The organism is Alkalilimnicola ehrlichii (assembly GCF_003399765.1).
In the GTDB taxonomy this organism is placed as follows: Bacteria; Pseudomonadota; Gammaproteobacteria; order Nitrococcales; family AK92; genus AK92.
Map to the genome: position 1 here is coordinate 1 of NZ_NFZV01000001.1, position 57,407 is coordinate 57,407.

Here is a 57,407-nt window from a genome sequence, read left to right on the forward strand (position 1 = left end):
GAGGTGCGGGTGCGGGCGGAGAGCGAGGCGGGGCAGGCGGAATCGGAGCCGGTGGCGGTGGTGCCGGCGCCGCTGTACCTCGATACCGGCCCGACGGGCAGCCGATGAGCTCTGACGTGTTATGGGATAGGATGGGGGATGAGTATGAGTTTTAAGGAGCGACTGGAGTCGTGGCGGCGCAAATTAGATCCGCTGATTCAACTGCGGTTTCCCGATTGGGAGGTTCTGCGGGCGCCCACGCCGGGGCTGAGGCCGATGCCGGGCAAGAGCCGGGCGGCCAATAGTCGCGAGCTGACGGGGCGAACGTCGGTGGACTGGCAGAATGGGATGTTCGACTGCGACGGACGCTATCTCTTGTGGTCAACGACACCGCTTTTTTTGACCAACAAGGCCAGCTTCATCCTCGTTGGGAGGATGATATGGTGGGTCTTCCTAGTGTTCGCGGGAATTATCCTGTCAGCTTCGTCTGGGGCAGATTGGGATTGGGCGCTAGGCGCTGCCTTCGTCGGTGTGGGTTTGTTCGGCATCAGTCTATTCATCCGCTTTTGCCTGTCGCCTGGGGTTGAGAAGGTGGCGATTTTCGACCGCGAGACGGGGTTGGTTTACCTGCCGCTGCGGTACCGCTGCGGGCCGATGGTGTGCCGGTTCGAGGACATCAAGGCCTATTATTTCGCCACGCCCACCTTAGCGTTGCATTACTCGGGCGGTATCGACCTGATGCCGGAGGTGTTGCCGCCGGGGGCGCCGCGTCGGGGCTTTCTGCTCGGAATGCAGTCACACAGCGTCGGCTACGGCACGGGGACGCCCGATTCCTGGTGGAGTGTTGTGCATCGGTTCATGACCAGCCCCGAGGCCGAGCCTTGGCACGCGCATCCGGAATGGGCGCTGCGGGTGGAGGCGTACCGCCGGTTGGGGCTGACCATCCCGGAGCTGTACCCCGAAGGGTTAACGCCGCCCTTTGTATGGGGCTGCGCGTTTGGCTATGGAGGCTGGCCCGAACACGTGGAAGAGCACTTCGCGCGCCAGGGTCGAGCGCTGCCGTCGGATTGGCCGCTTGCGTATATCGGCTCGGAAGGTGAGGAAGTACGCCAGCTGAATGGCAGCCTCATGGTCAAGAAAGCCTCCTAACGGCTGCTGACTGCGTGCCGGCTGTTTGTGTTCAGACGCCCACCGTGCCTTTGTCAAGGCCGGTGGGTTTTGTCGTTGTGCCGCCGTAAGCACGACGCGAGACGGAGCGCCTGACCAACCCTTGGGTGATCGCCAGCCTCGTCCTGGTCACGGTGGCCGCCGCCGTCTGGGCCTACTTTGCCAAGAACGACGAGACCGAGCGTTGGCTACGCTTCTCGCCCTGGGGCAAAGCCTGGGACTGGCAGCGGACGTGGTGCCGGCGCCGCTGTACCTCGACTTGGCCGGCCGTTGAAGTCGCCATGGGAGAAAAGAAGGACAACGCTATGAGCTTGAGTGAGCGCCTACAAATGTGGCGTCGAAAGTTATTTCCGCTGATTCAATTGTCATTTCCGGATTGGCGCACGCTCAAGGCGCCGACACCGGGCCTCCGGCCGCTGCCCAAGAACCGGATGCCTACGAGCCGCCAGCTCACGGGCCGCTTCCGGGGCGAATGGCAGAATGGGATGTTCGACTGCGACGGGCGCTATTTGTTGTGGACAGTAGAGACGCCGCGGTTTTGGACCAACAAGCCCAGCCTGATCGATATGGCGCTAATGTTGTCTATGAGCGCTTTTTTTATCTCGGGGGTGATACTTCTTGTGGGAGATTGGGTGTCGGCGTTAGTAGGTGCTTGTATCGCGTTAGGCTTATTCGGCATCAGCCTGTTCATCCGCTTTGGCCTGTCGCCGGCGACGGGAGAGGTGGCGATCTTTGATCGCAAGACGGGGTTGGTTTACCTGCCGTTGCCGCACCGCTGCGGGCCGATGGTGTGCCGGTTCAAGGACTTAAAGGCCTACTACGTGACGACCGTGACGCTGGCGCTGCGCTCCTCCGGTGGGATCGAACTGATTCCGGAGGTGTTACCGCCGGAGGCGCCGTGGAGCGGATTTCGGATCGGGATGGATTCTTACGGCGTGGGCTACGACACACTGATGGCCGACCCGTGGTGGAGCATCGTGCATCGGTTCATGACCAGTCCCGAGGCCGCACCCTGGCGCGAGCATCCGGACTGGGCGCGGCGGGTGGAGGCCTACCGCCGCTTGGGCTTGACCATTCCCGAGCTGTACCCGGCGGGTTTAACGCGTCCTTTTATTTTCGGGATTGCTTTCGATGAAGAAAGTTGGAGCGAGCAGGTGGAAGAATACTTTGCGCGCCAGGGGCGGCCGCTGCCGTCGGATTGGCCGGAAGGCTATGTTAGCGCGGAAGGGTTAGCTCGGCGGTTTGCGTACCAAGCGATCCGACCGACCGCGTCCAAGGCTTCCTGAGGCTAGGTTTATTCTGCAACGGCTGTTTGTGTTCAGACGCCCACCGTGCCTTTGCCAAGGCCGGTGGGCTTTGTTGTTGTGTCGCCGTAAGCGCTACTTTGCGGAGAACTCTGCCGCGCGTTGAGTTTGAGCGCCCGCTTCGGCATACGATAGACTGCCTGCTAAACCCACCGCGAGGGCTGCAAAACGATGAATAACTTTAAAGCTTTACGTGTGCATGAGGATGGAGCGCGTCTGGAAACGCTGGGCTTGGAGGAGCTCGATGCCGGCGAGGTGGTTATTAAGGCGGCTTATTCCGGTATCAATTATAAAGACGCCTTGGCGGTTACGGGTAAAGGGAAGATTCTGCGCCGTTTTCCCATGATTCCGGGTATCGATGTTGCGGGCGAGGTGGTCGAGTCCGGCGACGATCGGTTCAGCATTGGGGAACGGGTGCTGGTTACCGGTTGCGGTTTGGGCGAGAACCACGATGGCGGATTCGCCGAGTATGTGCGGGTGCCGGTGGATTGGATGGTCGCTATTCCCTCGGGGCTTAGCGAACGGGAAGCGATGGCTTTAGGCACCGCCGGTTTTACGGCAACGATGGCCTTGGTGCGGATGGAGGATAACGGCTCTAACCCGAGCCAAGGGCCGATCTTGATAAACGGCGCTAGCGGCGGCGTGGGCAGCTTGGCGATAGATATCTTCTCTAAGGCCGGTTACAGCGTGACCGCCTTAACGGGTAAGGCGGAGCAGGCAGAGCGTTTGCGTCGGCTCGGCGCCGACGAGGTGCTGCTGACGAGCGAGCTGGAGTTTGGCACGCGCCCGTTGGAACGGGCCCAGTGGGCCGGTGCGGTGGACAGCGTTGGCGGCGATTTTCTCGCTTGGCTGACGCGTACCGTGCAGCCGTGGGGCAATATTGCGGCTATCGGTTTGGCCGGGGGCATGCTTTGAATACCACGGTGATGCCCTTTATTCTGCGCGGCGTCAGCCTCCTGGGGGTGAACTCGGTGGAGTGTGCGTACGACTTGCGGCAGCGTATCTGGCAGCGCTTGGAGACCGAGCTTAAACCCCGGCATTTAGATACCGTGGTGCGCGGCGAGGTCGATCTGGCAGGTATCGCCGAAACGTGCGAGGCCTTGTTGGCACGTCAGGTAAGCGGCCGCACCTTGGTGCGTTTTTCTTAAGGAAACATAGCCTTATTCTTTTGTCGGCGTCGCCCGCGAAGGCCGAACCCAATGCGTTTTACTCGCTGGGTTCGGCGGTTTTCCTTAATTTCAATATAAACCCTGCCATACAAGCCCCATTTCTGGTTACGGATGGCGCGCCCTCGCCTGAGCGGGCGAGCTAGCTGTCGGCTATTGCCGAAGCCGTGCGGCTCGGTTGCGCGCCACGTGGGCCGACTCTTGGTGCAAGAGTCCACGTCTGAGAGGAGCAGACCCATGGCAAAGGGAAAGCAGCAACTGAGCGGCGCCGGTTTACGTGGCCAAACGGCCGGTGCGACGGCGCTGTGTACGGTAGGTAAGGCGGGTACCGGACTCACGTATCGCGGTTATGACATCAGAGATCTGGCGGAGCAGGTAAGTTTCGAAGAAGTCGCTTATCTGCTCCTGAAAGGCGAGCTGCCGACCGCCGAGGCGTTGGATGCCTACCGGGTTCGGCTGGCCGGTTTGCGCGATTTACCGGCGGCACTAAGAGAAGTGCTGGAGCGTATACCTGCTTCGGCCCACCCGATGGATGTCATGCGGACCGGTTGTTCGTTTCTAGGCACCTTGGAGACCGAGCGGGATTTCTCCCAGCAAGAAGCGGTAGCCGATCGCTTGTTGGCGATTTTTCCCTCCATCATCACTTACTGGTACCGCTTCTCGCATGATGGCCAGCGGATCGATTGTACGACTCAGGCCGAGTCTCTGGGCGAGCATTTCCTTACTTGTTTGCACGGCAAGCGGCCGGACCCGTTGCATGCCACGGTGATGAACGTTTCGCTGATTCTATACGCGGAGCACGAGTTTAACGCTTCCACCTTTACCGCCCGCGTGTGCGCTTCTACCTTGTCGGATATGCACTCTTGTATTACCGGGGCGATCGGCTCGTTGCGCGGCCCTTTGCACGGCGGTGCCAACGAGGCGGCGATGGAAATGCTGGAGCGTTGGGAAACGGCCGATCAGGCCGAGCGCGAGTTGCTGGCCAGGTTGGAGAGGAAAGAAAAGATTATGGGGTTCGGACATGCGATTTACCGGGAGTTCGACCCCCGCAACAGCGTGATCAAAGACTGGGCCAAGCGTTTGGCCGACAATGTCGGAGACACGACTTTGTACGCCGTGGCCGAGCGCGTCGAGGCGGTGATGCAGCGGGAGAAACGGCTGTTCGCTAATGCCGACTTTTATCATGCACCGGCGTATCACTTCATGGGGATTCCCACTAAGCTTTTTACTCCGCTGTTCGTCATGGCGCGCACCAGCGGTTGGGCGGCACATGTGATGGAGCAGCGCGACAATAACCGCATTATTCGCCCCAGTGCCGATTATATCGGCCCGGAATTACGGCCGGTGCCCCCTGTCGAGGCGCGTGGCTAAGGCGTTTGTCGGCTGTTGCGATGAGGCGGCGCGTGTCCTCGAAGGGGGCGTTCTCGCTTTACTTGTCGGCCGAACCACTACCCCCAATATCGGATACTCAGAAGCCTCTGATGAGGTTTTGCTACATGAAGCCAAGCCGCCAAGGAGGAAGGCATGGAGGCACCGACAACGACTGGCCGCATTACTCAACGGCATCGGCATGCGACTGAGCAGATTCGGCGTGAGCTGGAATACCGCTTAACTTACTTCGCGGAGCATCCGGATCGGATCGACGACCGGCTGGCAGAACTCGATTCGGAGTGGGACATCGAGCGGTCGTTGATGGCTAACGCCAGTACGCTGGCGCTTGTCGGTACCGCGCTCGCGTTGCTCGGGCGCCGCCGGTATCTGTTGCTTTCGGTGTTGGTCAGTGCTTTTTGTTGCAGCACGCGGTGCAGGGCTGGTGTCCGCCGTTGCCGCTACTGCGCCGTTTGGGCGTTCGGGCACAGTATGAGATCGAACTGGAGCGTTATGCGTTGAAGGTGTTGCGTGGCGATTTCGATAAAGCAAAGGATGAGCGCAAGAAGCCGGAAGCGACGTTGGATTTGTTAGGCGGTCGTTCTGCCGCTCATGAGGAAAGGGGCGCCGGAAAGGCGAGGCGAAGCTAAGCCGCCTCGCCTTTCTGCTCGGCGCGTATTAGAAGTGAAAGATGAGATTGGCTTGCAGCGAGTTGATGTTGTCGCGGATAACGTACTCGCCCCGCAGTTCCAGTTCGCGGTTAATGGCGTAACCGAGCCCGGCCCCGACCATCAGGCCGTCGTCGTCGCCAAGATCCAGACCGGCCCGACCGATGAGGTCCAGCTCGGGCGTTAGGCCGTAGGTGAAAACCGCCGTGGTCCATAGCCCTTTGAAGGATGTGCTACCGGGTACGCCGCTGGGCGACATATTGCCGGTGTCCATATAGCCGACTTCGACGGCGAGTTCGACCGGGTGTAAGTCCACCATGTCCAGCTTGTAGCCGCCCAGGAACTGGAAGCCGGTGCCGTCGTCGAGGTTCGAGGCGGAATTGTGACTGATGCCCCCGCCAATATACGCGTTACTGGGGTCGAAGCCTTGTGCTATTGCCGGGCTGCCGGCGATAGCGAGCGAAAGGCCTAGTGCGGATGCGATTCTCTTCATGTTTATCTTCCTCAGTCCTAAGGCCGTCGCGTCTTCGCCTGTGAGATGTCGTCAGGCGAAAGTCTCGCGACTTAAAACGCAATAGTTTGTTGCATCGGTTAGGCGCAGTTTGGGCGGGAAAAGGCTGCGCGTTTTGTTACACGCGGCCGTGGGCCGGGCGACCGGCCCACGGCGAGCGGGTTAGAAGTGAACGACGAAGTTGGCTTGTAGCGAGTCGGTTTCGTCGCGCACGACGTATTCGCCGCGGATTTCAAAGGCGACGTTGACCCGGTAGCCGGCGCCGATGCCGAACATCAAGCCGTCGTCGTCGCCGAAGTCGGCACCGAGCCTACCGAGAATGCCGAATTCGGGCGTGACGGGGTAGCGGGCGACGCCGGTCAGCCACAGGCCGTCGGCATTGGTTTCCTGCCCGTTGCTTTCGAAATCGCCGCTATCGGCATAGCCGAGTTCTACGCTGAGGTCGACCAGCCCGGTCTCTACCGGCAGGTTATAGCCGCCGAAGAACTGAAAGCCGGTGGCGTCGTCCCAGCCGCTGAGCTGATTGCGGGTGATCCCGCCGCCGGCGTAGAAGTCGGTCATTTGTACGGCGAGCGCCGTTGCCGGCGTGCTGAGGGCGGCGCAGGTCAGTAAGGCGGCCAACGATTTCTTCTTCATGTGTGTACCCCTGTTGTTGTAGAGGATGGCATCCTTGAGGCGGCGCGGTCGACGGCCTTAACAGGCCGCCGCGCCCGCTAGCAAAGCGGGCGCGGCGCGCTACCTATCGGATACTTGGACCGTGATCCGGCCCGGAAGTTGCGGATGCAGCTGAAGCGCTTGATCGCTACCGGGCTTGGGGGCGCCGAGGCGCTGCTTCAACCTTTCTTAAGACGTGCGAAGGCTTCGGCCATCGCGCCCATGGGGGCCGCTTCCGCTGGTTTGGGCTGACGGTTGCCGCCGCCGCGGGGGCGCGATTCGCGTTGTCCGCCGCGGCCGCCGGCTTCGCCGGCGCTTTTCTGGAGCTTGCGGCTTAAGCCGATTCGGCGCCGCTTGAGGTCGATTTCCATTACCCGTACTTTGACGACATCGCCGGATTTGACGACTTCGTGCGGGTCTTTGACGAAACGATCGGCCAGCTCGGAGATGTGGACTAGTCCGTCTTGATGGACGCCGATGTCGACGAAAGCACCGAAGTTGGTGACGTTGGTGACCACGCCTTCCAGAATCATCCCGGGCTCTAAGTCTTGCAGCGTCTCGACGCCCTCGCGGAACTCGGCCGTTTTAAAGTCCGGTCGCGGATCGCGGCCGGGTTTTCCAGCTCGGAGAGGATGTCTCGAACGGTGGGCAGGCCGAAACGGTCGTCGGTGTAGTCGGCCGCATTCACGCTTTGTACGAACTGCCCATTGCCGATGACTTGTTCGATGCGTTTGCCGGACTGTTCTAAGATCCGCTCGACGACGGGATAGGCTTCAGGGTGTACGGCCGATGCGTCCAGCGGTTGTTCGCCATCGCGAATGCGCAGAAAGCCCGCGGCTTGCTCGAAGGTTTTCTCGCCAAAGCGGCTGACGTTCTTGAGGGCGTCGCGGCTGCGGAAGGGGCCGTGTTGATCGCGGTGCGCGACCAGGCGTTCCGCTAAGGTGCCGGTCAACCCCGAGACGCGGGCCAGCAGCGGTGCGGAGGCGGTATTCACGTCCACCCCGACGGCATTAACGCAGTCCTCCACGACGGCATCGAGGCTGCGGGCCAATTGGGTTTGGCTCACGTCGTGTTGATACTGGCCGACGCCGATCGATTTCGGCTCGATTTTGACCAGTTCCGCCAACGGGTCTTGCAATCGGCGTGCAATGGATACGGCGCCCCGTAAGGAGACGTCGAGCTTGGGAAACTCCTGCGCCGCCAGCTCGGATGCCGAGTAGACCGAAGCGCCGGCTTCCGAGACCATGATTTTCTTCAGTTGCAGTTGCGGCGCTTTGCTCATGACTTCGGCCACCAGGCGCTCGGTTTCCCGCGATGCGGTGCCGTTGCCGATGGCGACCAATGCAACGCCGTGCTTTTGCGCTAGCGCGGCGATGGTGGCGAGGCTTTGGTCCCACTGGTTTTGCGGCTGGTGGGGGTAGATCGTTGCCGTCTCCAGCAATTTGCCGGTAGGGTCGACGACGGCGATTTTGCAACCGGTGCGCACGCCGGGGTCTATCCCCATCACGGTGTGCGCGCCTGCCGGTGCCGCCAGCAACAAGTCTTTTAGGTTGCGGGCGAATACCTGAATCGCTTCGGCTTCGGCCGCTTCGCGCAATTGCATCATGAGGTCGGTGTCGAGCCGCATGAGTATTTTTACCGCCCAGGTGTGGCGGACCAGATCCCGTAACCAGCGATCGCCGGCCGGCCGGCGTCGCGAATACCGAAGTGTTCCGCAACCATGGCCTCGCAGGGGTGGGCGCCGCCTTCCGGGGTGGGAACGTCGAGTTTGAGCCTGACGACCCGCTCTTTACGGGCGCGCAGCAGGGCCAAAGCACGGTGCGAGGGAATGCGTTTGATGGGTTCGGCATACTCGAAGTAGTCCGAGAACTTGGCGCCGGCTTCTTCTTGGCCTTTGACGACTTCCGATTCGAGCACGCCGTTGTTCCACAAGAAGTCGCGTAAGCGGCCGATCAGCTCCGGGTCTTCGGCGAATTCCTCTGCCAATATCGCCCGCGCGCCCTCTAGGGCGGCCGCGGCGTCGTCGATACCGGCTTCCGGGTTTAGGTATTCGCTTGCCCGTACGGTCGGGTCTTGGCTGGGGTCGCTCATGAGCGCGCGTGCCAGCGGCTCCAGGCCGGCTTCGCGCGCGATCTGGCCTTTCGTGCGGCGTTTTTGCTTGTACGGTAGGTACAGATCTTCCAGCCGCTGTTTGGTATCGGCCGCGTTGATGGCTTGCGCAAGCTCTTTGGTGAGTTTGCCCTGTTCTTCGATTTGGGCGAGCACGACTTCGCGCCGCTCTTCCAGTTCGCGGAGGTAGACGAGCCGTTTCTCCAGCTCGCGCAGTTGGGTGTCGTCCAGCCCGCCGGTGACTTCTTTCCGGTAGCGCGCGATGAAGGGTACCGTCGCGCCTTCGTCCAGCAGGCGTACGGCGGCAGCGACTTGAATGTCTTTGACCCCGAGTTCTCGGGCGATGGTGTCTGTGATCGATCCGCTCATGTTGCTCGTTCTGGTCCTGGGCTAACAGGCCGCCGCTGACGGCGGCTAGGCGCGCCGTCAGCGGCGGGGTGAATGTTCATTTGTCCGTTGAGGCGTCTAGGGCTTGTTGGTGGCGGGCACGCAGCTCGGCGCAGCGCTCCCCCCATTCGGCCAGCTCTTCCTCGTAGAGATCGTACACGCAGGGTATGCAGCCGCTGCCGCAGCATTCGTCAGGCTCCGGGCGGCGCGGTTGAGGTGGCAATTCCAGCGTTGGGATATCGGTATTTCGCATGGGCGTAAAAATACCTCATTCCCTGGGGGCGACGCTATCCGTGTGTCGACAAAATGCTTATTACCTAGGTTTTGTTTGTGAGGTGTCGGCATGGGGTGCGGTGCTTACTCGTCGCGCTGGCGGGCTGCTTGCGGCTCGGGCGGGTGGTCTTCGTTAATCGCTACGATGGCTTCCACCCGGCGGTTCTGTGCGCGGCCGGCATCGGTGTCGTTAGTGGCTATCGGCCGTTCTTCGCCGATACCGACCGCCTGTATCCGCTCCGGCTCTATGCCTTCCTCGATGAGGGCGGCGCGTACCGCTTGGGCTCGGCGTTCCGACAGCCGCAGGTTGTAGCTGGCGGCACCGATGCTATCGGTGTGGCCTTCGATGCGCACCGTTTGCTCCGGATGTGCCTCTAAGTAGCGCGCTAGCCGGTTTATCGAGGGCAGCGATTCGGATTTTAATGCCGCGCTGTCGAAGCCGAATTGAACTTCATCCAACGTTAATATCAAGCCACGTGCGGTGCGCCGGGGTTGCATCGACGCGAGCTGTGCCTGGGTGCTGTCAACCTGTTCAAGTGCTGCGTCGGTTTCGCTGCGGAAGCGAGCGATCTCTTGGTCGCGCTCGCCTACGCGGGCGTCCGTGAAGCGGTTGCGGGTTGCTTCGCGGTCTTCCCGTGCTGTCGCGTGGGCCGCTTCCATCAGCGCGATCTGCGCGTACTGCTGGGCCAGTTGCGCCAACTCCGCCGCTCGGTTTAAACGGCGGCCTTCCGCTGCCTGTTGGGCTTTGTGCAACTGCTGCTTGGCCTCATTCAGAGCAACCGGCGCGTACTGCGCGACCGCGCTATCGCCTTCGGCTTGCGAAACGAGCAGGCGGGCTTTGGCAAGTTCGTCGCCTTGTGGCGTTTGGGTCGCACAGCCCATTAGAGCCGTCACAAGCAGTAGGGACATGCACCAACGTCCTATTGCCATAGGGCTGTCTCCTGTAACGACGGGACTGTTACGAATGCCCGATAGAGCTGTCTGTCTGGGTAAAGGTTCGGTCCCGATGGCACTGTTTCAAGATGTTACTGATGAAGCCGTCAATCGGCACCGAGCGCTTCTCCTGCGGCGTACGCGTCGACGGGCCGGGAGAGCCGTTGTCCCGGCACTCGTCTGATGCGTGGGAAGGCTATGAGCTGTTGCTAGCGGATAGCCGTTGTTGCGTTGCAACCTCGACCTCGGCCAGAAACAGGCCGAAGAGCCGTTCCAATAGCGGTAGCTGTTCGACCAAGGTGTGCTCGCCGGGTATGAGGTGAAGGCGTGCTTGGTGGTTACGGGCAAAGCGGATGGAGTGCTCCACGGGAATAACGTCGTCGTCCCAGCCGTGGACGGCCTCGATTAGGCCGTCATGAGCTTGCGGCTCCGACTCGTAGCCCGGCATGTAGAATGCCGGGGCAATGAGAAACAGGCCGTTCGGGCGCAACTGGCCGGCGGCCTGGGCGGATACGTAGCCGCCCATGCTGGAGCCCACCAGTACTAAGCAATCGGCCTGCGGTTTGAGGTCGAGTAGCTGTTGTACCCGCGCTTGCGGATCGAACGTATGAGAGTAGTCGGGACTCTCGATCATAAAGCCGTGCGCTTGGGCGACGCGGGCCAAGGCCTGAATTTTTCGCCCCCAAGGGCCGCTTTCCTTGCCGTGTGCGAAGTAGACGCGTTTTAGCATTGTTCACACTCCAATAGTCGACGGCCGCTTGCCACGGTAGCGACGCAAGACGGCTTTTTCCAACTCGACCAGTAAGAAAACCGAGATGCCGTAGAGCAGGATGTAGGACCAGGTTTGCAGGCTGAGTCCGGTGGTGCCGAACAGGGCTTGCAACGGTCCTGCGTAGGTAAAGGCCATCTGCAACACTAGTAGGATTCCGATGGCGATGAGCACCGCGCGACTACCCAGTAGGCCTTCTCGGCTGAAAACCGATTCCAGAATATAGCGGCTATTGAGTAGGTAAAACACTTGGCCTGCGACTAAGGTATTAATCGCTGCGGTCCGGGCAAGTTCGATATCGGCGCCGCTTTGCTCTAGCCAGAGGAAGTGGCCGAACGCGCCCGTTACGAGCAACACGGAGACGAATGCGACGCGCCAGATCAGGAAGCCCGATAGCAGCGGTGTCCCCGGTTTACGGGGTGGGCGCGACATAAGCCCCGGCTCGGTCGGCTCGAACGCCAGCGCTAGCGCCAAGGTCACGGCGGTTACCATGTTGACCCAGAGAACCTGTACCGGGGTTAGCGGCAGCGTCAGGCCCAGCATAATGGCGGCGACAATGGTGAAGGCCTGAGCGGCATTGGTGGGCAGAATGAAAAGGATAGCTTTGGTCAGATTGTCATAGACCGTACGCCCTTCCTCGACCGCATGTGCAATCGAGGCGAAGTTGTCGTCCGCCAGTACCATCTCGGAAGCTTCTTTGGCGGCTTCGGTGCCTTTGACGCCCATGGCAATACCGACATCGGCGCGCTTTAAGGCCGGCGCATCGTTGACGCCGTCTCCGGTCATGGCCACGACCTCGCCTTCCTTTTGCAAGGCTTGCACAAGCCTTAGCTTATGTTCCGGGCTGGTTCGGGCAAATACGTCGACATCGCGGGCGGCGGTGCGTAAGGCCTCGTCGTCCATGTTTTCGAGGTCTTGGCCGGTCAGGTAATGCTCGTTGTCGCCGATGCCGAGGACGCTGCCGACCGCTTTGGCGGTGATGCCGTGATCGCCGGTGATCATCTTCACGCGGATGCCGGCGGAATGGCATTCGGTCACCGATTGAATCGCTTCTTCGCGGGCCGGGTCGATGATGCCGAATACCGCAAGCAGCACCATGCCGTCTTCCAAGTCGCTAAAATTCAACCCTGTTTGTTCCGCATCGGTTTGCTTGTAGGCAATCGCGAGTACGCGCTGCCCTCGCTCGGCAAGCGCGTTGAGGTCGCGTTCCCAGCAGTTGTGGTCGATGGGGGCCTCGCCGTTGACGGTCCGTTGCGCGGTGCACATCGCGAGTACGCGTTCGGGGGCACCTTTGAGGAATACATAACCGTGACCGTCGTGGTTATGGTGTAAGGTGGCCATGAACTTATGTTCGGATTCGAAGGGGATACGTCGGTCCGGACGTAGCGCTCGCGTTCCAGGCGTAGATCGAGCCCGCCTTTGAGGGCCGCCGTCATCAAGGCGCCCTCGGTGGGGTCGCCTTCCATATGCCAGGTATCGCCCTTCTTATAAACTTCCGCTTCGTTACAAAGCAGTGCGCCCCGCAGCGCCCACTCCAGTATGGGGTGATCGCGCTCCGGAATCAGATCTTTGCCATCCAAGACGAAGCCGCCTTCCGGGGCGTAGCCGATACCGGTGACCTCGAAGATGTGATCGCAGGTGCTGACGCTCTGGACCGTCATTTCGTTGCGGGTCAAGGTGCCCGTTTTGTCGGAACAAATCACCGTAACCGAGCCGAGCGTTTCCACGGCCGGTAAGCGCCGGATGATGGCGTTACGATTGGCCATGCGTTGAACGCCGATGGCTAGAGTGATGGTCATGATGGCCGGCAGGCCTTCCGGGATCGCTGCGACCGCAAGGCTGATGGCGGCCATGAACATTTCGGTAATGTCGTAATCGCGGAGCGTGAGGCCGAAAAAGAAGGTGAGGGTGGCCAAGACTGCGATGGCAACGCTTAGCCAACGTCCGAACTGGGCCATTTGCCGTAGCAGCGGGGTGGTTAATTTTTCCACGTCGGCCAACATGCTGCTGATTCGGCCGATTTCTGTGTCGGCGCCGGTAGCGACCACGACCCCGGTGCCGCGACCGTAGGTCACGATGGTGCTGGAGAAGGCCATGGAGCTGCGGTCGCCTAAATTGCTGTCGGCGGCTACGGCGGCGGTCTCTTTCTCTACCGGCACGGATTCTCCGGTGAGAACGGCTTCTTCGATGCGTAGGTTTTTGGTTTCGACATGCCTTAGGTCGGCTGGTACGCGGTCTCCCGCTTGCAAGAAGACAATGTCGCCCGGTACCAGGTGCTCGGCGTCGATGGCGCGCCGTTGCCCGTCGCGCAAGACGACCGCTTTCGGCGACAGCATATTGCGTATGGCATCCAGTGCCTGCTCGGCTTTGCCTTCCTGAATGTAGCCGATGATCGAGTTAATCAGCACAACGCCGAGGATGACGCCGGTGTCGACCCATTCCCCGAGCAGGGCGGTCGCGGCGGCGGCAACCAAAAGTACGTAAATTAAAACGTTGTGAAATTGGAGTAGAAAGCGCTTCAACGGGCCGGTTTTTTTTCGGCGGCGATGATATTCGGCCCATACTCTTTCAGCCGGCGCGTGGCTTCTTCGCTCGTGAGGCCCTGTTTGAGGTCGACCTCGAGGTTTTTCAGGGCGTGTTCGCTGCTCAGGCTATGCCAAGCCTGTGTCTTCTGCTTCGCTTGGGCTTCTTTTTGAGGTGTTGCCATGCCGATAAACTCGCAATTTCCGGACGCTGAGTGGATGCTTCCTGCGGCTGAGTGCAGCTGTCGGGGCTATAGAAAGCTATTGATAAAAGCTGTGGCGGTATCTTGGCAGCCCTTCTTCTTGGTATATACCATTGTGCAGGTGCAGCACAAGTTGATGTTCATCAAACCGCTGCTTGATAAGAGCTTGCTTAAAATGCTTGGCGGATGGCCTATCCTATGCCGAACAAGAAGCCGTTATTCAAGATGGGGCGAAGGGTTGTTGGAGGCAAGGGGGCCGACCCGGTCAACCGTGTGTGGCTGTTGTCGGGTCGGCGGTAGGGCTTTCGCTTGCTTATCTAACGCGAAGCAGAATGGCGTCGATGCCGTTGTTCTCCAGACGGTCGCGGGTTCGGTTCAGTTCGCTGCTTTCGCTAAACGGACCGATGCGTACCCGGTGCCATGTTTCGTCATCGCGTATGACAACCGTCTGAATCTGCGCTTCGATGCCTAATAGCGCCACTTGCGCTTTGAGGCGATCGGCATCGCCGTGATTCTGAAACGAGCCGACTTGCAGTACATAGCGGGCGTCCGGCACCGGTTGTTGGCTCGGTTGCGGCCGGGAGGGCTCGCTCGGCGCTGGCGTAGGCACCGGCGCCGTTGTCGGCGGCGGCGTGGGGCGCGGAGTCGGTGCCGGAGCAGGCGGCTCCTGACGCAGGCGGCGTTGTTCCTCTTCGGGAACCACCACCTCCATTTCCGGCAGTAGCCTATAAAACTCAAAGCGAGGCCGGCTGTCTTGCTCCGGCTGCGGGGCCTTTGCCGTTTCTTCCGCCGGGGCGGAAGGCACCGGCTGGTCGCCCGGCATAACGACTTGTACGTTACCGCGATGGTGTAGGTGTATTGCCAAGGCTACCGCTAGGCCAATGCCTAAGCCAATGAGTAACTGGCCCCACCCCGGCCCGGAAACGCTACCCGTATTACGCTTAGGCGTAGCGCCGCGTTTTGTTGTTCCGCCGCGCTTTTTATAATCCCGTGCCACGATTTACATCGCCTCCGGCGCCGATACGCCGAGTATTGCCAGTCCGTTTGCGAGTACTTGTCGCGTTGCCGCGATCAGGTTCAAGCGTGCGTTACGCAGCGCCTCGTCGTCAACGATGAAAGTGTGTGCGTTGTAATAAGTGTGAAACGCGTTAGCCACCTCTCGGAGGTAGTGGGCTAACTGATGCGGTTCGTGTGCCTGTGCTGCCGTTTCGATGACTTCGGGATAGCGTGCCAACGCCGTAAGCAGCATTTGCTCGTGGTCCTCGGTTAGCCGTTCGATAGCCTGCGCACCGCGCGCGGGATCGTGCGCAAGGCCTTTTTCTGCCAGCTGCCGGTAGACGCTGCAAATTCGGGCGTGAGCGTACTGTAGGTAGTAGACGGGGTTGTCGGACGATTGCGACTTGGCCAGCTCCAGGTCGAAATCAAGGTGTTGCTCGGGCCGCCGCATGACGTAAAAGAAGCGGGCCGCGTCTTTGCCTACTTCGTCCCGCAGTTCGCGCAGGGTGACGAACTTGCCCGAGCGCGTCGACATCTGCATCCGTTCGCTACCCCGGTAAAGGATCGCGAATTGTACTAAACGAACCTCTAGCTGTTCCGGGTTGTGCTCGAATGCCTGTAAAGCCGCTTTCACTCGCGGCACATAGCCGTGGTGATCGGCGCCCCAGACGTCGATGGCGAGGTCGAAACCGCGTTCCAGTTTGTTTAGATGATAGGCGATGTCGGAGGCAAAATAGGTGATTTGCCCGTTATCGCGACGGACCACGCGGTCTTTTTCGTCGCCGAAGTCGCTGGAGCGGAACCATAGCGCGCCGTCCTTTTCATAGACGTGGCCGCTGCTCTCCAGGCGTGCCAGGGCCCGTTCGACGGCGCCGGATTCCGTTAACGAGCGCTCCGAGAACCATTCGTCGTAGCCGACGCCGAACTCATGCAAGTCGTCGCGGATGTCGGCTAGGATGGCTTCGGTGCCGGCGGTGTGGATGTCGCGGTAGCCGGCGCCGAGGAGTTCCTGGGCGCGTAGGATGAGGGCGTCGATATGGGCCTCTTTGTCGCCGCCCTGTTCGGCATCGGCGGGTAGCTCCGCCATGACCTTCTCGGCGGCGATGCGGAAACGCTCGCCTTCTTTCCGCTGTAGTTCGGCGGCGATGTCTTTTACATACTCGCCCCTATAGCCGTTGTCCGGAAAGCGGATGGCTTCGCCGAGCGCTTCCAGATACCGCAGCCAGATGCTGGTGGCCAAAATGTCCATTTGGCGCCCGGCGTCGTTGACGTAGTATTCGCGGTGAACGTCGTAGCCCGCCGCGCTTAGGAGACTACAGAGCGCGCCGCCGAATGCCGCACCGCGGCCATGGCCGACATGGAGCGGGCCGGTCGGGTTGGCGGAAACGAATTCGACGAGTAGGCGTTGGCCGGCACCGATGGTGCTGCGCCCATAGTCTTCGCCGGCGTCGAGAATATCCTGTACGACCGAAAAACCGGCCTTGGGGTCGATGAAGAAATTGATGAAGCCCGGTCCGGCAATGTCCACTCGTACGACTTTATCGGACTCCGGCAGTGCCGCTACCAGCTGCTCGGCGATTTGCCGCGGTGGGCGTTTGGCCTGTTTCGTCAAAAGCATCGCCGTGTTGGCAGCAAAATCGCCGTGGCTTTTGTCGCGCGTTCGCTCGATCTGAATATCGACCGAGGCCTCTGCAGGCAGAGTGCCGTCTTCCTGCAGTCGCTGTACGGCTTGTTCCAATAGCTGCGCGAGATGCTTTTTCATAAGGCTTAAAGTTCCCTGCGGGTGGGCTTGAAGAGCGCCTTATTATCGCGTCTCGGGGAGCGGTTTCAAGCGCTACGCGATCTTGCTGCGACACAAGGTGAAACAATTTCGCCTGCACCTGCGCTATCGCCGGCGTAACGGCGCCGCAAACGGGCAAGTCGGGGAGTATGCCGCCCCAGCTTTAGCTTCGTTCCGCAGCGCCTGTTATAGCGTCTCCATCGGGTCGACATCCAATGACCACCTAACCTTACGGGCGGTGGGCAGGTTACCGAGCTGAGGGACCCAGCGCGCAAGTAGCTGGTGTAGCGCGAGTCGCTCGGGCGCTTGTACCAGCAGTTGGGCGCGAAAGCGTCCGGCCCGCCGCTCCATGGGCGCGGGCAGCGGCCCAAGCAGATTAACGCCGGCGGGCGTTAATGTATCCGCCAGTTGGCGGGCGGCGGCGAGGAAGTTCATGGGCGGTCCGGCGTCAACCGCTTCGGCGCGCAGCAGGGCCATCGCGACGTAGGGCGGTAAACCCGCGGCCTGGCGTTGCGCTAGATCCTCGGCTGCGAAGCGCGGATACCCCTCTTGCAATAGCGTTTGCAGCAAGGGGTGTTCGGGGTGATGGGTCTGAATAACCACTTCGCCGGGGCGGGAGGCGCGCCCTGCCCTGCCGGCCACTTGAATGATTTGTTGTGCCAAGCGCTCCGGTGCGCGGAAATCGGCGCCGAATAGGCCTTGGTCGGCGTCGATGATGCCGACCAAGGTAACGTCGGGCAGGTGGTGGCCTTTGGCTAACATTTGGGTGCCTAGCAGTAGGCGGTATTGCCCTTGGCGGGCCCGTTCGAGTAGATCGCTCATGGCGCCCTTGCGGCGCGTGCTATCGCGGTCGATACGGACCAGTTCGACATCGGGGAAACGCTCGCGGAGCACTTCCTCTACGCGTTCGGTGCCTTGGCCTAGCGGACGGAGGTCGACACAGCCGCAGTCCGGGCAGTGGCGATGGGTCGGGCGTTCGTGGCCGCAATGGTGGCAGCGTAGCCGTCCGGCCCGTTGATGCAGCGTTAGCCTGGCATCGCAGCGGGGGCAATCGGCAATCCAGCCGCATTCGTGACACAGCAGCGTGGGCGCGAAACCGCGGCGGTTTAGGAACAGTAAGACCTGGCCTTGTTCGTCTAAGTGACGGCGTACATCGGCCAGCAGCGGCTCGGATAGGCCGCCGTCGAGGGGGCGGCTACGAATATCGAGCAGCCGAAAACTCGGCGGGCGGGCGCCGCCGGCCCGTTTCGGCAAGCGGAGATGGCGATAGCGACCGCGCTGGGCGTTGTAGAGCGTTTCCAGCGATGGCGTGGCGGAGCCGAGAATTAACGGTATATCGAGCCGGTTCGCGCGGACGACGGCAAGGTCGCGGGCGTTATAGCGAAAGCCGTCCTGTTGCTTGAAGGACGGGTCGTGCTCCTCGTCGATAATGATAACGCCAGGGCGGGCAAGCGGCGTGAAGACGGCCGAGCGGGTGCCGATGATGATGCGGGCGATGCCTTCGCGGGCAGCCAGCCAAGCGTCGAGTCGCTCGCGGTTGGAAAGGCCGGAGTGGAATACGGCGATCGGCACCGCAAAGCGGGCGGCAAAGCGTTCGACCAATTGCGGTGTCAGGCCGATTTCGGGAACCAGTACGAGGACTTGGCGCTCGGCGCTGAGTACGCGCTCGATCGTCGAAAGATAGACTTCCGTCTTGCCGCTGCCCGTGACGCCGTCGACTAAAAAGCAGCTAAATCCTGTGCCGTTGGCGATGGTGTCGCAAGCGGCCTGTTGGGCCTCGTTGAGTGGTGGCGGCGTCTGCTCGGATTGGGGGGGTAAAGCAAGCGGTAGTCGGCTTGCCGGTGCTCCTCGACCCAACCGCGTTGTTGTAAAGCCGCCATGGGCTTGCGCCAGTTTTTCTCCCGCTGGTTCAGGGCGCTGTCGGAGAGGCCTTGCGGGTACTGCCGCAGGTGTTCAAGGAGCCGTTGCTGCGCCTTTGCCCGGCCGCCTAAGGTGTCGTTGTCGACTAGTCGACCGGCGGCGGTCAAGCTGAACAGGCCGGTCGTTTGCGGAGCAGCCGCTTCGCCTTGCCGTAAGGCCGCGGGTAAGGCGTTACTGAAAACCTCGCCAAGCGGGTGGTGATAATAGCGACCCGCCCAGAGGCATAGGCGAACGATTTCTTCGGGTAGCACCGGGTTCCGGTCGAGCGCGGTTTCTATCGGCTTGAGTTTGGCGTAGTCGACTTGAGCCGTCTCGCCATGGCCTGTGACGACACCGACGACTGTGCGCCGTCCGAAAGGCACTTTTACCCGCATGCCGGGCTCGGGCAGAAACGCCTCCTGCCAAAGATAGTCGAAGTGCTGGTGTAACGGCGAAGGCACCGCGACGTGTACGACCAGCCCCGTACCTGGCGGCCTCAGTAGCATGGCGTATGGCTCCGTGTTCCGTGCGGGCAGGCGAGCGCGGCGCGGAAACTTGGCACTTGCGATGGGCAATCGACGAGGCGTAAAAGAACTACTGGCTGAGTCAAGCTGCTAGACCTTGGGGCGGCACCCCTAAATAACAAGGATATGTGTCACACTTTAAGTGAAAGTTCATCACAAAGCGGTAACTATGTGACAGGCCAATAAAAACTTCCCTTATCCACATTTTCTGTGGATAAGTCTGTGGATGAACTTCGAGTAAGTACCGTAAACCGGCGTCGCTACGGGCCTTTCGTTAAATTGGTTATAAAGTCATCACTCCGTAATAAGACAGTAAAAACAATATCTTAAGGTTTATTCGGCGAAGCCTCCAGGTGTGCATAACATGTTGCGAATGCCGGGGGTTGACTTCGCGAGCGCTGTGTATAAGCACCTTGTTGGCTTGTTATCGGGCCTTCGCTATGGCCTATAATCCGCCTATGTCCGAGTATAATCATCTTTACGCTTCGGCGTTGCAAAACGCTGTCCTCGATGTGTTGCACCGGCATCCGCAGGGTATCAGCGAATTCGAACTCATTAGAAGCTTAGAAGATGTCGAGGCGATCGGGATCGAGCAGAATTCGTTACGCGACCCGCTGAGCCTGTTTCGCACGCATTTTATTTTATTCCACTATCTTTACCGTCTCCGCGAAAGGCTGCGGCGCGAGGGGCAAGACCTGGACATTCATTGCTTGCGAATTGCCCTAAAACCCTACCGCACAGCGGAAGCGGGAGCACTGGACGCCTATGACTCGCTCGCGGCGTATTATCTGGATCTGGCAAACCTTGAGTCGGTCGACGCAGAAGATGTCGAAGCGCTGTTAGCGGCATTCTGGCGGCGTTTTCGCGGCCGGGATCAACGCGCCCAGGCCTTAGCCGTCTTAGGCCTGCAAGACCCGGTTGCGGCGGCGGAGATCAAGCAACAGTACCGCCGCTTGGTCATGCGTCACCACCCGGATCGAGGGGGGGAGAAGGAGACCTTGCAGGCGCTGAACGAAGCGATGGCCGTGCTTGAAATCCGTTGATCCGCGCGTTATTGCCCTACGGCCCAGACGTTTTCGATCTCGCCGTAGAGGTCGGCGTAATTCGCCTGCGGGCATATGGCGTGGATGATCCGCGCCAGCGCGTCGAGTGCTTCCGGTTCCGGTCGCGGGCAGCTTTTGCGCGTCAGTAAGGAGGCGTTGACGGCCGCATCGCGCCAGCGTTCGGGTTCGGCGGAGGCGGGGTCGGTGGCCGTGAAGTCTTCCAAAAATAAGCGCTGTTCCAGCCGCTCGGCATCGAGCTCGGCGTCGACGAGCTGGCGTCGTAGCGCGTGGGTGGCCTCTTCGGCGCCTGCCGGCGGTTGTTGCCGTAATTGGCGACGTACCGCCCGGATCGGCTCGATGACGTCTCGGTGCCATTCGACCGAACGCCGTATTGTCGTTTCCAGATCGGTAGCGCCAAGCCGGCCATAGCCTTGTATGCCGGTCCAGATGGAGCCGAGTAGTAAGCTCACGCTGAGCCCGTAACGGGCTTGCACGTTTAAGCAGGTGCTTTTTACCGTTTCGTCTTCGTAAACCGCTACGGCGAATTCCCACAGTTTGTCGGCTTCGTCCATTGGCTTCGTCCTTTGCTGGAACCTATGGCAGCGGCGGCCCCGCCGAAAGCGCTCAGTTTACACTGCAACGGTGGCTTGGAAAAAAGTTCGCGCATAAAAAAGCCGCCCCGTGGGGCGGCTTCTGTCGCGTCTCTGCCCTGATTACAGGGTTTTGACGGTTTGGATGAGTTTGCTGACCACTTCCTGGGCGTCGCCGAACAGCATCCGGGTCTTGTCGTCGAAGAACAGACCGTTCTCGACGCCGGAGAAGCCGGTTCCGCGACCGCGTTTGATGACCAGGATGTTTTCCGACTCGTCCACATTGAGGATCGGCATGCCGAAGATCGGGCTGTTCGGATCCTTGCGGGCGGCCGGGTTGACCACGTCGTTGGCGCCGATGACCAGGGATACCGTCGTCTTCGGGAAGTCGGAGTTGATGTCTTCCATGTCGAAGATCTTGTCGTACGGTACGCCGGCTTCGGCAAGCAGTACGTTCATGTGGCCAGGCATACGGCCGGCAACCGGATGGATGGCGAACTTAACGCGCACGCCACGCTCTTCCAGCAGTTCCACCAGTTCCCAGACCTTGTGCTGAGCCTGCGCTACCGCCATACCGTATCCGGGCACGATAACCACTTGCTCGGAGTAGGCCATGGTGATGCCGGCATCTTCCGGTTGCTGCTCCTTCATCTCGCCTTCCGGACCGGCTTCTGCGCCGCCGGCGGAAGCGGCACCGAAGGCGCCGAACATGACGTTGCTGATTGGCCGATTCATGGCTTTTGCCATCAATTGGGTCAGCAGCATGCCGGCCGCACCGACCACCGTGCCTGCAATAATCAGGGCCGGAATGTCGAGCACGTAGCCTTTGAAGCCGACTGCCAAGCCGGTGAGGGCGTTGAACAGCGAGATGATGACGGGCATGTCGGCGCCGCCGATCGGCACCGTCATGAATACGCCGAGCAACAAGGCCAGGGCGAAGAACAGTACCACCAGGGTCATGCTGCCGCTGAAGTAAGCAGCGATACCGGCAGCGATGGTGCCGACGAACACGGCGATGTAGACCAGATGCTGCATCGGCAGGAACTGCGAGCGCTTCATGCGGCCGTCGAGTTTCGCCCAGGCGATCAACGAGCCGGAGAAGGCCACGGTGCCGATCAGGCCGCCGAGCAGCGCGAGGCTGGCTTTGGCTGCGCCCATTTCGGTGGCGATGCTGCCTTCGCCCGCGGCGGACACCGCGAACTGGGCCTGGATCAGGTAAACGGCGGCGATCGCGGCGGCGGAGCCGCCGCCCATGCCGTTATACAGTGCCACCATCTGCGGCATGTCGGTCATGGCTACGCGTTTGCCGGACCACCAAGCAACTGCGCCACCGACGACGATGGCGATGACGATCAGCGTGTAGTTGCCGAAACCGGTTACGGTCGGGTACAGGAACGTGACCAGCGTCGCCAGGATCATGGCGTAACCGGCCCAAACGATGCCCTGGCGCGCGGTAACCGGCGAACTCATGCCTTTCAGGCCGAGGATGAACACCACGGCGGCGATGAAGTAGCTCGCTTGAACGAGGGTATAAGTCATGCTTTAGCCCCCTCTTTCTTACTGCTCTTGAACATCTCAAGCATGCGTTCGGTAACGACGTAGCCGCCTACCGCATTGCCTGCACCCAACAGTACGGCAATAAAGCCGATGAGCTGCTCGATGGGCGTGTTCGCTTCCCCAAGGGCGACCATGGCACCCACGACAACAATGCCGTGAATGAAGTTGGAGCCCGACATCAAGGGGGTGTGGAGGATTACCGGCACCCGCGAGATTACTTCGTAACCCGCTACCGCCGACAGCATGAAGATATACAGTGGGATGAAGCCTTCCATTAGGACTTGCCTCCTTCCAGACGCGACCGGGTCGGTTCGTGCTTGACCTCGCCGTCATGGGTCAGGCAGCTGTCCTTGATTACCTGGTCTTCCCAGTTGAGGTTCAGCTCGCCCTCTTGCACCAGCAACGTGAGCAGGTTGTAGAGGTTGCGGGCGTACATTTCGCTGGCGTGTACGGCGACCGAGCTCGGTACGTTGCGGGGCCCATAGACGATAACCCCTTGATGATCGACCTCTTCGCCCGGTTTGGTGACTTCGCAGTTACCGCCGGTTTCGGCGGCCAGATCGATGATAACGGCACCGCGCTTCATGCGCTCGACGGTGGCTTTATCGATGATCTTGGGCGCTGCCCGTCCCGGGATCGCGGCGGTGGTGATGACCGCGTCGGAGTTCGCGATATGGTCGGCCAAGACTTTGGCTTGCTGCGCTTGCTCTTCTTTGGTGAGCTCGCGCGCATAGCCGCCTTCGCCTTCGGCTTTTACGCCGGTGTCGACGAACTTGGCGCCCAGCGATTCGCATTGCTCTTTGGTTGCCGAGCGAACGTCATAGGCTTCGACAATCGCACCTAAACGGCGCGCCGTCGCGATCGCTTGCAAACCGGCTACGCCCGCACCGATAACCAGCACTTTGGCCGGCCGGACGGTGCCTGCCGCCGTCGTGAGCATCGGGAAAAAACGACCCGTTAACGTGGCAGCCAACAGGACGGCTTTGTAGCCTGCGATGGAGGCTTGGCTGGACAGCGCATCGATGGACTGAGCGCGGGAGATACGCGGTACCAGTTCCATGGAGAAGCTGGAGATCTTCCGCTCGCACAGTTTCTTGATGCGGTCGTCGCCCTCGTGCGGGGCGAGGAAACCGAGGAGTACGGTACCTTCCTTCAGCTTGCCGGCTTCTTCCACGCTCGGCGGTTGCACCTTCATGGTTACATCCGCCTGGGCATAGAGTTGATCAGCGGAGTCTACGATGGTTACGCCTTCGTAGTCGGCATCGTCGAATCCGCTTTCGATACCCGCGCCTTTCTCCATCAAGACCTCGACCCCGAGCTTTCCGAGCTGGCGGAGCACGCCCGGTACCAGGGCTACCCGACGCTCGCCGGGAGCGGTCTCTTTAGGCACGCCTACACGTATTGCCATTGTTAATGTCCCCCCGTTGTTAAACGGTGTTATAGGCGGCCGCGGCAAAAGCGGCCAGTTTGGCGGCGTGGCCTTGCTTCCTCGCTCGGCCAACGGCAGTCGCCGCCGTTTCACGGTTGGGCTAAAACCAGGCGCGACGCCCGATTTTACCGCCGGGAAAAAAACGCGGACGGAATATCCGGCCGCGGAGCCGAATCATACTATAGGATCTAGTTCTCGTTTTGAAGCGGCGATTATGAGGAAGAATGTACTAGGGAAGGCATTGTCACGAATTGGTAATTTATGTGGTTTACAACTATTTATGAAGTAAGACGGTTGTTGCTGAAGGGTTCCGAGGGCTGATATAAGGAAATTTGCTCGTTGAACCCTTAGGCCGTTGGGAAAGCTCGGCAGCGGTTTGAGGCCGGTTTGGAAGGTGCCTTCGCCGGCGTTGCTCGTCGAGAAAAGGGGCGGCTCGGCAAGTGGGCCATGCGTGGTTGCGAGGTGGCTGTGGTAGGCTTCGAGCACCAAATTCTCCGCACCGACGTCTCCGGTATGCCGTTGGAATGGATCGGTTATCAGGAGGCGGTCCGGTTGTATTACCTGGACCAGGTTGCCTATGCCTGTGGCGGCGTGCTTTATCGGGTGCGGGGTGGCTTCAACGCGCTGACCGGGGCGCGCAGCGTCGTCACGTTAAACAGCATTATTGCCACTGAAGGCAGTGTGCAGGCGGCTCGTAAGGGGCTGCCGGGGTATGTGCCGCCGCTTAATAATCAAACGCTGTTCCGGCGCGACGATCAGATTTGTTTGTACTGCGGTAATCGTTTTCCGCGCAGCCAGCTCTCGCGCGATCACGTTACGCCTACCAGTCGCGGCGGGCGGGATTGTTGGACTAATGTCGTCACCGCCTGTAAGCGTTGCAACAATCACAAAGGCGCGCGGACGCCGGAGGAAGCCGGTATGCAATTGCTAGCGGTGCCTTTTGCGCCTACGCATGCCGAGTACGTTTATCTGCAAGGGCGGCGGGTTTTGGCCGACCAGATGGAGTTTCTCCGCGCTCACTTCCCCCGCTCCAGCCCTTTGCGGCTGCGCCGCCAGCCTTTGGCTCCCCCACGCTAGCCGCTTGTCGGCCCGCGGAAGCGGCCGCTAAAAAGGCCATACGAACGGTGTCAGTGCTACGGCGGTGGCGCCGGTCAAGACGTTGAGCGGTAGTCCAAAGCGGATGTAATCGGAGAAGCGGTAACCGCCCGGGCCGTAGACCATTAGGTTCGTTTGATAGCCAATGGGTGTGGCGAAGCTGGCGGAAGCGGCCATCATGATGGTGATGATAAACGGCATGTAGTTAATGCCCAGGCTTTCCGTCGCCGCCATGACGATCGGAAACATTAGCACTGCGGCTGCGTTATTGGTTACCAGCGCGGTGAGTATGGCCGTAATGAGGTAGGTGGCGGCGAGCAGTAGCCAGGGGTTGCCCGAGACTAATTGCATGATCTGTAAAGCAAGATGTTCGGCCCCCCCGTGCGGTAAAGCGCGTCGCCGAGCGCAAAGGCGGCGGCGATAGCGAGTAGGACCTGAGTGTCGAGACTCTTGCGTGCCACGGCAGGCGTGACGCAACCGGTGAGGATCATTAAGGCCGCGCCGAGCATGGCGGCGTTGATCATGCTGAGCCAGCCGAAGGTTGCGCTGGCAACGACCAAGCCCAGGATGGTCCACGACAACCAAGCCTTTTCGTAGCGCGGTAGCTCGGAGTTGGGCACTTCGCTGATGAGCAGAAAGTCCCTGGAATGGCGATGCTGATCGAGGAAGGAGGGGCTGGCTTCGAGCAGTAAGGTGTCGGAGGGCTGGAGTCGGATCGAGCCGATTTTCCCTTCGATCCGTTGGCCGTCACGGGCTACGGCGACCACGGAGGCGCCGAAGACGGAGCGGAAGCGCCCTTCCTTGATGGTTTTGCCGACGATATCGCTGTTAGGCGCGATAGCCACTTCCACCAGCGAGCGCTCCGGGACGGTGTCGTCGAGGCTGAAGCTGGGGGCGCCGGAGGGGCTGAGGCCACGGATTTTATGGAGCTCCACAACCGATTCGGTAACGCCGGCAAACACCAGGTTGTCGCCGGCTTCCAGGCGTTCGCTGGAGCCTACGGAGGGGATGATGTGGCCATGGCGTTCGATCTCGATCAGGAATAGCCCCTGGAGATGCCGCAATCCGGCTTCTTCGACGGTTTTTCCCATCAGCGGGCCGTTTGTGTCCACCGTCATTTCTACGGTGTACTCGCGCGGATCGCCGAAACTGGTTGCCGTGCCCTGGCGGTCGGGAAGTAAGCGACCGCCGAGTATAAGAATATAGGCGATGCCGACCACCGCTGTCGGAATACCGACCCAGGCAATGTCGAACATCCCAAGGCCTGGTCCGCCCGTTTCCTTGATAAGTAGGCCGTTGACGGCAAGGTTGGTGCTGGTGCCGATGAGTGTGCATGTGCCGCCGAGGATGGCGGCATAACTCAGTGGCATGAGCAGCCGGGAGACCGAGACGCCGATCCGTTTCGACCAGGCGACGACGGCAGGGATGAAGGTCGCGACGACAGGGGTGTTGTTCAGAAAAGCGCTGGTGAACAGGGTCGGTAGCATAAGGCGCGTTTGGGCAGAAACGCGCCCTTGCGGGCGGCCGAGCACGTGGGTGACAAGAAAGTTGATGCCTCCGGTTTCTCGAATGCCGGCCACGATGACGAACATCAGTGCGACAGTTATGAGCCCGGTGTTAGCGAATCCCGCTACGGCCGCTTCCGGCGTTAATATCCCTAAGGTGGTTAACAGTACGACGGCACCTAATAGGATAAGCTCGGGGCCGATACGGCTGACGCTCATGAGAACGACGCTGCCGAAAACGATGAAAAGAGTCAGCCAGCCGTGAAAGTCCATAGGGTTCCGTGCGCTTTGTTGTGTCGTTGCGGATGCTAGCAGCCGACAATGTACGGTGCCGAATATAGTATGAAAAAGAATGGTTGGAGATATTAGTAGCACAAATAGTTATAGCAATGGAGGCCTCGACCCTCTGCTGCCTCGTTTGTACTTGATCGATGCCAGCGTGTATGTGTTTCGGGCCTATTATTCGGTCGATCCGGCGGTGCAGGATGCTTATGGCGAGCCGGCCAATGCTGTGTTCGGTTACGGGATGTTTCTCTGCGAGCTGTTGGAGCGTCGCCGACCACAGTTTGTAGTGGCGGCATTCGACGAAAGTTTGACCACGTCTTTTCGCAATGCGCTCTACCCTGCCTATAAGGCCAACCGGCCGCCGGCCCCGCCCGATCTGAAACGCCAATTTAGGCTTTGCCGCGAGTTGACGGTCGCTTTGGGTATCCGAACGTTCGCCAGCCGCCGTTACGAGGCGGACGACCTGATCGGTTCGCTGGCGGAACGCTGTGCGCCGCAGGGGCCGCGCGTATTCGTTACCAGCGATAAAGACTATGCGCAGTTACTGCAAGGCGAGGATCGACTGTGGGACGTTGCGCGCAACCGGTGGCTCGATGCTGCCGGCGTTGCCGATACCTTCGGTATCCGACCGGAGCAGGTGGCGGATTTCTTGGGGCTTGCAGGCGATAGTGTCGATAATGTGCCGGGTGTCCCCGGGATCGGTGCTAAAACGGCGGCTGCATTGTTGGCACAGTGGCCGAGCCTGGAAGCAGTGTACGAGGCATTGGATACGGTTCCGACCTTGCCGATTCGGGGTGCCGCGCGAGTACGTCGCTTGCTCGTCGAGCACCGCGAGCAGGCGTTTTTATCTCGCCGTCTGGCGACCATCGAGCGCTACGTCCCCTTGTGCTGCGACCGCGAGGATTTGGTTTGGCGGGGTGGAGACCGTTATATCCTTGACGATCTGCCCCTGCCGGAACGGCTTAGGCAGCGATTTCGGCGTGTGCTAGCGGAGGCGTTATGACAGCGGCGAGCGTAGCGACGATCATCGATGCCATTGCGGAAGCCGGCGAAGCGGTGCCAAGCGGCTCGCTGACGCCGGTGGGCGGTGGTTGCATCAACGAAGGCGCGATAGTCGGCGAAGGTGCGCGACGTTATTTTGTAAAGCTAAACGGGACCGGCCAGCGCGCGATGTTCGAGGCCGAAGCCGACGGTTTAAAGCGCTTGGCGGCAGCGGATGCGGTCCGCGTGCCTCGGCCTATCGCGGTGGGCGAAGGAAATGGCCGGGCTTTTCTGGTGCTGGAGTTTATCGAGTTCGGCGCGGCGTCGCCTGCGGGGTTCCGCCGGCTCGGGGAAGCCTTGGCGCAATTACATGCAAGCCATGGCGAGCGGTATGGCTTGCCGTATGACAATACGATCGGGACGACGTTGCAGCCAAATGCCGAGGATACGGACTGGTGTCGCTTTTTCTCTCGCCAGCGCTTGGCATTTCAGCTTCGATTGGCGGCGGATAACGGTATCGGTAAGCGCGTAGGCGAGACAGGAGAGCGGTTGTTGGCGGCGTTGCGCGAGCGGTGGGCGGCGTATCGGCCTGCGCCTTCGTTAGTACATGGGGATTTGTGGTCGGGCAACGTTGCGTTCGACCGTCAGGGGATGCCGGTGCTTTTCGATCCGGCGTGCTATTACGGCGATCGCGAAACCGACTTGGCGATGACGGAGCTGTTCGGCGGTTTCCCCCGGGCCTTCTATGACGCTTATAACGCGGTCGCGCCTGTGTCCGCCGATTATCCGATGCATCGGGATCTCTATCAGCTCTACCACGTGTTAAATCACTTTAACCTGTTCGGCGGCGGCTATGCCGGACAGGTGCGACGTCTGCTCGATCGCCTACTCGCCGAACTCGGTTAGTTGAATACCGAAAGGTCCGGTAGGTCCTCGCCCGGCATCCAACGCCTGCGCTATCAAAACTCATCGTCGAAAGCATCGTCGAAAGCATCGTCGAAGGCGTCATCGAACGCTTCGTCGAATAAATCGTCGTCGTAATAATCGTCCATCGGCGGCGAGCCGTCGTAGATTAGGTTCTGGCGGTATTGCAGGTAAGCCGAACGGGTGAAGATGTAGGGGTCGTGGGCGGCTTCGTCGCGCAGTCGCGCCGCTTGTTCGAGATTTGCCCGGGTGTTAACGGCATAGAGGACGGTGAGCGGAAGGCCAACCGTCCAGCTTACGGTATAGGTTAGCGGGTTAGTGGCCGCCGCAGCGGGAATATCGGCGGCATGTCGTACGGTGTACGGGCCTACCCCGGGTAAAACCATGTACGGTCCCGAATTGGCTCCCCAAACAGCGAGCGTTTGCCCGAAGTCTTCGTTATGAACCGGCAACCCCATCGGTGTGGCAACGTCGAGTAGTCCGCCCAGGCCAAGTGTCGAGTTGATCAGGAACCGACCGGTGTCCTGCACACCTTCGCGGCCTTTCCCTTGCAGAAAGCTATTAACGATGACTTTCGGATAGGTGACGTTATCGAAAAAATTGGTGACGCCACGCCGAACGAAACGGGGTGTAACGGCTTGATAACCATCGGCTGCTGGCTTCAGGACGTTGCGGTCCAGGGCGTCGTTAAAGTCATAGACCCGCCGGTTAGTATCCTCCCATGGGTCGTAAGGGTTAGTCGGTGTGGCGTTGTGTGCGCAACCGCTTACGGTTATTGCCAGCGCTAATAACAGGAGGTGACGGATGTTCATGGCGTTTATACGATTGATCCTAAGGAATAAACGAATAGGGCTTTGACAGTGCACTGCATTCCTTGCCGTTTTATTTTGGAGCAACCCGTTAAGCTAAAGTTCAGCGATGGTCGTAGGCCGCGTAGTCTTCTTCGGTCATTCCGACCGGTTTGGGTAACCCTCGCGCCGCAAGCGAGAAGCTGAGCGTTAGCGCCCAGTCCCGATGCACGGTGAAACGGCTGCTGGCGATGATCCGGTTGAGCTGAGAGCGGCTGATTTTAACGTCTTCCGCGGCTGTATAGTCGCGGTGCCTATTAATACGGCGCAAGGTGTGCAGTGCCATGCTCACCGCCCAGCTGCAAAAGCGGCGTAGCCCTTTCTCTTGGGCCGGAATCATGAGGGTGTACGCTTGCGCGGCTTGTAGGTGACCATGGGCAATGGCGACCATTTCGCCGATACCTGCCTGATAAGCAGGATCTTCTGCCCAGTTTGCCTTCGGGTCAAGCTGACAGCCATAGTGGGCGAAGACATCTCTCGGTAACCAGCAGACGCCGCGCGCGCGATCTTCCCATACGTCTTTTAGGATGTTCGTCATTTGCAGCCCCTGCCCGAACTGTACCGCCAGTTTCATCAGTTGCGAGCGGTGCTTGTTCATGCACGAGGAGTAATCGCAGAAGAGCGTTGTTAACATTTCTCCGACAACGCCTGCTACGTGATAGCAATAGTCGTCGAACACTCCGAGCGTATCGAGCCCGTGAGGGCCCTTGCAGCGCTCGAAGCGCGCCATGCCCTCGCTTAGGATGCGAACGCAGCGGCTGATGGCCCGGCTATGCGCATCGGGTAGCGAGTAGGCGACCCGTAGCACGCGGGATAAGTTGCGCACCAGCTCGCGCTCGGCGGTAGGCGTATCTTCCCTTAGCTCGTGCAGCAAGCGCTTTGCAAAGTCGGGCGCGGCTTCGTGCCGGTCGACCGCGGCAATTAGCTCGTCGAACAGCGCTTGTTTTCGATCTCCTTCCGGGTCGACATGATCTTCTATGGTGTCCGCAACGCGGCAGAGCAGGTAGGCGTTAGCCGCGCTTGCGCGTAACGCTTCCGGCAACTGAGGAATGGTCAGGGCGAAGCTGCGGGAAACGCCGGATAAGGCGGACTCTTGATAATTCTTGTCCGCCTGAATTTGTAGCGTCGATTCTGGTTTGAACGGGGAGGCGTTCATGGGCATAACTTAGCTTTGCCGGCTGTCAAAATTTAAACGTTGCCCTTAGCAGAGGGTTGAAAATAATCTATCGGCCTTTTGCTAAGGGCGGCACCAAGCGCGTTGTCCGCTACGCGCTTCATGGCCGCAGCGGGATAGGCGGCTGGTTAACCTTGGGCCAACACGATGAATGCCTATTGCGGCGCCGTTTTCGTTCGTAAAGAGCGGGAGTATACGCTTAACTGATAGGCAGGGTTCAATCTTTTTCCCGAGAACGGGACTTGCTTAAGGTTTCTCCGAAGGGCTTGCTGGGGTGTGGGGCGTTATGGGGCGTCGTCCTCGGTAACCGGGTTTGGTAATAGTTGTTGAATGTGGCAAATCAGGTAATGGGGTTGGCCGTCGGCCTCGCAGACTTGAACGACGCTGACTCTAACCTGAACAGTGCCGCCGTCTTTGCGGATATAACGCTTTACGTAGTCAAACTGCTTGCTGTCGCTGTTTGCGGCTCTAGCGGCCAGGCTCGCGCCATTGTAACGGTCGGCCGGATGGGTGATGTCGTCGATGCTGAGTTCGCGCATTTCGGATTTGCTATAACCAAGCAGCGTGCAGAAGGACTGATTGACCCGGATCAGCTGCGTACCGTCGGCCGTGGCGAGGGCTACCGGTTGCGCGGCGGAGTCGAATACCGAGCGGTAAAGGACCTCTCGTTCTCGCAGTGCTTCGAGCCGCGGTTCGTGGCGGCGATTGTCGCGCGCTACAGTGATGATGTCGTTGACTTCCCCAGTCTGGGGTCGATCACGACGCGACTGAGTGTGTCGAGCCAAATAAACCGGCCTGAGTTATCCCGAGCCCGATAGCTGCCGCTATAGATGCCGGGGTGGTTGCGGGCATGGTCCTGAGCCCGTTTATGACGGAAAACCTCGCCCGGATGTAGGAAATCGAAGTAAGAACGGCCGATGAGTTCGTCGGGTTCGTAGCCAAGGATGTCGACCGTGGCGGGGGATATGTCGAGAATGCGCCCGTCGTACGCGGAGGTTCGAACGATGATGTCGGGAGCGTCGTTGACTAATGCGCGTAGGCGGGCCTCTTTACGTTGCAGATTTTCCAGTTGCTGGTGCTGCTCGGCAACGTCTTGACTGAGCGAAGAGGATTGCTCGTCGTATCGACGGCTGTGTTCGCTGCCCGCCAGAGCGCTCGCAAAACGTCGTCTCTGGGAGGATAGGTAGCCGCCCAAGGCTAGGCTTAGCACGGCCCCTACCAACAGCACGCCGAGACTGACGGCATGAGAACCCTGCGTTTCGATACGGTTAGTCGGTGTGAGAATCAGTTCCCATTGCCGCCCTGCCACCTCCAAGCGCGTGCTGACGTGATCGTAACCTTTCAGGTAGCTTATCAACGAGCTTTGGCTGCTTCGGTTCTGCCATTCGCGGATGCCGGTTTCGGAGTACAGGGGCGTGGTAGCGTCGGTTACATCGAAAAGGTGGGGTATGAATTTTGGCGGTAACCCCGCGAAGAACTGCTTGAGAAAACGCTCGCTGTCATAACTAATGACAACGGCACCGAATGCATCGTCCTGTGGTTGATTGGTACGATAGACCGGTTGTAGGAGCGCAAAGCCGACGCCGTTGGTTTTGTGGTCGGTAACCAATTTGCCGCTGGCGGCCGTTGCCCGCTGGTCGAGTGCGGTTCGGAGCGTGTCGCGGTAAGCTGGCGCGCTTGCCGGCTGAAGGCCGATCAGGCTCGGCCGCAGCCATGTCGGTGCGACCTCCGTGACCACGAATGTGTGCTCTTGCCCGGTTCCGTTCGACCAGTTCGTGTCGCCTGCCTTAACCGGTGCGGCGTCGATCAGGTGGGTTTCGTTATCGGTTACCCGCGGTGCCCAGGCAAGCCCCATCATCTCGGGGTAGCTTTCAAGAATTAATGGCGCCATGCCGGAGAATCGTTCTGCCGGCGTCTCCGGCGAATGGCGGAGGATATTGCCGATGACTTCGGCGGCTTTGAGGTTGTGTTGGATACCGATTTCAACGGCGGCTATCCATGGCTGGGCTTGTTGTTCCAGCTCGCTTGTCCAACGGTCGCGTTCGAAACGATAAGAGGCCAAGCTGAGTAGAAAGGTCGCTACCAGTGCGACAATAACGATTGCAACATTAGCCGCTGCGGGCCCCGCTAATGGGCGGTGCGATGGCGTTTGAGAATTATCCTTGGTCATAATGTGCGTATGGGGTCCTTCCCAAGTCGACGCTTTTCGTTCGGCTATCTTAAGCCTCGTCGATCTGCCTATAGAGGTGCTACAGGGTGCAGGTTATGCCTCTGCAACCCGGTCAGCCGGTATGGCAGTGCCGTTACCTATGTTGCGCGCCACTTTATCTTGCATAGGGCTGTGCCCTGCCGCCAGGGGACGGTTCGCCTTGTTTTTAGTAAGTCGCCCATGGGGCGCCGCTCGGCGGTCTTTTGCCGCATCTTTCGGCGCCCAGGGAGAGGCAAGAGGGTTGTTCAGTGTTTCCTTAAAATGTTCTTTGCATCGTTTGAGTCATAAATTTAGCGCGTTATTGTCGTTCTCGGCAAGGCAATGTTGACAGTAGGTTGATTTTCTTAATCATTAGAAAATTCAAAAGAATCGTAATACAAATGTTCTTCCGCTAGCCCGTGCGCCCGAAATTGTTGTTTGGCCGCTTCGATCATGGCCGGCGGGCCGCTCATATACACGTCGAACAGGCTGAGGTCCGTATACGTTCGCAGCAAGGCTTCGTGTACGAACCCCGACTCGCCGTGCCAGGTATCGTCGGTGGCGGGCTCGGACAAGACCGGGGTGTAGTGGAAGTTGGCGTATTGCCGTGCCCATGCTTTGGGCAGTTCGTCCAGATACAGGTCGCGCCGAGCCCGTACCCCCAGAACAAATGAATCGGGCGCTCGATGCCGAGGTGAAAGGCATGTTCGAGCATGCCTTTAAGTGGAGCGAAGCCGGTGCCGCCGGCCATCATCAGGATTGGGCGCGGAGAGTCCTCGCGTAAGTAAAACTGGCCGAGCGGCCCCTCTAGACGAAGCAGTGCTTGCTCTTTGAGTTCGTTAAAAACGAAGCCGGTGAAGTGTCCGCCTTCGACCAAACGGATGTGGAGTTCGAGCAATTCGTCGTCATGTGGCGCATTGGCAATCGAAAAGCCCCGGCGCCGGCCGTCTTTAAGTAAAATATCGATGTACTGCCCGGCCAAAAACTGCAATCTGTGGGTTGCCGGCGTCTTCAAGTAGAGGCGGCGTACATCGTGGGCAAGGTTTTCGATCTTAACGACTCGGCACGGTAGCTTGCGAGGCGGGATGTCGGCCCCGGCCTTGAGTTCCCGGACTGCGACGGTCAGGTCGCTGGTAGGCTGAGCCTGGCAGAGAAACGCTTGGCCTGCGGCCTCGTCTGCCGCATTCAGCCCGGCGGGGCGTCCGCGCGGATAGTCGATGCTGCCGGAAAGGACTTTCCCGGCGCAACTGCCGCAATTGCCGCCGCGACAGCTATAGGGAATGACGATGCCCTGGCGGAGGGCCGCGTCGAGAACGGTCTCGCCCTCGCCTACCGTTAGCGTATGGCCACTGGGTTGTAGGGTAACGGTATAGCTCATGATGTTAGATTCCGAGTTCTGGCCAAAGGTCGTCGATACGCGCTTTTACCTCTGGGTCCATGGTAATGGGCCTACCCCATTCGCGGTCGGTTTCGCCAGGCCATTTGTTGGTGGCATCGAAGCCTATTTTGAGCCGAGTCCCGAGACTGGGGAGGCAAAGTCCAGATAATCGATGGGTGTGTTATCGATAATTGTGCAGTCTCGCGCCGGGTCCATGCGAGTGGTCATCGCCCAGATGACGTCTTTCCAGTCGCGGGCATTAACGTCGTCGTCCGTGACAATCACGAACTTGGTGTACATGAACTGGCGCAGAAAGGACCACACACCGAGCATGACGCGTTTAGCGTGGCCGGGGTATTGTTTCTTCATGGTCACTACCGCCATGCGATAAGAGCAACCCTCGGGCGGCAGATAGAAGTCGACGATCTCTGGGAATTGTTTGCGTAGAATGGGGACGAAGACTTCGTTCAGTGCGACGCCCAGCACGGCGGGTTCGTCCGGCGGGCGGCCCGTATAGGTGCTGTGGTAAATCGGTTGTTCGCGGTGGGTGATGCGATCGATCGTGAAGACCGGGAATCGATCCACTTCGTTGTAGTAGCCGGTGTGATCGCCAAACGGACCTTCCGGCGCCGTATCGTTAGGGTGAATATGTCCTTCGAGGACAAATTCGGCGCTGGCCGGTACTTGTAAATCGGAGCCCAGGCATTTGACGACTTCGGTTTTGCTTCCCCGTAAAAGACCGGCAAAAGCGTATTCGGATAAGGTATCCGGTACCGGTGTTACCGCCCCGAGGATGGTAGCGGGGTCGGCACCTAAGGCAACGGCTACCGGAAACGGTTCGCCAGGGTGGGCCTGTTGCCATTCGCGGAAGTCCAGCGCCCCGCCTCGGTGCGATAGCCAGCGCATGATGACGCGATTTCGGCCGATGACCTGCTGTCGGTAGATGCCCAGGTTCTGGCGCTTTTTGTGAGGGCCGCGAGTGACGACCAAGGCCCAAGTGATGAGCGGCCCCGCATCGCCCGGCCAACACGTCTGAATGGGTAGTTGCGACAGATCGATGGCGTCTCCTTCCAGGACATGCGCTTGGCAGGGAGCTTTACGCACTTCCTTGGGCGCCATGTTCAGGACTTGTTTGAATATCGGCAGCGACTGCCAAGCATCCTTTAAGCCTTTGGGCGGCTCGGGTTCTTTCAAAAAAGCGAGTAGACGGCCAATTTCTCGCAGCGATTCGACATCCTCCGCACCCATGCCCAGGGCAACGCGACGTGGGGTACCGAAGAGATTGCCGAGTACAGGGACCGTGTGCCCCTTCGGGTTTTCGAATAGCAGCGCCGGCCCTTCTGCACGTAAGGTACGGTCGCAGATCTCGGTCATCTCTAGATGGGGATCGACCGGCACCTGTATGCGTTTCAGTTCGCCTTCGGCTTCCAGCTTGTTGAGAAAATCACGCAGATCACGGTACTTCACGCTACCCGAGTCTCCTCGCAATGTTAGGGCAGGGCTAAACCCTAACATATGAGTAAGGAGGAGGGGTTCTTTTTACGCGAAAGCGCGTACGGGAAGCCGAGAGCGGGATTTTGTCACTAAAATTAGCATATGTTTGTATTTTTATATGCGGCTGATTTTATTTGGTATTTCTGCTCATCGGCCCCAGGATTGAAGCCGCGAGGGGCTCCACTCGTATCTCTCTTGTCTACCTGACTCGTGCGCCGTGCACCGTTCGGCTTGGTCAGGTTCTTGTCTTCGGCTCTTCGGTAGCCTCGACGCGAATAACGACGATCTTGCCCTTTGATAGCGTAACGCAAGGATGCCGCGCAATGGTACGACGTAATCTTATTTATGTTCGCCAAGGGCCCGCCGACCCTGAGTGTCCGCTGCAGGCACACCTGTGCGATTGGGATATCGAAGAGACAACGTTTCGCCAGGTGCTACGTGCGGGGGCGGGTGCTGCGCGGGTCGGGCTGGCCCGGGTCGATTCGACCGCACAGCTTGATGTTCTAGAACGTGTGTTGACCGTGCTTTGCGATACGGAGTGGATTCTCCTGATTCCTCCTAATCTGTTGTCCGACCCTCGTTTGCGGGCTTTGGTGTACCGCTGTTGTTTCGATTACCACGCCTTGCCTCTAGACCCGCACCGGCTGCGCTTCAGTGTCGGTCACGCCGAGGGTATGTCCAGGCTACGCGAGTCGCCGGTGGGGAGTTCGGCGGATGTCGAAGGGGAGATGGTGGGGGTCAGCCCGGTGATGCAGCGGATGTTCCGATTACTGCGCAAGGTGGCGCGGACCGATGCACCGGTTCTGATTCAGGGTGAGAGCGGTACGGGAAAGGAGCTGGCGGCAAAAGCGATTCATGAGCGCTCGGCCCGGGCTCAAGGCCCTTTTGTTGCGGTGAACTGCGGCGCTTTGCCGGCCTCGTTGATTCAGTCCGAGCTGTTCGGTCATGAAAAGGCGCCTTTACCGGTGCTAATCAGCGTAAGGCCGGGCGTATCGAAGCGGCCGCAGGCGGCACTATTTTCCTGGATGAGATCGGCGATCTACCGCTGGATTTACAGGTGAATTTGCTGCGGTTTCTGCAGGAGAAAACAATAGAGCGCGTCGGCGGCGCGGAGTCGATTACGGTCGATGTGCGGGTCATTGCCGCTACCCACGTCGATCTCGACGCTGCCGTCGAAGCCGGCCGTTTTCGAGCCGATTTGTACTATCGCTTGAATGTTCTTCGGGTGGAGTGCCCGCCGCTGCGGCGGCGTCATGGCGATGTTCCAGTGTTGGCCGAGTTTTTCTTTCGCCAGTTCAGTGCCGATAAGGGGCCGGCCTTGAAAGGGCTAAGCCGGAAGGCGCTAGAGGCAATGAGTCAGCATACCTGGCCGGGCAACGTACGCGAACTGATTAACCGGGTGCGGCGTGCCATCGTTATGTGCGAACGGCGCCTAATTATGCCGGAGGATCTAGGCTTGGGCGGCCAGGGCGGAGCCTTTACGACGACGTTAGCCGAGGCTCGAGCGGCTGCCGAGTTAGATGCCGTCGAGCGAGCGTTGGCCCAGGCCGGCGGTAATATCTCGCGCGCGGCCGAGCAGCTAGGGGTTTCGCGGGTGACTTTGTACCGCTTGCTGGATCGTTACGATCTGCCGCTTCCCGGCCAGCAGGTTCGCGAGCCTGCGGCCTCCGTTGACACCTCTTCCAAAGAAGAACTTGTGGCCCTTCCTGGGCAGCGCCCCTAGCGATCCTTTCCACGCAATCGATAAAACGTTTTCGACATTATCCGTTTTCCCTGCGGCCCGATGCGAGGCCATTGTTCGATGGGAGACCTCATGAGAAAGCTGATTGCAAACGGTATATGGCTGACAGTTGCGGTTTCGACGTCGATGGCTGTTGCGGATGTCGGCTCGGAGGCAAGAGTGGCCGATCCGGCTCTACGACACCAGGGGCCGACCGTGCTGACGCCGCGAGGCAGCTTGGTATTCGAGCCGGGCTTGCAATTTACTCATTCCTCGGGAACCGATGTGGCTATCGAGGGTTACACTGTTGTTCCCGCCGTGCTGGTCGGATTGATCAACGTGAGCGAATCGCAGCGCGACACGCTCACCGCGAGTGCGACCCTGCGTTACGGTTTGTTTCACCGTTTAGAGGTCGAAGCACGGGTTCCTTATGTGTACAAGAAAGAGGCGGTTCGTGAGCGGGATATTTTCGACGGCTCGTCAAACGATATCGTTCGCGATTCTAGTGGGCAAGGGGTGGGCGATGTGGAGTTTGCATTGCGCTACCAACTCAACAGCCCCCAATCCGGCGGCGCGTTTTATCTGGCTAACCTGCGAGTTAAAACCCGCACGGGTACGGACCCGTTCGAGGTCGACCGCATCCGCTTGTATGCGGATACCGGCGACGGCGATAGAGTTTTTGTCGGCGAGGTTTACGAGGAGCAGCCGACCGGTTCGGGGTTTCGTTCGTTCCAGCCGAGCTTAAGCTTTGTGTATCCGACCGAGCCGGCGGTCATGTTCGGTAGCGTCAGTTACCTGTGGAATGTCGAACGCGATGTGAGCGGGCATGGTCGGATCGATCCCGGCGATGCACTGGGATTTAACTACGGTATGGGGTTTGGTATTAATGCGCAGACGTCGTTCAATCTTGGCTACGACCATAGCATTGTATTCAAAACCCGCCGTGACGATGATGCAGGCCTGGATGCGGTGTTCGACCGCTTTCATGTCGGCTCGCTATTGTTTGGTTTGTCGCATCGCTTATCGCCGCGAACGCGTTTGAATGTTTCGCTCGCATTGGGCGTTACCGAGAACGCACCGGATGTTCAGGTCGGTTTACGTTTGCCGGTTACCCTTTGGTAACTCATCGAGCCTGAAAGGAGCGGGTGCCCGGCGGGCACCCGTTTTCGATTGTTTCTTGTTTTTCGTCCGGGAGCTTAGAAGTTCAGGTTGCCTTGGACGTTGACGCTTTGTTGAGCCGCGCTGTTAAAGCCGGAGTTCTGGCTGACTTGGCTGATGCCGCTGACGCCCGCGAAGGCGCCGTCGTCCAAAATGTTGACCCCGACGTTGAGGAAGAAGCCCGCTCCGCCTCCAACCTCGTTTTCGCTGACGGTGGCATCCAACTCGCTGGCGGCCACGACGTTGAAGGAGTCGTTGAACACCCCCGACTTGTCGCCGGAAGCTATCAGGTTGCCGTCATTGGCTGCGACTGCCCCGTCGCCTGCCGCTATGTTGTTGTTGTCGCTGCCTTGCAGAGCGGTTGCACCGTCGCCGGAGGCGATCGCATTTTCGTCGTCGACGGCGATGGCGCCATCGCCGGTGGCGATATTGTTGTCATCGTTTTCCTCGTATAGCGCGACTGAGCGCTCGCCGTTGGCGAGGTTGTTGTCGTCGTTCATGGCCTGAGAGTATTTGCCGAGGGCGATATTATTGTCGCTGTCGGCGGCCAGGCTCTTGTTGCCGGTGGCGTTGACGTTGCCGCTGCTGTTGGCTTGCGCAACGCTGCCTTCGCTGGCAATGGCGTTGTCGTCGTTGAGCGCGTTGGCGTTATCGCCGGCGGCTACGTTGTTGTCGTCGTTCATGGCAATGGAGCCCAGGGATGCATTGTTGTTGTCGCTGTTGCCGGTGTGCTGGGCGATCGAGCCGGAGTCGGCGACGTTGTTGCCTTCGATGAGGAAATCTTCGTCGACGAAAATGACTTCGACATTCACCGTGGTGTCTTGTGCGGCTGCCTGAGCGGCAAAGATGAGCCCTAAGGCGGTGGCGGCAAGAGTGGTAGTCTTTCGCATACTGTCTGAACTCCTTTTCTAACGATGAAAATAAGAATGGCTGCCCTTGGGGCTGGCGCATGGTACGCGGGACCATGGCTTTTGTCAGAGAATGCCGTACTTAACCAAGCAGGATTGATGCCAGGTTTCCATGTCTTTGTAATGTACTGATTTTGAATTGTTTTATTTTTCCCTTTTGGGCTATTGGCGGTCGCTGGTTAACGGGGCAAATTAATGTGTTAATGTGCTGAAACAGCTCTTGGTGGCCTGCTTGCAAGTTATTGTTTTAAAAAGAAAGCCTGTATCGATTTGGAAAATTAGCGAATACTTTTGTTAGGAATGTTAGGCGGCCATGCCTTGCTGCGAAGGGTATTCGACGATGGTAGGAAAAGCGGGTGGGATTGAGCGGAAGTGCTTTCGCTACCGAGGGGCCGGCGGAGTCTGTGTCGTACCGTTTGCAGACTCCGTCGACCTGTGGGGCGCTATCAGCGCAATGCTTCTACTAGATAGGGTTGGAGGCGGGCGTTTTGGCCCATTCGAGCTAGCTGATCTGCGCCCTCGATATCGATGTCGAGCACGCGCAGGTTATCGATGGCCTGATTATCCAGAGCATTCTGGATGATGGTATGGAGATTTGGGGCTGCGTTGGCAACGTCGCCGCCAGGTAGCGACTGGGTAATGCCGTTGCGTAAATTCTCGGCCAGTTGGGCCGGCCCTGCCGCTAAGTTCGTGGAGGGCAGGTGGAACTGTAAGTGGTGTTCGAGCTTGTCGTTGACCTTGACGAGGTGTTCGAAGCTGAAGCTGACGTGCAAGCCGTCTCGATTGATGTAGCCGCCGCGGATGTCGGCCATTGCCGGCTCGTCCAGCTTTTCCAGGCGATCTAAGTTCAACGCGGCATGGCCGCTCTGAGCGACGCCTAGCATTACAGCGCTGGTACAAAGCGCGAGTAAGCGCGTTCGTCTCGGTCTGGTAAAGGGTTTGCAATGTCGTCCTTGTCGCATACATGTTTCCTCAAAGTTTTTGCCCTGCCATGATGGAGAGTCTGAAGTCGGGGGTGTTCGAGCGGTCAACCGCATCGTTCAGCGGCGCGCGTTGTTTGACCGCCCACTCGCTGGCCAAATTAAAATGCTGTTGAGCGATCGTTTGCTCGTCGCGGATGATGAAGTACAGCCCGGTGGAGCTGGCGCGGAATTCGTCCCAGGTCATTTTGGTCATGCCTAGCGCCGGGTCGCCGATAAGGACGTGATCCCAGGTCACGCCCTTTATGACAACGAAATGCCGGAACCCGCCAACATCGATCAGTGCGATAGCCGGTAAGCCCAGTTGTCGTAGTTGTTCGAGCGTTATTCGGAATCCGTCGGCGCGAAGCTGTTGGGTCTCCAGATACCGCCGCATGTCGAGCATCGAGAACCCGTCTCTTTGAATGCGCGCCTGGTCGCCGTGCTCGAACATCGCAAGAAAGACTTCTTCTTCGGAAACCGGCCGGTCGTAGTGATAGGTCAGCAGGGTGGCCACGGCGGCGGAACCGCAGCTGTAGTCGTACTGCTGGCGGACGATGTTATGGAAACGGCTGTCGACGAAACTCCTCACATGAGCGGTATAACTGCCGCCGCTTTGATGAGGTAGGACGACGGCGTTTGCCGTTGGCAGTTGGCATAACAGTACGCCGAGTAGCGCCGCCAGGGTGAGAGTGCTTCCGCGTGTCATAGCCTTGTCCCGGTGCCGTTATTGGGGCTTGGTTATTTCACGTTAACGTTCAGTACCGTCGAATCTTGTATGACAACGTTGTTGCCGCTGTTTTGGATCACGGTTACTAAGCCGGCTGCGCCATGCAGGGCGCCGCTAGCGATGCTGTTGTCGCCGGAGAGGGTGCCGATCGCCGAGTTGTCGGTGAGATTTGCGTTGCTTCGTAGGTCGCCGACTTGAACCAGGTTCGAGTTTTGTCGGCCGCTGGCATGCATGAGTTCGTCCTCAGCCACCAGCTCGATGGCATCCAGGCCACCGTCCTGTTGATGCCATGCCTGCGCGCTTGCGAGCGGGAGTCCGCAAAGTAAGCCGCCCACAGCTCCAAGCGAGATAAGTTGCATCCGTTTCATAACGCCTCCTGCAGCAGTTTAGGAAACTCTGAATATTGCCGGTGCCTGTAACGGCGCCTCGTGCTCCCGCCGGGAAGCTCAAAGCGCCTAGCTGGCTAAACCCGAGCATGGTGCGGGCAAGGGCGCGGCAGCCGCAGCGCCCTCCCCGTTCGCCTGGGTTTACTTTTTCCCGCCTGTCGGAGCGAAGTTCAGGTTGCCTTGGACGTTTACACTCTGCTGAGCGAGGCTGTTAAAGCCGGAGTTTTGGTTGACCTGGCTAATGCCGGCAGCGCCTGCAAAGGCGCCGTCGTCCAAAATGTTGACGCCGACATTGACGAAAGCCACGCCGCCGCCGTCGACGCTATTGCCCGACACAGTGCCTTCTAGTTCGCTGGTGGCTACGACGTTAAAGGACTCGTTGTAAGCGCCTGCGCCGTAGCCGGCGGCGATGATGTTGTCGTCATTGGCGGCAACCGAGCCTTCGCCGGCGGCTACGCGGTTGTCGTCGCTGTCTTGTAGAGCGGTTGCACCGTCGCCGGAGGCAATGGCGTTTTGCTCGTCGGCGGCAATCGCGCCGTCGCCGGTAGCGATGTTGTTGTCGTCGTTGTCGTCGTAAAGCGCGACGGAACGGTCGCCGTTGGCGAGGTTGTTGTTGTCGTCCATGGCCTGCGAGCCGTCGCCAAAGGCGACGTTATTATTCTCGTCCATCGCTATGCTGCCGTCGCCGGTGACGTTGACGTTGTCGTCGCTGTTGGCTTGAGCGATGCTGCCGCCGTCGGCAATGGCATTGTCGTCGTTGATCGCGTTGGCGTTATCGCCGGCGGCGACGTTGTTGTTGTCGTCCATGGCGATCGAGCCTAAGGTGGCATTGTTGTTGCCGCTGTTATCTTCGTACTGGGCGATAGAGCCAAGTGTGGCCACGTTGTTCTCGGTGACTTCGACATCGTCAAAGATCCCGACGGCAACATTTATTTCCGTGTCCTGAGCTGCCGCTTGAGCGGAAAGAATCAGGCCGAGGGCGGTGGAGGTAACCAGCAAAGTCTTTCGCATACCTATGAACTCCCTTTCACTAGTAGGTAAATTCGTTCCGCTGCGCAGCCGTCGGCGATCGACGGCTTTTTGGCCCCGCGCACTAGCGGGCAGTGCTTGGTTAAGCAGAACTTGTGCCAAGTTTTTCAGGAAGCGGAAAATGCCGGTTTTCTAATGCCTTAGCCACATCGTTGCGGGAAGCTTGGCGCCGTAAGGTGCCGTCTAATTCGGTGAAGTGTTAAAGCTCTGAAACGCCTTGTACGGTCGGTACGAAGCCTAGAGTGGACGGATCCCTAACAGAAATCTTCTTTTATCAATTGCTTACGAGCTTGATGGTGGCACGGATAGCGTCTTCTAATCTTGGCAGGGTATGAAACATTGGTATTCGGCGGCTTGCGAAGGTGTAAAACATTAGAAAACAATAACTAAATATCTTGAAAGCAGCAGTGCAGGATTTAAGGATAAAAGGGGAGTTGGGTTAGCGTTTTATCCGATGCGGTGTTAGGCGTAACTATTTGCTCAAACAGTAAGTTAGGAGCTTTGAATGTAATCGGCGAGACGAATCCGTTGACGGGGCTCGCCTCGCCGCTGTTGTGTTACACAAACTCTGCAATGGCCGGAGCGTGGTCGGAGGGGCGTTCCCAGGTACGGGGTTCGCGGTCGATGTAACTTGATCGGCATCGCTCCGCCAGGCTGTTGCTGGCCAGAACTAAGTCGATTCTTAGGCCGCGGTTGCGGCGGAAATTATTCATGCGATAGTCCCACCAGCTAAACAGCTTGTCGGCCTGTTCGAAACGCCGGAAGGTATCTTCCAAGCCGAGGTCGAGCAGCCTGCGTAGTGCTGTGCGTTCGGGTTCGCTACATAGCACCTTATCGCGCCATTCTTCCGGGTCGTGAACGTCGCGGTCGTCGGGCGCAATATTGAAATCGCCAACGACGACAAGTTGAGAATGGCGGGCAAGTTCGGTTTCCAGAAAGTCGTGTAGCTTTTCCAGCCAGTCAAGCTTGTAAGCGTATTTTTCGCTGCCCACCGCTTGTCCGTTCGGTACGTAAAGATTGACGAAGCGAAGATCGCCCACGGTGACGGCGAGCACGCGCCGCTGAGGGTCTTCTAGTCCGGGTAGATCGAACACAGGGTCTGCTTGGGGCGCTTTGCTGAGGACGGCGACGCCGTTATACGTTTTTGGCCGGAGAAGCTTACTTCGTAACCGGCTTCGCGGATCGCCTCAAGCGGGAAGTTTTTGTCTTCCGATTTGGTTTCTTGCAAGCCGAGCACGTCGGGCTGATGGTTTTCCAGCCAATCGAGCAAGTGAGGCAGGCGGACTTTGAGCGAATTAACGTTCCAGGAGGCGAGTTTCATAGCGGATAAATTATCTGTTCGATGAGAAGTTGGACGGTTGTCGTTGCTGTCGAGAAGATACCACAGTCGCGGCAGGACTGCGCATGCCGCGGTTGGCGCGCACGGATTAGCCGTGGAGACGACTTATAAAGAATGCTAAGGCGTTAAGGGGAAGAAGGCGCGCGTTTGCGGATGCTGCAAGCGCGCCAATAGGGGGCGTTAGTCTTCGAGTTCGATTTCGGTGGCGAAGTGGCGTTCGTCACGGTATTCGAAATCGACTTCTACCCGCTGGCCGACGGCAAGATCCTCAAAGCGGTTGAGCCCGTCGTTGTAATCGGTATCGTCGTCGGTGAAGAATTCGATGCCTTGGACCGTGAACGCGCTGTCGTCGTCGTTGATCGACGCGATCTCGCCTTCGATGTCGTTTGCCGTTGCGTTGCCGACGACTAGCAGTAATAGCCCGCCCAGCGACCAGGCGGCCGGTATCGATGCTCTCATTAATACACCCTCGTATGCTGACGAGGTGTAGTTATAGGCGTGCCGCAGCGCTTACAACCTCATAATTAAGTAGTAAGCGCTGCGCGATTCAACGGGGCAACGGTTTTTCGCCTTAATCAGGCGGCAAGCCCGTTGTGTCGAAGTAAGGCATCGATGTCGGGTTTTCGGCCGCGGAAGGCGACGAATAAGTCCATGGCTTCTTGCGAACCGCCTTTTTCAAGGATGTTGGCGAGGAAACTGCGGCCGGTTTCCCGGTTGAAGATACCCTCTTCTTCAAAGCGCGAGAACGCATCGGCGGAGAGGACTTCGGCCCATTTGTAGCTGTAGTATCCCGCGGCATAACCGCCGGCGAAAATATGGCCGAAACTGTTGGGGAAGCGGTTAAAGGCCGGCGGTTTGACGACGGCAACCTGATCCCGTACTTCCTCCAGTATCTGGTAGATCCGAGCGCCCCGCGCCGGTCGTACTCCAGGTGGAGCCGGAAGTCGAACAAGGAAAATTCGAGCTGCCGGACCATTTGCATGGCCGATTGGAAGTTTTTCGCTGCCAGCATGCGCTGGTAGAGTTCTTCCGGTAACGGAGCGCCGGTTTCGTAGTGCGCGGCAAATAAATCCAGCGCTTCGCGCTCCCAACACCAGTTTTCCATGAACTGGCTAGGCAGCTCGACGGCATCCCAAGGTACGCCGTTGATACCGGAAACCGAGGGATAGTCGACGCGGGTGAGCATATGATGCAGACCGTGGCCAAACTCGTGGAACAAGGTTTCTACTTCGTCGTGCGTGAGCAGCGCCGGTTTATCGCCTACCGGTGGGCTGAAGTTACAGGTCAGGTAGGCAACCGGAATTTGCAAGCCGTCGGCGGTACGATGCCGAACGCGACAGTCCGCCATCCACGCGCCGCCTCGTTTCTTCTCCCGCGCATAGAGGTCGAAATAGAACTGACCGCGGAGTTCGCCGCCGACTTCGCGAATCTCGTAGAAGCGTACATCCGGGTGCCATACGTCGGCGCCGTCGACCTGCTCGATTTTCAGGCCGTAGAGGCGCTCGACAACTTTGAACAAGCCTGGGATGACCCGGGTCTCCGGGAAATACGGCCGGAGGTCTTCTTGCGAGATCTGGTACCGCGCTTGGCGTAGTTTTTCCGAATAATAGCCGATGTCCCAGGCCTCCAGCTTTTCCAGCCCGTCTTGTTCGCGGGCGAAAGCTTGTAGGGCTGCCAAGTCCTCTTGCGCTTTCGGGTAGGCGCGTTCGGCCAAGTCGCTGAGGAAAGCCATGACCTCTTCGGTGGAGCCGGCCATCTTCGGCTCCAGGCTTAACTCGGCGTAGCTATCGAAACCCAGCAGTTGGGCTTTCTCATGTCGAAGCTTTAGGATTTCCTCCATGATCGGCAGGTTATCCCAGCGGCCGGCATTGGGGCCTGTGTCCGATGCCCGAGTGCTAAAAGCCTCGTAAACTTCCCTCCGTAACTCTCGGTTGTCGGCATAGCTCATAACTGGGAAGAAAGAGGGAAACTCAAGGGTCAGCAACCAACCTTCCAGCCCTTTCTGCTCGGCGGCTTGTTTGGCTGCCGCCTGTGCCGATTCCGGCAGCCCTGAGAGCAAGGCCGGGTCGGTAATATGCTTCTTCCAGGCGTCGGTGGCATCCAGCAGGTTCTCTTCGAACTTTGCCGATAGTTCCGACAGCCGCTGCGCTATTTCTTTGTAGCGTGCTTTTTTCGCTTCGGGTAGCGCTACGCCCGAGAGGCGAAAGTCCCGCAAGGCGTTGTCGATCGTCTTTTGCTGCGCGGCGCTTAGGCGGGCGTATTCGTCGCTTTCCCGAATTTGCCGGTAGGCTTCGTACAGGGCTGTGTTCTGCCCAAGCTCCGTGCCATGTTCGGAGAGCTTGGGCAGGCAGGCGTTATACGCTGCGCGCAGGGCATCGCTATTGACCACCGAGTTCATGTGGTTCACCGGTGACCATGCTTTGGCTAAGCGGTCTTCGGCGGCCTCCAAGGGGGCGATAAGATTGTCCCAGCCGTAACGGTCGTTCTTCTCCAGTAACTCGTTGAGTAATTGCCGGTTCTCAGCGAGTAACCGATCGATAGCCGGTTCGACATGTTCGGGCTTGATTTGCGAAAACGGTGGAAGCTTGTCGGTGGCGAGGAGCGGATTGTTCATATCGACGCTATCTTTCCTTAAGCAGACACTGATTGATTCCTGGCGCTTTGGTAGAAGCCCGCAACGCACGATATCTCCATTCTGCCCGACTTGGTCGCAGACGACTATCCCGAGGCGGGCTTGTTTATTGATGGTTTCATTTTGGTCGGACTCAAACGTCGAGCGGCGGATAATGGTATGTTGTGGTCGCGATTCTTGGGTGCTTTGTCGAACGCTGTTTCTCAACGGCGCGATCGAGCCTTATTACCTGCTAAATGGGGAATGGCCGAACGCTCCCCCCTGCGTGATAGCTTTGCGGGGACGGCAGAAGGTATTCGGCCTTTCCTAAGGTGCTTCGAACGGAAGGTTAGGTATGAGCAAGCATTACGATCTGATCTGCATTGGTGGCGGTAGCGGGGGGATGGCGACCGCCCGGCGAGCAGCTTCTTATGGCGCCCGCTGTGCGGTGATCGAAGCAAAAAGCTGGGCGGAACCTGCGTTAACGTCGGCTGTGTGCCGAAAAAGGTGATGTGGAATGCGGCCCATACAGCACACTCTCTGCACCGGGCGCAAGACTACGGTTTTGCGGTAGGCGAAGTTGGGTTCGACTGGGTGGAGTTGAAGCGACGGCGGGATGCCTACGTCGAACGTTTGAATGGAATTTACGCTCATAACTTAGATAAAGCCAATATCGATTTTATCGAAGGTTTCGGCCGGTTCGTCGACGAGCGCACGGTGGAGGTCGACGGTACGCGCTATAGCGCCGATCACATTGTGATAGCGACCGGAGGGCAGCCCTGGCGACCCTCTATACCCGGTGCCGAGTTAGGTATCGATTCTGACGGTTTTTTCGAGCTGGAGGCCTTGCCCGGCAAGGTGGCGGTATTAGGGGCGGGTTACATTGCGGTGGAGCTGGCCGGGGTATTGCATGAGCTCGGTAGCGAGACGTGCTTGGTTATCCGCGGTCAGGAGCCGTTACGTAGTTTCGACAGCCTGATTCGAGAAGGCCTTATGGAGGCGTTCCATGCCGAACAATTGCCGGTGGTGACCGGCTTTGAGGCGAGTAAGTTGGAACGGGCCGCAGACGGTACGATCAGCATTTACGGGAAGGACGGACGCTGTTTGGAGGGGTACGACACAGTCGTGTGGGCGGTTGGGCGCCGTTCTTGCACCGGCAGTTTAGGGTTGGAGCGCATTGGCCTGGAAGTGCGGCATAACGGTGATATTCCGGTCGACCGTTATCAGCAGACAAGCGTCTCCGGTGTGTATGCGCTTGGAGATATTATCGGTCGTTATCCGCTCACGCCTGTCGCGATCGCCGCAGGGCGCCGGTTGGCGGATCGCGTGTTTGGCGGCCGCGAGGGTCGCCATTTGGAATACCGTTGTGTCCCCACGGTGGTGTTCACTCACCCGCCGATCGGTACCGTAGGCTTAACCGAGGAGGAGGCACGCGCCGAATTTGGCGATGACGTGACGATATTCACTAACCGCTTTATTGCCATGGATTATGCATTATCCAAATCTAAGCGGCGCAGCTTGATGAAGCTGGTGACCGTCGGGAAGGAGCAACGGGTAGTCGGTGCGCATATGATTAGCCCCGGCGCCGACGAAATGTTGCAAGGGTTTGCCGTTGCGGTGCGGATGGGAGCGACCAAGGCCGATTTCGACGATACGATAGCGATTCATCCCACTAGCGCGGAAGAGATGGTAACTATGGTATAGCTGTATAGAGGGCGATAGCGGGTAACCCTCGTCCGCCGTCGCTCAACCCAGCTTGCCATAAGCGGAGGACTACATGATTCGCGATTTCGAGCGTGCCCGGCCGCATATTGCCGATACCGCGTACATTGACGACAGTGCCTTGGTTATAGGCGATGTGACGATAGGCGAGGATGCTTCGGTGTGGCCGACCAGCGTTCTGCGCGGCGATGTGAATAGCATTACGGTCGGCGATCGCACCAATATTCAAGACGGTACGGTTATTCATGTAACGCATGACGGCCCTTATTCGCCGGGCGGTATTGCGACGATCATCGGCGCCGGGGTTACGGTCGGTCATCGAGCCGTTCTACATGCGTGTACGGTTGAGGACTATTGCCTTATCGGCATGGGCGCCATCATTATGGATGGCGTCCTGATCCAGCGCGAGGTAATGGTGGCCGCCGGCTCTTTGGTGCCTCCGGGTAAAGAGCTTGAGAGCGGTTATCTTTACGTGGGCAGTCCTGCTAAACGATTGCGGGCGCTGACGGCTGCGGAGAGAGAACAACTACACTACTCGGCCGAGCACTACGTCAAGTTGAAGAACCGTTACAGCCACGCGTTCTGATGCCGTGAAGGATTGCCGCAAACGCCCCCATTACCAACAACGGGAAGGTAAGGTCCCGTGTTATGGATATAGAGGTCGAAACCGGTATAGGGCCTTGGGGCGATCCTGAGCCGGCTGTTTTCTTCGTCGGCAGCCGGCGAGTGGCCGTTTTAAGTATTGTCGATCGTTGGCTTGCCGATGAGCATGCCTATTTTAAAGTGGCCGCGGATGATGGGGGGACTTATATCCTTCGTTTCGATTATCCTAGCGGCCGTTGGGAGATGACCTTGTTTTCCTCGGGCGAGCAGCATTAAGGGAGCCGCCAGCCATTGTCTTACGGAAGCGTGGAAGCGCTTATTTGCTTCCCGCCGATGGTGTCCCTTAAATTGGCTCCTGCGCGGGTCATCCCCATGGCTTGCTTGAAGGCGAGCCCCGGCAGACGCAAAGGAGAGAATTACGTGTCAGAACAGATTTCGTCCCGCCGCGCGCAAATGATTCTATTTGCTAAGAACTTCGTGAAACATCCGTTGATGCTCGGGTCGCTCATTCCCAGCTCGCGTTTCTTGATTCGCAAACTATTAGGTCGTATCGACTGGGCTAATACGGATCTAATTGTTGAGTACGGTCCGGGCGTCGGCACTATTACGGTTGAGTTACTCAAGCACATGCGCCCAGAGGCGAAGCTGGTGGTCATCGAGACGAATCGGGATTTCGTCGACTTTTTGCAAGAAACGGTGAGCGATCCGCGCTTGCACGTCGTACACGGTTCGGCGGCGGATGTGGAGCGCTTGCTGGCGGAGCGGGAGTTGGGGCAAGCCGATTATGTCATTTCCGGTATTCCCTTTAGCACCTTGCCGGCTGGCGTGGGCGAAGCGGTAGCGCAGGCGACTCACGATGTGTTAAAGCCGCAAGGGCGTTTTCTCGTCTACCAGTTCTCGCCGGCGGTTCTTCAGTACCTGGAGCCGGTGTTCGGGCACATCGAGCGCGGCGGCGAGATGCGTAACGTGCCGCCGGCGCGCTTGTTCTTTTGCGCCCCTCGTATGGAAGCGGAAACGCCGGACGTTAATGTGCCGAAAGCCGCCAGTTAGCGTCGGCGCTTCTTACGGGAGGCCTGACCGGCTCAACGGCATCCGCGGCATTTCCTGGCCGAGATCGGCGCCTTGGCGGATCAGTTCGGTTTGAATCGCGTCGACGGCCACATGGCGTAAGGTCGTTTTGTAGCGGGCGGCCAAGGCGCCGGCAATTCCTGCCGCTTGCCCCGTGGCCATGGCGATTGGCATGACACGGTACGAGGAAAGGGCTTCGTGGCTGCCGGAAATGCAGCGCCCTGCGACGGCAAGATTGTCGATGCCTTTAGGTAAGAGGCTGCGCCAAGGGATATCGTAGGCTTCATCCGGCGGTAGACGTTTGATTATCGTGCCTTTTCCGGAAGGGTTGTGGATATCCACCGGATAAGCGCCGCGGGCGATAACGTCGTCGAAACGAGCGGCGCGCAGGAGTTCCTCGGCCTGCAGGCGGTAATCGCCCACGATCCGGCGCGTTTCCCGTACTCCGGTATGCACGCCGCTTTGCATAATATAGCTTTGCTCGAAACCGGGGACGTATTTCTTTAGGAAGCTCGCCACTTGTTGCAACTGGCGTCGGCTCTCCCACTCAGCATAGCTAAGATCCCAGACGTCGCAGCCCAGTACGCGCGTAACGCGGGTGCTGTTAACCGCGACTTCGCGCTCATACGGTGTGCCAAAGAATAGAATGTCTTCCCGGGTGAGGTCTAACTCGCCGGCTTCGGTTGCTTTCGCCACCAAGTCCCATAACCCATGCACGCCGTGCCACTGGCCGGGATGCTCGCGGCAATAGGCATCGAAGGCGGCACGTTGAAACTCGGCAATGCGAAACATGAGCGTCATGGGTTGCACTAGGCCATCCTCGTCGCGCCCGATCTCGTAATCGGCACCTGCCTGGGTCGCAATATCGCCATCGCCGGTGCAGTCGACGATGGTTCGCGCCCGGATCAGCAGCGGTCCGGATTTGGTTTCGAATATGGCCCCCGTCGGGCGGCCGCTATCGCCCTCGACGCCGCTGGCAAAGGCGTGAAACAAAAATTCGACACCGGCTTCGTGCAGCATCTCTAAGGCGACTAGCTTGAACACTTCCGGGTCGAAGGGGACGGTATAGCCGGTGTCGATCGAGGGGGCAACGGCGCCGCCGCTGCTGACCAAACGTTCCAGCATCGTTTTCAGAACGCCTGCCACGACCGGGTGCCCCGGGCCGTGATCGTTCGGCAGCAGATTGGTCACGCCGGCTTTTTCGAAGGTCGGCCGTTGCGTATGAAACGACATCAGCGGCATGACGAGGGCCGCGGTCGCGTTGCCTCCGAGGAAGCTATAGCGTTCGGCCAAAACAACGCGCGCGCCGGCTTGGGCAGCGCCGAGTGCGGCGCCTAAGCCGGCCGGTCCGCCGCCGACGACGAGAACATCGGTCTCGGTTGCCAGGGTTGCCTTGCGGAGCGGTAGGGCGATGTGTTGTGGGTGTTCGGGGCGTGTCAGTGCAGGCATGCGGTGACAAAAGCTCCTGGTAGGTTAGATCGGAGAACGGTTCGGTCGCGGCATATCCGAATCGCCGGCCGGGCCAAATGCGCACTAATGCTTTCCTATGGAAGGGCGGTTAAGCAGCTCGACCAGTAAGTTATTGGTCTTTCGCGCGCGTGCTTGTAGCTGCGGCAACCGTGCACGTATCTTTGTCGCCAAGTCGGCGCGTAAGTCCCACGAGTGGTCGATATTGGCCAATAGCCGACCGGAGTTGACGTTGCCTAGCGGCGGCATATCCATATCTAGCGCTTGCAGTAGTCCGCTGACTTTGGCCGCGTAAGGGAGAGAGACGAAAGGCACCCCCCGTAGGGCGGCAAAGATAAGAAAATGTAGCCGCATTCCCACGGCGAACTGGAACTGTCCGACGAGCTGCAACAGCTGCCCCGGCGTGTATTCGCCTTTGAGAACGCTGGCGCGTTGCGCGCATTGCATTTTGGCGACTACAGCATGGCTATGTTGAATATCCATATGTTGGCGCTCCATCGGTACGAAGACGATGTCGGCATCCAGCCGGTCGACCATGAAGTCCGCTGCATTGGCAAGCAGATGATGGTAATGATCGACATCGATCTCCGGTGCGGCAGGGCCTGGCTCCCGAACCGAGAAGCCGACGATACGGTGCGAAAGGTCGAGACTTTCCCGTACCAGCGTATCGTCCGGTAGGGGTTCGGGCTCCAGCAGCAGTGCCGGATCGGCCGTTACCTGGATCGGTTCGCGGACGCCGATATCTTCCAGCAACCGCGCGCCCTGCCGGTCGCGAACCGTTAGCAATGCCGCCTGATCTAGCGCTTCTTTCACTATTCGGCGAACTGAGCCCGCCCGTAACGGGCCGGCGCTGATGGCATAGACCATGACCGGCACCCCAAGTTCATGGGCGAGTAGGACTTCCCGTAGGTAAACGGCCGCTTCGCTGTCGTATAGGATGCCGCCGCCGCCTAATACCAGCAGGTCGAGCTGTTCGATTTCGCTGCGCGCTTCGGCACGGGTCAGGTCGCGAATCGTCAATGCCTGGTCGACTGCGTGACGCTGTAAGGTATCGGCAGCGTTGCGCGAGAATACGGTGATGTGGACCGGTAAGCAGCGGCGTAGTTCACGCGTTATGACGGTGAGAATGGCTTCGTCGCCGAGATTGAGACCTCCGTAGGAGCCCGATATTCCAACGCGGTAGCGCTTGTCCGGCTTGCTCACGCGATACTCCTTCTCCGCCGCGGCTGGGCGAATCGTCTATTATGCGGTTCATCAGCTGGCATAATTGGGCCGCTAAGCTAGCGTTCCTATCCGTCGATGAGCGGTATTTTGCTGTTCCGACGCTTTGACTCATCCGGTTGCCGAAAAATCGTTTCGGCAACCGGATAAGGTTGCGGTGTGCGCCAAGGAGGTGGCCGTGGATAACGACAATGAGGTAGATGATGGTCAAACTACGTATGGCGGCTGCCGGGTTGCTCGCCGCGCCCTTGCTGGCGGACGCCTCGCTAGGCGAGGTGTACGGCCGGCTCCATATGTCGGCGGATTACACGAGTAACGGCGCTCGAAGCGCTGTGAACGTGAGCAGCAACGCGAGTCATGTTGGGTTTCGCGGCAGTCAACCGATCGGGGGCAGCCTGGAGGGGATCTATCAACTCGAATCGGAATTTGCCGGCGATGTCGGAGGCGGCGAGTGGGCCGTTCGCGATACCTACGTCGGTCTTCGCGGCGCGTTGGGGGAAGTGCGCCTAGGGCGGTTCGGCACACCCGCGCGACGGGTTTGGGAAACGGTGGATTTCTTCCCCGAACAGGTTGGCGACGCCCGCAATCTGATTCGTGGCGATTATATGCTGCCGGGCGCGGACGCGCCGTTGCAGGGTTTTGACGAACGACTTAATAACAGCGTCTACTATCGCACGCCCCGGCTTGGCAGTTGGCAGGCCGATATTCATTACTCGACCCATACCGGCGAGGAGCGTTACGTCGACGATAACGACCGCGATGCGGTGAGCACTTCGATAAGCTATCGCTACGGCAACCTGTATATGGCGACAGCGCATGAGAATTACAGCCGCGATCGTCACGTCAACCGCTTCGCCGGTGCCTACGATGCCGGGCCTATGCGTGTTGCCGTCTTTTATCAGAAAGCGGGCGACCCGGACGATCGCGCTTGGGGGGTGGGAACGCGTTACGGCGGTGCTACGGCTGCCTTAAAGATGCAATACTACCAACTCGACGCGGCCGAAGCCGGTCTGGGCGCGGCTATGTGGGCGCTGGGGGTGGCCTGGGATCTTGTGCCCCAGTTTGGGCTTTACCTCACCTACGCTCAGGTGCGTAACGACAGTCGGCAGACGCTGGCGCCTTTTATCCAAGCGCGCGGCGTCGAGCCGGACGAGGTATCGGTAGAGCCGGGATCTAACCCGCGAGCCGTCGCCTTGGGGGCCGTATATCGGTTCTAAAAAGCTCGTCAGCAAGCCAGTACTATACATGATTGGCCACTAACTTCACGGCGCCCCCGTAACGGGACGGCCGTCGACAGACCGGCAACCTCTCGCACGGCGCTATTGTGCTGCGCGAGAGGTTGCCTTACGAAGCTTGTGCGTTAGCGTTCAGTTTCCTAAGGCGAGTAAATCGCTATCGATGGCGTCGAAGCGGTCGCTTCCCGCCAAGGCCATGCTGAGGTCTAGGTCAGCGAGTATGCGCCGCAATACTTCGTGTACGCCTTCCTCTCCGGCCAGCGCTAGCCCCCAGATGTAAGGGCGGCCAAGTAAGACGGCGTCGGCCCCTAGAGCTTTTGCTTTCAAAATATCCGCTCCGGAGCGGATGCCGCTGTCGAATAGTACTGGCAGGTGCTCGCCGACCGCTGCGCGGACAGGAGCTAACGCGTCCAAGGCGGCAATCGAACCGTCCACCTGACGGCCGCCGTGGTTCGACACGATCAAGCCGTCGACCCCATGCTCCTTCGCGAGCGCGGCATCCGTGGGGCTTAGCACGCCTTTGAGGAGAATAGGCAGGGAGGTCGCCTGCCTTAACTTGGCCAAATCCTGCCATGTCTTGCTAGGGTCGGCAAACTCTTCTCCCCAGCGTCGAATCGAAGGCCACATATCCTCTTCCGGCGTGGCCTCCAAGCCGGCTCGGAATACCGGGTCGGAGGTGTAGTTTGCAAGCCCCTCTCCCTTTAGAAAGGGGAGGAAGGCATTGGCTAAGTCTCGCTCCCGCCATGCCATCATTTTCGTATCGAGGGTAACGACGATGGCTTGATAGCCGTTTGCCTCGGCGCGTTTGACGAGGCTTTCCGCCAAGGCGTCGCTTTTCGGCCAGTACAGTTGAAACCAACGCGGCGCATCGCCCATTGCTTCCGCTACGGCTTCTAGCGAATGCGCAGCGACTGTGGAGAGAATCATCGGAACGCCGAGGCGGGCGGCAGCTCGTGCCACGGCCAGTTCGGCGTCCGGGCGGATAATGCTCTGTACGCCAATCGGCGCCATTAGCAACGGGGTCGGATAGTCTCGGCCAAGCAGGCGAATCGAGACGTCTCGCGTACTGACGTCCGTCATCATGCGGGGCAGGATCTGGTAACGCTCGAAGGCTTCTCTATTGGCGCGCATAGTGCTTTCGCCCGCTCCGCCGGCGACATACCAGTAGGATTCGTCCGGTAGGACTGCGCGGGCGGCGGCTTCCATATCCTCGATACGCATGGGCAGGCGTGGCCGTTCGCCTTTCAGACCGTTGCGGTAGATACGAAGTTGGTAATCGCCGTAGTGAGCAGGTTTGGTCATGGTTTTTCGGTCCTCGTACCGCCTTTTTGGGTTTCTTAGCAGGCTAACTATTAGCCAACCCAATAAAGTGCGCGTAGTCAAGGCACTCGTGCCCAATCGTCTGTCGCTTTGCCGGTTTTAGAGCGTTGCTTCCGGTTCCTGGCTAGGCGCGGCCCGTCGGCGACAGCCGTCGCCCTTGGCCAGGATCCGCTAGGTTTATCTCGGCATCATGGGCGGCGGCGCGCGATGGGCCTCCATCATGGGTTCCTCCTCGACATCGTCCTGTGCCGTTAGGGTAAGCCGCATCTCCACTTCTCGGCCTTCACGGTCGAGCGTGATGTTTACTTCGTCGCCGGCCTGACGGAGCCCGATCCGGTTACGTAAGTCGCCGGCACCGGTGATCTCGTCGCCGTCGACGGACGTAATGACATCTCCTGTTTCAAGGCCTGCGGAGGATGCCGGCGTTTCTGGTGCGACTTCGGCGACTACCGCACCGCGGGTGACCTCGGTTTGCAGCTCTTCTGCTAAGTCAGGAGTGAGGTCTTGGGCGAGAACGCCCAGCGCCCCGCGCCGGACCTCCCCGTAGGCCACCAATTGCTCAAGGATCACGGCGGCTGTACTGACCGGGATGGCGAAGCCGATTCCGATGTTGCCGGCACTGGGAGAGAGAATGGCGGCGTTGATACCGATCAGCTCTCCGTCCATGTTGACTAGGGCGCCGCCGGAGTGACCAGGGTTGATGGAGGCATCGGTTTGAATGAAGTCTTCATAGCCTTGTACCCCTAGCCCCGTCCTGCCGACGGCGCTCACTACGCCGGTCGTGACGGTTTGATTAAGCCCAAAGGGGTTGCCCACCGCGACAACGAAATCGCCAACCCGTAACTCTTCTGGATCGGCCCACGGCAAGGTGTAGAGCTCCGTATCCGGGTCCGGGTCGATCTTGATAACGGCAAGATCGGTTTCCAGATCGCTGCCGACAGGGGAGGCGGGTAGCTGCTCTCCGCTATGTAAGGTAACCATGACCTCGTCAGCGTCTTGTAGTACGTGGGCGCTGGTGAGAATCAAACCTTCGGCGGCATCGACGACAACTCCGGAGCCTGCGGCGTGAAACTCTTGCTCGCTAGGCACCCTTTCCTCTCCTTCTCCTAAGAAGCGACGGAAGAAGGGGTCTTCTAACAGGGGGTTGGGCTCGATATCGACGACGCCGTGGACGGAGATATTCACTACCGCCGGCAGCACGTCTTCTAACATGGGAGCTAAGCTCTCGCGGCCGCTGTGCGGGTTATCTTCGGCTATGGCGAGCGGTACTAGTAACACAAAGCATAGTACCGACCAAAACAGTCTCTGTCCCATCATTATGCGATCCTCCAGGCGGCTCCTGTTATCCGGAGCGGCGCCCTGTTTCAGTATTCCTACATGTAAGTGGGGTGCTTTAGCCGGTGTCACGATGGAGGAAGATGTCGCGGTACCCGATATAGGCTGAAGCCAATGCAACGGGCCCCCATAGAATGAAGCCAAGGAAGAAGGGTAGTGCTGCCAACGCGGTGAGTACGAGGCTGATTAGCAGGTAAAGCAAAAAGGTAGCAAGATTTGCCGCTGCGCCTTGAAAGCTCAACTTCATCGCGGTTGCCGGCGGTTGGCGGTTCAAGGCGACTAACGCCGGCGCAAACCACAGCGCCATGATCAGCGGAATAGATAACACCAGCGATATACCGAAGCTTGCTAATAGCGCTGGATCGTTGGGGGCAGCGGCAGGGTCGGCCACCGGCATACCTAGTGCCGTGACGATAATGGCCGTGGCGAGCGATATCAGGAATAACCCGGCCAGGTAAAGCACCCCCACCAGCGCTAACGGCCCGCCGAAGCGAGAAAAGCCGGAAAATACCTCTGCCGTTGTGATCGGTTCGCGTTGCGCGAGTTTATGACACGCCAGCATGTAACCGCCGAACAGAACCGGCGCCAAGACGGTTGCCGCTAACGGTCCGACGAGGGGAATGAAATTAAGCGCAGCGACGATCAGAACCCAAACCAGGACCATTCCGATCATAGGCAGCGGGGCGCTTCGGAATAAGTCAAAGCCGTCGCTGATCCATTGCCAGCCATAGCCGACGGCAAGTCTGCGGGGCGTTAACGCAGCGCCTCCGGAGGCGTGCGTCGGTTCGCTATAGTGTTGCTGTTCCATCTTTCGGTTTCCTGCCAGAAGGACGGCACGGCCATAGCATAGAGGTAAGGGGTGTCGGCACGGCTTTTAAAGTCGGAGCCTCAGC

General features: G+C 59.2%; 46 protein-coding genes and 8 pseudogenes. 17 read left to right on the forward strand and 37 right to left on the reverse strand.

What is annotated here, in order from left to right:
* Nucleotides 1-138 precede the first annotated feature (138 nt).
* The 6 genes from CAI21_RS00005 to CAI21_RS00025 all read left to right on the forward strand — a co-directional run bounded on the left by CAI21_RS00005 (nt 139) and on the right by CAI21_RS00025 (nt 5,506).
* Complete coding sequence (locus tag CAI21_RS00005; RefSeq protein ID WP_116300413.1) at nt 139-1,128, forward strand: hypothetical protein; 990 nt, start codon at nt 139-141, stop codon at nt 1,126-1,128.
* A 125-nt stretch (nt 1,129-1,253) separates the two neighbouring features.
* Nucleotides 1,254-2,432 carry a hypothetical protein gene (locus CAI21_RS00010; protein ID WP_116300414.1) on the forward strand — a complete coding sequence of 393 codons (1,179 nt, stop codon included), beginning with the start codon at nt 1,254-1,256 and terminating at the stop codon, nt 2,430-2,432.
* 189 nt (nt 2,433-2,621) lie between these two features.
* Complete coding sequence (locus CAI21_RS00015) at nt 2,622-3,365, forward strand: YhdH/YhfP family quinone oxidoreductase (protein WP_309544927.1); 744 nt, start codon at nt 2,622-2,624, stop codon at nt 3,363-3,365.
* On the forward strand, nt 3,362-3,598 hold the full coding sequence (locus CAI21_RS25410; RefSeq protein WP_309544928.1) for a hypothetical protein: 237 nt from the start codon (nt 3,362-3,364) through the stop codon (nt 3,596-3,598). The genes CAI21_RS00015 and CAI21_RS25410 overlap by 4 nt, the downstream gene beginning before the upstream one ends.
* 255 nt (nt 3,599-3,853) lie before the next feature.
* Nucleotides 3,854-4,987, forward strand: a complete 1,134-nt coding sequence (gene prpC, locus CAI21_RS00020; RefSeq protein WP_116300415.1) for a bifunctional 2-methylcitrate synthase/citrate synthase — start codon at nt 3,854-3,856, stop codon at nt 4,985-4,987.
* Between the two features lie 153 nt (nt 4,988-5,140).
* The gene (locus CAI21_RS00025; protein WP_181919191.1) at nt 5,141-5,506 is read left to right on the forward strand and encodes a hypothetical protein; all 366 of its coding nucleotides are present in this window, start codon (nt 5,141-5,143) and stop codon (nt 5,504-5,506) included.
* 156 nt (nt 5,507-5,662) lie between these two features.
* Here the strand turns inward: CAI21_RS00025 and CAI21_RS00030 are convergent, their stop codons facing one another.
* From CAI21_RS00030 to CAI21_RS25415, 11 genes and pseudogenes are all read right to left on the reverse strand, one after another.
* Nucleotides 5,663-6,145, reverse strand: coding sequence for an outer membrane beta-barrel protein (locus CAI21_RS00030; RefSeq protein ID WP_116300416.1), 483 nt, complete (start codon nt 6,143-6,145; stop codon nt 5,663-5,665).
* Nucleotides 6,146-6,325: 180 nt separating this feature from the next.
* Nucleotides 6,326-6,799, reverse strand: a complete 474-nt coding sequence (locus CAI21_RS00035; RefSeq protein ID WP_116300417.1) for an outer membrane beta-barrel protein — start codon at nt 6,797-6,799, stop codon at nt 6,326-6,328.
* A 197-nt stretch (nt 6,800-6,996) separates the two neighbouring features.
* Nucleotides 6,997-9,295: pseudogene (locus CAI21_RS00040) on the reverse strand (Tex family protein).
* 76 nt (nt 9,296-9,371) lie between these two features.
* Entirely contained in the window at nt 9,372-9,566 is a 195-nt protein-coding gene (locus tag CAI21_RS00045; RefSeq protein ID WP_116300418.1) for an oxidoreductase-like domain-containing protein, read from the reverse strand.
* A gap of 104 nt (nt 9,567-9,670) precedes the next feature.
* Nucleotides 9,671-10,516, reverse strand: a complete 846-nt coding sequence (locus tag CAI21_RS00050; RefSeq protein ID WP_116300419.1) for an OmpA family protein — start codon at nt 10,514-10,516, stop codon at nt 9,671-9,673.
* A 199-nt stretch (nt 10,517-10,715) separates the two neighbouring features.
* The gene (locus tag CAI21_RS00055; protein ID WP_116300420.1) at nt 10,716-11,249 is read right to left on the reverse strand and encodes an alpha/beta fold hydrolase; all 534 of its coding nucleotides are present in this window, start codon (nt 11,247-11,249) and stop codon (nt 10,716-10,718) included.
* A 3-nt stretch (nt 11,250-11,252) separates the two neighbouring features.
* Nucleotides 11,253-13,995: pseudogene (locus tag CAI21_RS00060) on the reverse strand (cation-transporting P-type ATPase).
* Between the two features lie 331 nt (nt 13,996-14,326).
* The gene (locus tag CAI21_RS00065) at nt 14,327-15,010 is read right to left on the reverse strand and encodes an SPOR domain-containing protein (RefSeq protein WP_116300421.1); all 684 of its coding nucleotides are present in this window, start codon (nt 15,008-15,010) and stop codon (nt 14,327-14,329) included.
* Nucleotides 15,011-15,013: 3 nt separating this feature from the next.
* Nucleotides 15,014-16,771, reverse strand: coding sequence for an arginine--tRNA ligase (gene argS, locus CAI21_RS00070; protein ID WP_116300422.1), 1,758 nt, complete (start codon nt 16,769-16,771; stop codon nt 15,014-15,016).
* A gap of 204 nt (nt 16,772-16,975) precedes the next feature.
* Complete coding sequence (locus CAI21_RS00075; RefSeq protein WP_309544628.1) at nt 16,976-18,541, reverse strand: primosomal protein N'; 1,566 nt, start codon at nt 18,539-18,541, stop codon at nt 16,976-16,978.
* Entirely contained in the window at nt 18,508-19,194 is a 687-nt protein-coding gene (locus tag CAI21_RS25415) for a primosomal protein N' family DNA-binding protein (protein WP_309544623.1), read from the reverse strand. The genes CAI21_RS00075 and CAI21_RS25415 overlap by 34 nt, the downstream gene beginning before the upstream one ends.
* A gap of 458 nt (nt 19,195-19,652) precedes the next feature.
* Between CAI21_RS25415 and CAI21_RS00080 the strand changes: the two genes are divergently transcribed.
* On the forward strand, nt 19,653-20,255 hold the full coding sequence (locus CAI21_RS00080) for a DNA-J related domain-containing protein (protein ID WP_404840840.1): 603 nt from the start codon (nt 19,653-19,655) through the stop codon (nt 20,253-20,255).
* 8 nt (nt 20,256-20,263) lie between these two features.
* Here the strand turns inward: CAI21_RS00080 and CAI21_RS00085 are convergent, their stop codons facing one another.
* From CAI21_RS00085 to CAI21_RS00100, 4 genes are all read right to left on the reverse strand, one after another.
* The gene (locus CAI21_RS00085; protein ID WP_116300423.1) at nt 20,264-20,827 is read right to left on the reverse strand and encodes a TIGR02444 family protein; all 564 of its coding nucleotides are present in this window, start codon (nt 20,825-20,827) and stop codon (nt 20,264-20,266) included.
* Between the two features lie 141 nt (nt 20,828-20,968).
* Nucleotides 20,969-22,384 (reverse strand): NAD(P)(+) transhydrogenase (Re/Si-specific) subunit beta, encoded by a 1,416-nt coding sequence (locus CAI21_RS00090; RefSeq protein WP_116300424.1) that lies wholly within the window; start codon nt 22,382-22,384, stop codon nt 20,969-20,971.
* On the reverse strand, nt 22,381-22,677 hold the full coding sequence (locus CAI21_RS00095; RefSeq protein ID WP_116300425.1) for an NAD(P) transhydrogenase subunit alpha part 2: 297 nt from the start codon (nt 22,675-22,677) through the stop codon (nt 22,381-22,383). The genes CAI21_RS00090 and CAI21_RS00095 overlap by 4 nt, the downstream gene beginning before the upstream one ends.
* On the reverse strand, nt 22,677-23,810 hold the full coding sequence (locus tag CAI21_RS00100) for a Re/Si-specific NAD(P)(+) transhydrogenase subunit alpha (protein ID WP_116300426.1): 1,134 nt from the start codon (nt 23,808-23,810) through the stop codon (nt 22,677-22,679). Before CAI21_RS00100 ends, CAI21_RS00095 begins: the two co-directional genes overlap by 1 nt.
* Nucleotides 23,811-24,278: 468 nt before the next feature.
* Here CAI21_RS00100 and CAI21_RS00105 point away from each other — a divergent pair, with 468 nt between their 5' ends.
* Complete coding sequence (locus tag CAI21_RS00105) at nt 24,279-24,908, forward strand: HNH endonuclease (protein ID WP_258867950.1); 630 nt, start codon at nt 24,279-24,281, stop codon at nt 24,906-24,908.
* A 27-nt stretch (nt 24,909-24,935) separates the two neighbouring features.
* On the opposite strand, the gene CAI21_RS25420 is transcribed toward CAI21_RS00105, so the two are convergent.
* Nucleotides 24,936-25,277 (reverse strand): SLC13 family permease, encoded by a 342-nt coding sequence (locus CAI21_RS25420; protein WP_309544622.1) that lies wholly within the window; start codon nt 25,275-25,277, stop codon nt 24,936-24,938.
* A complete protein-coding gene (locus tag CAI21_RS00110) occupies nt 25,268-26,704 on the reverse strand; it encodes an SLC13 family permease (protein WP_309544621.1) in 1,437 nt (478 codons plus the stop codon). The genes CAI21_RS25420 and CAI21_RS00110 overlap by 10 nt, the downstream gene beginning before the upstream one ends.
* 79 nt (nt 26,705-26,783) lie before the next feature.
* Between CAI21_RS00110 and CAI21_RS00115 the strand changes: the two genes are divergently transcribed.
* Together CAI21_RS00115 and CAI21_RS00120 are read left to right on the forward strand one after the other, a co-directional pair.
* Nucleotides 26,784-27,719, forward strand: coding sequence for a 5'-3' exonuclease (locus CAI21_RS00115; protein WP_258868867.1), 936 nt, complete (start codon nt 26,784-26,786; stop codon nt 27,717-27,719).
* Nucleotides 27,716-28,603, forward strand: a complete 888-nt coding sequence (locus CAI21_RS00120) for a fructosamine kinase family protein (RefSeq protein WP_116300428.1) — start codon at nt 27,716-27,718, stop codon at nt 28,601-28,603. Before CAI21_RS00115 ends, CAI21_RS00120 begins: the two co-directional genes overlap by 4 nt.
* A gap of 53 nt (nt 28,604-28,656) precedes the next feature.
* On the opposite strand, the gene CAI21_RS00125 is transcribed toward CAI21_RS00120, so the two are convergent.
* From CAI21_RS00125 to ubiD, 6 genes and pseudogenes are all read right to left on the reverse strand, one after another.
* Complete coding sequence (locus tag CAI21_RS00125; RefSeq protein WP_116300429.1) at nt 28,657-29,433, reverse strand: MlaA family lipoprotein; 777 nt, start codon at nt 29,431-29,433, stop codon at nt 28,657-28,659.
* 100 nt (nt 29,434-29,533) lie between these two features.
* Nucleotides 29,534-30,625, reverse strand: coding sequence for a phytoene/squalene synthase family protein (locus CAI21_RS00130; RefSeq protein WP_181919192.1), 1,092 nt, complete (start codon nt 30,623-30,625; stop codon nt 29,534-29,536).
* 302 nt (nt 30,626-30,927) lie between these two features.
* Entirely contained in the window at nt 30,928-31,428 is a 501-nt protein-coding gene (locus tag CAI21_RS00135; RefSeq protein ID WP_116300431.1) for a PAS domain S-box protein, read from the reverse strand.
* Complete coding sequence (locus CAI21_RS00140) at nt 31,359-32,813, reverse strand: CHASE domain-containing protein (protein ID WP_116300432.1); 1,455 nt, start codon at nt 32,811-32,813, stop codon at nt 31,359-31,361. Before CAI21_RS00140 ends, CAI21_RS00135 begins: the two co-directional genes overlap by 70 nt.
* Nucleotides 32,814-33,196: 383 nt before the next feature.
* A pseudogene (locus tag CAI21_RS00145) lies at nt 33,197-34,209 on the reverse strand (CDP-6-deoxy-delta-3,4-glucoseen reductase).
* 4 nt (nt 34,210-34,213) lie between these two features.
* Nucleotides 34,214-35,676: pseudogene (gene ubiD / locus CAI21_RS00150) on the reverse strand (4-hydroxy-3-polyprenylbenzoate decarboxylase).
* Nucleotides 35,677-36,026: 350 nt separating this feature from the next.
* Between ubiD and CAI21_RS24415 the strand changes: the two are divergent.
* A pseudogene (locus CAI21_RS24415) lies at nt 36,027-37,333 on the forward strand (sigma-54 dependent transcriptional regulator); the annotation flags it as partial.
* 183 nt (nt 37,334-37,516) lie between these two features.
* The gene (locus tag CAI21_RS00160) at nt 37,517-38,545 is read left to right on the forward strand and encodes a hypothetical protein (protein WP_116300433.1); all 1,029 of its coding nucleotides are present in this window, start codon (nt 37,517-37,519) and stop codon (nt 38,543-38,545) included.
* 74 nt (nt 38,546-38,619) lie between these two features.
* Here the strand turns inward: CAI21_RS00160 and CAI21_RS00165 are convergent, their stop codons facing one another.
* From CAI21_RS00165 to CAI21_RS25760, 9 genes and pseudogenes are all read right to left on the reverse strand, one after another.
* Nucleotides 38,620-39,471 (reverse strand): hypothetical protein, encoded by an 852-nt coding sequence (locus CAI21_RS00165; RefSeq protein ID WP_116300434.1) that lies wholly within the window; start codon nt 39,469-39,471, stop codon nt 38,620-38,622.
* Nucleotides 39,472-39,935: 464 nt separating this feature from the next.
* Nucleotides 39,936-40,451 carry a hypothetical protein gene (locus CAI21_RS00170; RefSeq protein ID WP_147305007.1) on the reverse strand — a complete coding sequence of 172 codons (516 nt, stop codon included), beginning with the start codon at nt 40,449-40,451 and terminating at the stop codon, nt 39,936-39,938.
* 10 nt (nt 40,452-40,461) lie between these two features.
* Nucleotides 40,462-41,157, reverse strand: coding sequence for a C39 family peptidase (locus tag CAI21_RS00175; RefSeq protein ID WP_116300436.1), 696 nt, complete (start codon nt 41,155-41,157; stop codon nt 40,462-40,464).
* A 32-nt stretch (nt 41,158-41,189) separates the two neighbouring features.
* Nucleotides 41,190-41,546: a hypothetical protein gene (locus CAI21_RS00180; protein ID WP_116300437.1), complete on the reverse strand. Its 357-nt coding sequence runs from the start codon at nt 41,544-41,546 to the stop codon at nt 41,190-41,192.
* 159 nt (nt 41,547-41,705) lie between these two features.
* Nucleotides 41,706-42,575 carry a hypothetical protein gene (locus CAI21_RS00185; RefSeq protein ID WP_116300438.1) on the reverse strand — a complete coding sequence of 290 codons (870 nt, stop codon included), beginning with the start codon at nt 42,573-42,575 and terminating at the stop codon, nt 41,706-41,708.
* 575 nt (nt 42,576-43,150) lie between these two features.
* Nucleotides 43,151-43,914: pseudogene (gene xth, locus CAI21_RS00190) on the reverse strand (exodeoxyribonuclease III).
* Between the two features lie 198 nt (nt 43,915-44,112).
* Nucleotides 44,113-44,391 carry a DUF5666 domain-containing protein gene (locus CAI21_RS00195; protein ID WP_116300439.1) on the reverse strand — a complete coding sequence of 93 codons (279 nt, stop codon included), beginning with the start codon at nt 44,389-44,391 and terminating at the stop codon, nt 44,113-44,115.
* A 116-nt stretch (nt 44,392-44,507) separates the two neighbouring features.
* A pseudogene (locus CAI21_RS00200) lies at nt 44,508-45,880 on the reverse strand (M3 family metallopeptidase).
* Between the two features lie 279 nt (nt 45,881-46,159).
* A pseudogene (locus tag CAI21_RS25760) lies at nt 46,160-46,546 on the reverse strand (oligopeptidase A); the annotation flags it as partial.
* A 492-nt stretch (nt 46,547-47,038) separates the two neighbouring features.
* Here CAI21_RS25760 and gorA point away from each other — a divergent pair.
* The 4 genes from gorA to CAI21_RS00220 all read left to right on the forward strand — a co-directional run bounded on the left by gorA (nt 47,039) and on the right by CAI21_RS00220 (nt 49,918).
* Complete coding sequence (gorA, locus tag CAI21_RS00205) at nt 47,039-48,247, forward strand: glutathione-disulfide reductase (protein WP_472974019.1); 1,209 nt, start codon at nt 47,039-47,041, stop codon at nt 48,245-48,247.
* 73 nt (nt 48,248-48,320) lie between these two features.
* A complete protein-coding gene (locus CAI21_RS00210; RefSeq protein ID WP_116300440.1) occupies nt 48,321-48,851 on the forward strand; it encodes a gamma carbonic anhydrase family protein in 531 nt (176 codons plus the stop codon).
* Between the two features lie 62 nt (nt 48,852-48,913).
* The gene (locus tag CAI21_RS00215; protein ID WP_116300441.1) at nt 48,914-49,144 is read left to right on the forward strand and encodes a hypothetical protein; all 231 of its coding nucleotides are present in this window, start codon (nt 48,914-48,916) and stop codon (nt 49,142-49,144) included.
* Nucleotides 49,145-49,288: 144 nt separating this feature from the next.
* On the forward strand, nt 49,289-49,918 hold the full coding sequence (locus CAI21_RS00220; protein WP_258867941.1) for a class I SAM-dependent methyltransferase: 630 nt from the start codon (nt 49,289-49,291) through the stop codon (nt 49,916-49,918).
* Between the two features lie 12 nt (nt 49,919-49,930).
* On the opposite strand, the gene CAI21_RS00225 is transcribed toward CAI21_RS00220, so the two are convergent.
* Nucleotides 49,931-51,385, reverse strand: a complete 1,455-nt coding sequence (locus CAI21_RS00225) for an FAD-dependent oxidoreductase (protein ID WP_116300442.1) — start codon at nt 51,383-51,385, stop codon at nt 49,931-49,933.
* A gap of 84 nt (nt 51,386-51,469) precedes the next feature.
* Complete coding sequence (locus CAI21_RS00230) at nt 51,470-52,606, reverse strand: polysaccharide pyruvyl transferase family protein (protein ID WP_116300443.1); 1,137 nt, start codon at nt 52,604-52,606, stop codon at nt 51,470-51,472.
* A 218-nt stretch (nt 52,607-52,824) separates the two neighbouring features.
* Between CAI21_RS00230 and CAI21_RS00235 the strand changes: the two genes are divergently transcribed.
* The gene (locus tag CAI21_RS00235; RefSeq protein WP_116300444.1) at nt 52,825-53,841 is read left to right on the forward strand and encodes a porin; all 1,017 of its coding nucleotides are present in this window, start codon (nt 52,825-52,827) and stop codon (nt 53,839-53,841) included.
* A 150-nt stretch (nt 53,842-53,991) separates the two neighbouring features.
* Here CAI21_RS00235 and CAI21_RS00240 read toward each other — a convergent pair whose 3' ends face one another.
* From CAI21_RS00240 to CAI21_RS00250, 3 genes are all read right to left on the reverse strand, one after another.
* Nucleotides 53,992-55,161: an alpha-hydroxy-acid oxidizing protein gene (locus CAI21_RS00240; RefSeq protein ID WP_116300445.1), complete on the reverse strand. Its 1,170-nt coding sequence runs from the start codon at nt 55,159-55,161 to the stop codon at nt 53,992-53,994.
* 195 nt (nt 55,162-55,356) lie between these two features.
* A complete protein-coding gene (locus CAI21_RS00245) occupies nt 55,357-56,496 on the reverse strand; it encodes a trypsin-like peptidase domain-containing protein (RefSeq protein ID WP_116300446.1) in 1,140 nt (379 codons plus the stop codon).
* 76 nt (nt 56,497-56,572) lie between these two features.
* A complete protein-coding gene (locus CAI21_RS00250) occupies nt 56,573-57,322 on the reverse strand; it encodes a BPSS1780 family membrane protein (protein ID WP_116300447.1) in 750 nt (249 codons plus the stop codon).
* Between the last annotated feature and the right edge of the window lie 85 nt (nt 57,323-57,407).

Excerpts from the sequence above, each read along its gene's own strand:
- CAI21_RS00005 (WP_116300413.1), top strand. The coding sequence starts at position 139 with ATGAGTATGAGTTTTAAGGAGCGACTGGAGTCGTGGCGGCGCAAATTA.
- CAI21_RS00015 (WP_309544927.1), top strand. The coding sequence starts at position 2,622 with ATGAATAACTTTAAAGCTTTACGTGTGCATGAGGATGGAGCGCGTCTG.
- prpC (WP_116300415.1), top strand. The coding sequence starts at position 3,854 with ATGGCAAAGGGAAAGCAGCAACTGAGCGGCGCCGGTTTACGTGGCCAA.
- CAI21_RS00025 (WP_181919191.1), top strand. The coding sequence starts at position 5,141 with ATGGAGGCACCGACAACGACTGGCCGCATTACTCAACGGCATCGGCAT.
- CAI21_RS00030 (WP_116300416.1), bottom strand. The coding sequence starts at position 6,145 with ATGAAGAGAATCGCATCCGCACTAGGCCTTTCGCTCGCTATCGCCGGC.
- CAI21_RS00035 (WP_116300417.1), bottom strand. The coding sequence starts at position 6,799 with ATGAAGAAGAAATCGTTGGCCGCCTTACTGACCTGCGCCGCCCTCAGC.
- CAI21_RS00045 (WP_116300418.1), bottom strand. The coding sequence starts at position 9,566 with ATGCGAAATACCGATATCCCAACGCTGGAATTGCCACCTCAACCGCGC.
- CAI21_RS00050 (WP_116300419.1), bottom strand. The coding sequence starts at position 10,516 with ATGGCAATAGGACGTTGGTGCATGTCCCTACTGCTTGTGACGGCTCTA.
- CAI21_RS00055 (WP_116300420.1), bottom strand. The coding sequence starts at position 11,249 with ATGCTAAAACGCGTCTACTTCGCACACGGCAAGGAAAGCGGCCCTTGG.
- argS (WP_116300422.1), bottom strand. The coding sequence starts at position 16,771 with ATGAAAAAGCATCTCGCGCAGCTATTGGAACAAGCCGTACAGCGACTG.
- CAI21_RS25415 (WP_309544623.1), bottom strand. The coding sequence starts at position 19,194 with ATGCTACTGAGGCCGCCAGGTACGGGGCTGGTCGTACACGTCGCGGTG.
- CAI21_RS00080 (WP_404840840.1), top strand. The coding sequence starts at position 19,653 with ATGGCCTATAATCCGCCTATGTCCGAGTATAATCATCTTTACGCTTCG.
- CAI21_RS00085 (WP_116300423.1), bottom strand. The coding sequence starts at position 20,827 with ATGGACGAAGCCGACAAACTGTGGGAATTCGCCGTAGCGGTTTACGAA.
- CAI21_RS00090 (WP_116300424.1), bottom strand. The coding sequence starts at position 22,384 with ATGACTTATACCCTCGTTCAAGCGAGCTACTTCATCGCCGCCGTGGTG.
- CAI21_RS00095 (WP_116300425.1), bottom strand. The coding sequence starts at position 22,677 with ATGGAAGGCTTCATCCCACTGTATATCTTCATGCTGTCGGCGGTAGCG.
- CAI21_RS00100 (WP_116300426.1), bottom strand. The coding sequence starts at position 23,810 with ATGGCAATACGTGTAGGCGTGCCTAAAGAGACCGCTCCCGGCGAGCGT.
- CAI21_RS00105 (WP_258867950.1), top strand. The coding sequence starts at position 24,279 with ATGCGTGGTTGCGAGGTGGCTGTGGTAGGCTTCGAGCACCAAATTCTC.
- CAI21_RS25420 (WP_309544622.1), bottom strand. The coding sequence starts at position 25,277 with ATGCAATTAGTCTCGGGCAACCCCTGGCTACTGCTCGCCGCCACCTAC.
- CAI21_RS00110 (WP_309544621.1), bottom strand. The coding sequence starts at position 26,704 with ATGGACTTTCACGGCTGGCTGACTCTTTTCATCGTTTTCGGCAGCGTC.
- CAI21_RS00115 (WP_258868867.1), top strand. The coding sequence starts at position 26,784 with ATGGTTGGAGATATTAGTAGCACAAATAGTTATAGCAATGGAGGCCTC.
- CAI21_RS00120 (WP_116300428.1), top strand. The coding sequence starts at position 27,716 with ATGACAGCGGCGAGCGTAGCGACGATCATCGATGCCATTGCGGAAGCC.
- CAI21_RS00125 (WP_116300429.1), bottom strand. The coding sequence starts at position 29,433 with ATGAACATCCGTCACCTCCTGTTATTAGCGCTGGCAATAACCGTAAGC.
- CAI21_RS00130 (WP_181919192.1), bottom strand. The coding sequence starts at position 30,625 with ATGAACGCCTCCCCGTTCAAACCAGAATCGACGCTACAAATTCAGGCG.
- CAI21_RS00140 (WP_116300432.1), bottom strand. The coding sequence starts at position 32,813 with ATGACCAAGGATAATTCTCAAACGCCATCGCACCGCCCATTAGCGGGG.
- CAI21_RS00160 (WP_116300433.1), top strand. The coding sequence starts at position 37,517 with ATGAGAAAGCTGATTGCAAACGGTATATGGCTGACAGTTGCGGTTTCG.
- CAI21_RS00165 (WP_116300434.1), bottom strand. The coding sequence starts at position 39,471 with ATGCGAAAGACTACCACTCTTGCCGCCACCGCCTTAGGGCTCATCTTT.
- CAI21_RS00170 (WP_147305007.1), bottom strand. The coding sequence starts at position 40,451 with ATGCGACAAGGACGACATTGCAAACCCTTTACCAGACCGAGACGAACG.
- CAI21_RS00175 (WP_116300436.1), bottom strand. The coding sequence starts at position 41,157 with ATGACACGCGGAAGCACTCTCACCCTGGCGGCGCTACTCGGCGTACTG.
- CAI21_RS00180 (WP_116300437.1), bottom strand. The coding sequence starts at position 41,546 with ATGAAACGGATGCAACTTATCTCGCTTGGAGCTGTGGGCGGCTTACTT.
- CAI21_RS00185 (WP_116300438.1), bottom strand. The coding sequence starts at position 42,575 with ATGCGAAAGACTTTGCTGGTTACCTCCACCGCCCTCGGCCTGATTCTT.
- CAI21_RS00195 (WP_116300439.1), bottom strand. The coding sequence starts at position 44,391 with ATGAGAGCATCGATACCGGCCGCCTGGTCGCTGGGCGGGCTATTACTG.
- CAI21_RS00210 (WP_116300440.1), top strand. The coding sequence starts at position 48,321 with ATGATTCGCGATTTCGAGCGTGCCCGGCCGCATATTGCCGATACCGCG.
- CAI21_RS00215 (WP_116300441.1), top strand. The coding sequence starts at position 48,914 with ATGGATATAGAGGTCGAAACCGGTATAGGGCCTTGGGGCGATCCTGAG.
- CAI21_RS00225 (WP_116300442.1), bottom strand. The coding sequence starts at position 51,385 with ATGCCTGCACTGACACGCCCCGAACACCCACAACACATCGCCCTACCG.
- CAI21_RS00235 (WP_116300444.1), top strand. The coding sequence starts at position 52,825 with ATGATGGTCAAACTACGTATGGCGGCTGCCGGGTTGCTCGCCGCGCCC.
- CAI21_RS00240 (WP_116300445.1), bottom strand. The coding sequence starts at position 55,161 with ATGACCAAACCTGCTCACTACGGCGATTACCAACTTCGTATCTACCGC.
- CAI21_RS00245 (WP_116300446.1), bottom strand. The coding sequence starts at position 56,496 with ATGATGGGACAGAGACTGTTTTGGTCGGTACTATGCTTTGTGTTACTA.
- CAI21_RS00250 (WP_116300447.1), bottom strand. The coding sequence starts at position 57,322 with ATGGAACAGCAACACTATAGCGAACCGACGCACGCCTCCGGAGGCGCT.